Genomic DNA, 57,671 nt, shown 5'->3' with positions numbered 1-57,671 from the left:
GTCCCAATCCTTTCCGCCGCCCGGCGGACCAGACAGAGGCAGAGTTCTGCGATTTCCTCGTCGCCGAGTTTCGCTCCGTCATCGAGGCACGCGGTGCGGAAAAGATCGGCGCCTTCATTGCCGAACCGGTCATGGCGTCGGGTGGCGTCATCGTGCCGCCTGCTGGTTACCTTCAGCGCATGCGGGCGCTTTGTGCCGAATACGATATCCTCTTCATCGCCGACGAGGTGGTGACCGCCTTCGGTCGGCTCGGCGAAGTCTTCGCCTCGAAGACCGTGTTCTCGATCGAGCCGGACATGATCACCTTCGCCAAGGGGGTGACGTCCGGCTACTTCCCGCTCGGTGGCGTGATGATCTCGTCGCAGCTCCTCGAAACGCTGCGCCAGTCGAACCATTCAGACGCGATGTTTGCCCATGGTCTCACCTATTCCAGCCACCCGATCGGCTGCGCCGTGGCGCTCAAGAATCTCGACATCCTGGAAGACGGGCTGCTCGATCATGCCCGCTCGATCACCAGTCATTTCCAGCAGGCGCTGAAGCGGCTCGAAGAACTGCCGCTCGTCGGCGAGGTGCGCGGCGTGGGGCTGATGGCCTGCGTCGAATGCGTCGCCGACCGGGTCAGCAACAATCCGCTGACGCTTGATCTCGAAGTCGGTAAACGCATCGACCGGCACTGCCAGGAGCTCGGTCTGCTGGTGCGGCCGCTGATCAACATGTGCGTGATGTCGCCGCCGCTGACGATCACCACCGCCCAGATCGACGACATGGCCGATATCCTCGATGTCAGCATTCGCCGGACCATGGACGAGCTTGTGCGCGAGGGGCTCTGGAAGGGTTAGGCGCGGCATTCTAGAGCGCCGTGCGTTCATAGGAAGGCACGAAGGACGCTCTAGCACTTTGATTCTAGAGCATCTTTCTGCCCTGACCTGATCCCACTTGAAGGCAGGATGCTCTCGTGCGGGATGCGGGCGGAAACCGCGCTCCATATCCCGCCCCCCGAAAAATGCCTCGGCCCTGCCAGCATTCCCCGGCAGGGCCGATTTCAAGGGCCGGATGATCTCCGGCCCTTCTTTTTGGGTCTGTCTAGCGCGCCGCCATCGTCGCGTTGGCGTCTGCCATCTCTTCCTCGCGCGGCGCTTGTTCGAGCGTCATCACCGGCAGCACGGCGCGCAGATGGTCGTGGTGGGTGCGCACGCCATATTCGAGGTCCGACAGGTAGAAGCCGCCGAAAGCCTTCGAGGTCATCGATTCGTTTGACCAGATCGTCAGCTGCACGTCCTCGGCCTGGGTGTCGCGGTCGATGCGGAAGGCGAGGTAGCGGGCGAGCTTCTGCTCACGCGTCTCGTTCGGATAGCGGTAGATGGCGCCACGCAAAAGTGTCTTGCCGGTCGAAAGCGGAAACTCCTGGTAGAACTGCACGCTCTCCGGCGTCACCGCGATGACGGCATTCGGGAACAGGCCGAAATAGATCCAGGCCTTGCGCAGCCGTTCGGGCAGACGGGTCGCTTCCGGCGCCACCTTGACGTACTGCTTGACGCTCCAGCGACGGCCCGCATGCGGATTGTAGGTCGCAAAGGATCGGCACAGGCCGTTGACAAAGGGCTCGTCATAATAGCTCGAGCCGTAGAGGTCCTGCAGCGCCGGATGCGCCATGGCGACATGGTAGCCTTCATTGTCGACGTCGCGCACCGACTTCCAGTTGACCGGGCTCTCATGGGTCCAGATGCCCTCCGTCGGTACCATGGTCTCGGTCGCGTAGTGCCCGAGTTCCTCGGCGAAAGGCCGCATGAGCTCGGCGACGGACGGCTGCGGGCCCGGACGAAAGCGGATGAAGACGAAACCCATCCAGACCTCGAGCTCGAGCGGGATCAGCCCGAAGGCCTGCTTGTCGAGCGGCGGGAAGGAGCGCGGGCGCGCAGCACCCCGAAGCGTTCCGTCGAGATTATAGACCCAGCCGTGGAACGGACAGACGAGCGCATTGCGGCAGGTGCCCTTGTCGTCGGCGACGACCCGCGAGCCGCGGTGCCGGCAGATGTTGTGGAAGCCGCGGATCGTGCCGTCCTGGCCGCGCAGGATCAACGCCCGCTCGCCAACGACATCCATCGTGACGTAGTTGCCCGGTTCCGGCACGTCGGACACATGACAGGCTATCTGCCAGTGTTGCCGGAAGACATGCTCCTTCTCCAGTTCGAGCAAGGCATTGCTGTGGTAGCACCATCCGGGCAGCCCACGGCGATCCCAGTCGTTCGGAACGGCAATGTCGCGGACCAATTCGTTCATCACGGTCTCCATTTTTGCTGAACGTTCATTCAATATAGCCGGATTTTGCGATGAAGGGAAGCCCGGCGGCCGATGAGGGGCGGACGCCGTGGTCGAGGGCGCGTGCCGGCACAACGGCAGATCCCGCTGACACTAGCCGCCGGTTCCGGCGTTGTTGATGCCGGACGCTGCCGCTTGTTGACGCGATGAAGCGTGACTATGGAAGGACCCTGGTCGCCCGCAGTCGCCGCGGCGGCAGGAGCCGCCGATGACGTCAAACGTTCACCCTGTAGCCCTCGATAGGGCCTATCGCCTGCTGAACCATGGCCCGACAGTGCTGGTGTCAGCCCGCCATGACGGGGTGGAAGACGTGATGGCGGCGGCCTGGGCTTGCGCCCTCGACTATGACCCGCCGAAGCTGACGGTCGTGCTGGACAACGCCACCCGCACGCGCGGCCTGGTGGAGGGGGCAGGGGTGTTTGTCATCCAGGTTCCAACCGTGGCCCAGGCGGCGCTGGCACATGCGGTCGGCACGACGAGCCTCAACGACAGTCCCGCCAAGCTGCGCAACGCCGGCGTCGAGCTCATCGACATGCCGGGGCACGACCTGCCCTTCGTTGCCGGCTGCTCCGCCTGGCTCGCCTGCCGCATGATCCCGGAGCCGTCCATCCAGAGCCGCTACGACCTGTTCGTCGGCGAGGTCATCGCGGCATGGGCCGATGCGCGCGTGTTTCGCGACGGGCGCTGGATGTTCGAAACGGCCGATCCGGCGCTGCGCAGCCTGCACTATGTGGCCGGCGGACACTTCTATGTCATCGGCGATGCGATCGACGTTCCGCCCTTGCCGGATCCGGCTTGAGTGCAGCTCGGCGCGCTTTAGCCTGACATTCGTGCCGGGCTGGCGAAGCGTTTCCGATAGTCGGCCGGCGTCACGCCGACATGCCGCACGAAGGCCCGGCGCAGCGTGTCGGCATCGGCAAAGCCGCAATGGGCTGCGACCTGCTTGGGCGCTACGTTGCCCTGCTCGAGCAAATGCCGGGCGGCCGCGACGCGCGCGTCCTCGACCCAGCTTGCCGGCGTGATCCCGACCTCGGCGCGAAACAGCCGGGCGAAATGCCGCGGGCTCAGCTCCATGCGTGTCGCCAGGTTTGCGACGCTGTGATCGGCGGCCGGATTGGCCGCCACCCAGCGCAGCAGTTCCTGAAGCGCGGATCGGCCGACCGGCACGGCCTCGCCCTTGCGGCTGAATTGCATCTGCCCGCCCGGCCGCTTGAAGTACATCACCAGCTGGCTTGCCACGCGCATGGCGATCCCGCGCCCCAGGTCCTCCTCGACCAGTGCCAATGCCAGGTCGAGGCCTGCCGTCACGCCGGCTGCCGTGCGGACCGGCCCGTCGCTGACATGGATCGCATCCTCATCGACCTTCACGTCGGGAAAGCGCGTCGCGAGCGTTTCGGCGACCGCCCAGTGCGTGGTCACATGTCGCCCGGAAATGAGCCCGGCGGCCGCAAGGAAAAACGCCCCGCTGCACACGGAGCCGTAGCGCCGGACCGTCGGAGCCCGACGCCCTAGCCAGTCGAGGACGACACCATCGGCCGGTACCTCGGCCGCGTTCGGGCAGCCGGCGACAAGCAGCGTATCGATCGGTTCGTCGAACCCCTGCTCGATGATCCGGTCCGGCATCAGCTGCACGCCGGAGGAACTGCGCAGCGGCCCCGGCGCTTTCGTTGCGACAAGCAGGCGATAGATCTCGCGGCCAGCCTGGGCATTTGCCTCCGCAAAGACATCGAGTGGACCGGAGACATCGAGAAGCTGCACGCCCGGGACCGCGACCAGAACGATCGTTTTTGATTTTTCCTGCATCCGTGTCTGCCTCGATCCGGTTTTGTCCTTATCTGACGTGTTCCGTCAATTGCAGACATATTGGCCGATATCTACGCTGCAGGCGAGGACAAAATTCAGGAGAAACAAATGTCACTGATCCCAAAAGACGCGGCCATCCCCGACAGCAAGCTGGCAACTGCCATCACGCAGTACATCCGCGACACGGAAACCGAATTGCTCTTCAACCATTCGAGCCGCGTCTATCACTTCGGTGCGCTCGCCGGCGTCCACCGCGGGCTGAAGTTCGATCGCGAGCTTCTCTATGCCGGCGCAATGTTCCACGACATCGGCCTGATGCCGAGCCACAGCAGCAAGCACGAACGCTTCGAGGTTGACGGCGCCCATGCCGCCCGCGATTTCCTGCGCAGCCACGGCATTTCGGACGAGGATGCCTACACGGTCTGGACGGCCATCGCCCTTCACACCACCCCGGGCGTGCCGCAGCACATGCATCCGGTCGTGGCCCTCGTGACCGCCGGCGTCGAAATGGACGTGCTTGGACTGACCTACAAGCAATACACCGACGCCGAACGTGATGCGGTGGTCACCGCCTTCCCGCGCACGCCTGGCTTCAAGGAAGACATCATCCAGGCCTTCTATGATGGCATCAAGCACAAGCCTGACACCACCTTCGGCAACGTCAAGGCGGACGTCATTGCCGACAAGCAACCGCATTTTCATCGCGGCAATTTCTGTAACGTCATCCGCTGCTCGCATTGGCACGGCTAGACCGGAACTGCGTGCGTGTGCCGCCAATCCGCTGGCGGCACACGCACACTGGCGAGTTCCGGCCAAGATGTTCCTTCTGGCCAAAACGCCCCCACCCGCGCTCCGGCAAGATTTGCTGTACCCCGTGATGTCCAGTCTGCCTGGGCAGCGGATACCTATTCCAGGAGGCAATCGATCAGGGCACGTGTCGCGGCCGAGAGGTGGCGGTGCGGCGGGTAGATCAGCGAGAAGGGCCGCGTCCGCGGCCCGAGTTCCGGCAGGATTTCGACCAGGCTGCCGCGCGCCAGGCGGTCGCGTGCAACGAACTCGTAGGTCTGGCAGATGCCAAGACCTGCTTCAGCCAGAGACACGGTGCCCAGGACGTCATCCTCGACGTTCACTGGCCCTTGCGGCACCCAGTCGACATCGCTGCCGTCGATCCGAAACAACCAGGGGGCCGGGCGTCCTGTCCGCGGCATGACGAAGGGCAGGCAGGTGTGTGCCCTCAGATCATCGATTGACATCGGCATTCCACACCGGGCGAGGTAGCCCGGGGAGGCCACCAGCTTTAACGGCGCATCCTCGAGTTTGCGCCCGATCATCCCGCTATCAGGGAGTTGGCCGAGGCGTATGGCGAGGTCGTAGCCTTCGGCCACAAGATCGACATTGCGGTTGGCCACCGACAATTCAACGACGACGGCGGGATGGCTGAGTGCAAAGCGCGTCAGCTTCTCCGGCAGGCGGAAATGGCCATAGGTGGTCGAAACGCTGAGGCGCACCCGGCCGGCCACAACACCCTGGCCCTGAACGGCGCGCTCCGCCTGGTCAATGGTCTCGAATGCGGCCCGAACCTGCTCCAGATAGGCGCGGCCGGCCTCCGTCAGACTGATGCGGCGCGTCGTACGTCGCACCAACTGGGTACCGAGTTTCGTCTCGAGCCTGGTGATTGCGCGGCTCAGCACCGAGGGGGTGGTCGCCAGGGCCACCGCACCTGAAGTCATCGAGCCCTTGTCCATGACGGTGATGAAAGCCTCGACATCGGCGAGGTGATCGAAACGGCGCATTTTTGCCTTTCAAGACCAAATCATTTCCACATCAGTAAATTTATCACCGTCGAAGGAGGCAATAAATAGGCTTCATCCTTCAACGGCCGCGGTCTCGGCCCGCTCAAAACAGGACAAAACGATGACGGACAAAACTTCGATGCACGCAAAGCCCGTGCTTTTCGTTCTGACCAGCCACGGTTCCAAGGGAGACGGCGGCCAGCCGACCGGCTTCTACCTCGGTGAGGTCACGCATCCGTTGGTGGTGCTCGAGGCGGCAGGCGTCGCCGTCGAGTTCGCGTCGATCAAGGGCGGAGAGCCGCCGGTCGATGGTCTCGACCTCGAGGACGCGACCAATGCCCGCTACTGGGGCAGCGAGGCATTTCGCACGGCGATCCGCACCACCGCCAAACTCGATGAGATCGATCCCTCCCGCTATTCCGCCGTCTTCTTTGCCGGCGGTCACGGCGCCATGTGGGACATGCCGCAAAGTGCCGCGGTCGACCGCGTCGCCCGTTCGGTCTTCGAGGCAGGCGGTGCGGTTGCGGCCGTGTGCCATGGTCCGGCGGCACTCGTGAACGTGAAGCTGTCCGACGAAAGCTATCTGGTGGCCGGCCGCAATGTCAGCGCCTTCACCGATTCCGAGGAGCGCGCCGTCGGTCTCGACAAGACGGTGCCCTTCCTTCTCGCCAGCACCCTCGTTGCCCGAGGCGCCACCCATCATCCGGCTCCCGACTGGACGGCGCAGGTCGTGGTGGATGGCAAGCTGATCACCGGACAAAACCCGCAGTCGGCCACCGGTGTCGGCGAAGCGCTGCGCGACGTTCTTGCGGTTTGAAGCACGATAGAAATGGCCCAACTGCGGCTTTGCCTCGGAGACAATCCATGAAGAAGACATTTATGAAACTGGCGGCTGCGACGGCGATCGTTCTTGCTGCCACACACGCCTATGCCGGCAATATTCTGGTCGTGCTTTCGGACGAAAACAGGCTGGAGCTGAAGGATGGAAAGGTCTTCGAGACCGGCTTCTATCTCAATGAGCTGATGCAGCCGGTTACAGCGTTTCTCGACGCCGGCCATCGGGTGACTTTCGCAACGCCGAAGGGGATGGCGCCGACCGTCGATCGCACGTCCATCGACAAGGTGTATTTTGGCGGCGACGAAACGGCGATGCAGGACAGCGAGGCCTTGCTCGCAAAACTCAAGATCACCTCGCCTGACGAGACACCGGTCGTCAGCCTGTCGCGGGTGGCGCAGATCGGTTACGATCAGTTCGACGCGGTCTATGTTCCGGGCGGCCACGCGCCGATGCAGGACCTGCTGGTCGATGAGGAGATGGGTAGGCTGCTTCAGCACTTTCATGTGAACGGCAAGACCACGGCGCTGATGTGCCACGGACCGATCGCCCTTTTGTCGACGCTTGCCGGCGCGACGGAGTTCACGGGCGCTTTGGCTGCGGGCCACAAGGTGACCGAGGTGGGCTGGATCTATGCCGGCTATCGCATGACCGTCTTCAGCAACGGCGAGGAGGACATCGCCAAGCCGCTGCTGAAGGGCGGTGAGATGAAGTTTTATCCGCAGGATGCGCTGGCGACAGCGGGAGGCACGCTTGAAAATGGTAAGACGCCTTTCGCGCCGAATATGGTCGTCGATCGCGAGCTGATTACCGGTCAGAACCCGGCGAGTGCGACCAAGGTCGCGTCGGAGATCCTCAAGCGGGTGCCATAGTCTCGGCGGCCTTCGAGGCGGCGACGACGTTGATTGCAGATTAAGTCTATGCAATGCATAGTTTTTTTTCGGTCGTATTCCGGAGTTTGCCATGTCGCTCGCCAGCCTTGCCATGTATGTCAGCCCGCCGCCGGTGAAGGAGGCGACCGGGCTGTTCTGGGCGGCGCTGGCGAACCGCATCCGCGCTTCGGGACTTGATGCGCCCGCGACGCTCAATGACGACATCCGCTATGACGAAGCGTGGCTTCGTCCTGATCTGCTGTTCGGGCAGACCTGCGGATATCCCTATGTCCAGCGCCTGCGCGAGCACGTGCAACTGGTGGCAACGCCGGTCTACGGCTTGCCTGGCTGCGACGGGCCGTTCAAATGCAGCTTCGTCATCGTCAACGCGCAGTCTCCGGCACGCTCGATCGAGGATTTGCGGGGCGCGCGTGCGGCGATCAACGACCCTGGCAGCAATTCCGGCTACAACCTGTTTCGCGCCTTCGTCGCGCCTCATGCCGTCGACGGCCGGTTCTTTTCGTCGGTTACGGAAACCGGCGGCCATGTGGCGAGCATCGATGCCGTGTCGAGCGGCACCGCCGATGTCGCGGCGATCGACTGCATCACCTTCGGCAATACGCTGCGCTTCGACCCGGACCGTGTCGCAGGCGTGCGTATTCTGGCCGAGACGGCGAAAGGGCCCGGCCTGCCGTTCATCACGGCTGCGACGACGCCGGCCAAGGACCTGGTGATCCTCAGACGGGCACTGGCGGAAACCATTGCCGACCCGGCGCTTGCCGAGGTCTGCGACACGCTCTCGCTGCGCGGCATCAGCCTGCTCGGCGACAGCGACTATGAGGCGCTGGCAGCACTTGATCGCGCCGCAGCCGGCCAGGGCTACCCGGCGATCGCCTGAGGTCCATCGGCGGTCCGGCCCACCGTCGTACCGTTCGCTTCAGTGACCTGACGGATTCCTTCCGCACGGGCGATCTAAGGATAGCGCAAGCCGCCATCCTTCCTGACGCGCCTTTACGATTGGTCACAGGCGCGTAGAATTTAATCTATAAATTTCATAGAATAAATATCTTCGCGGCGCCGCGCTTTCTGCAACCTCTTTCCCCTTTTCCCCGTCCGATCGCAAAGCCATGCGCAGCCGACAACGTCGACGATTTCTATATTGCCGCTTGAAATCTATCGCTTTTTCCAGCCGGAGACCCGATGTCGACCGACACGCTTCCCCCACAATCGACACTGACAGCCGTTCGAAAGGTCGAATGGCAAACCGTTGCCCTGGCAGGCACCATCTATGGCGGGTTTCTCGGCCTCACCTGGTTCTGGCAGTCGCTTCCCCTTGTGGTGGTGATCGGTCTCGGCGGCTGGTTGATTGCCTGGCACGGGTCGCTTCAGCACGAGGTCATCCATGGGCACCCCACCCGCAACCAGCGCATCAACGATGCAATTGGCTGGCTGCCGCTGTCTCTCTGGCTGCCCTATGCGATCTATCGCGAGGGGCATCTCGTCCACCACCAGGACGAACATCTGACGGACCCGATCGAGGATCCGGAATCCTCCTATTTCACCCGGGCAGCCTGGGAGGGAATGGGCAGCGTCGGAAGGCGGCTCGCCGAATGGAACACGACCCTGCTCGGAAGACTGACGCTCGGTCCGCTGGTGATGATCTTCAGCTTCCTGGCGCAGGAGTTCATCATTGTGCGGCGCGGCGATCGGGTGCGCATGAGGATATGGCTGGTCCACAGCATCGGTGTCTCGGCCGTTCTTGCCTGGGTCGTCCTCGTCTGCGCCATGCCACTCTGGCTCTTCCTCGTCGGCTTCGTCTATGTGGGTGCGGCGCTGACGCGGCTGCGGTCCTATGCGGAGCATCGCTTCGCCGGTCATCATTACGAGCGGACGGCGATCGTCGAGGCCACGCCGCTCTTCGGTCTGTTGTTTCTCTACAACAACCTGCATGTCCTGCATCACCAGCGGCCGGGCGTTCCCTGGTATCAGATCCCCGCCCTCTACCGCCGGCACAGGACGGCGCTTCTGGCGATCAATGGTGGCCTCGTTTATCGTGGCTACCGCGACGTCGCCCGCCGCTTCCTCCTGAAGCCGCACGACGACCCGCGCCATCCGCTTCATTCCTAGATCGAACCGCGCCGGACAAAACACCGCGGCGAAATGGCCTAGGCGGTCCGCCCGTGGCGCGCGCGGTGATGGGCGACGAAGGCGCGCACCGCCGGCGATCCTTCGACCTTCCTGTAGGCGATTGTGAGGTCCGAGGTGACGCGGTTGCGCGTCAGTGAAACATAGCGCACGCCCGGCAGCTGCAGGCATTGCAGGGATTGCGGGACAAGCGCGATGCCGAGTCCCACGGCAACCATGCTCATGATCGTGGTGAAGTCCCGTCCCGTCGCGCTGACCTTCGGGGCGATCCCGGCGCCCTTGCAGGCGTCGAGCGTGTTGGAATGAAAGCCGACATCGGCGGGCTGCCTGGGTGTGATGAACGTCTGGTCGGAAAGAGCCGCCAGCTCGATGGCATGCTGGGAGGCGAGGGCATGGGCCTCCGGCAGGGCCACGACCAGCGGCTCGCGCAGCACGGTTGTGGTGGCAAGACCGGCAGGGATCGGCGCCGGCGGGCGGATATAGCCGAAGTCCAGTTCGCCTTCCGAGATCATGGCAAGCTGCTGCCGCATCTCGATCTCGACGAGCTGGAGCTCGACATCGGGAAATTCGTCGCGAAAGGCGGCAAGCGATTCCGTCAGCACACCGGAATAGGCAGCCGAGGCGACGTAGCCGATGGAAATCTTCCCGGTCTGGCCGCGGCCGACCCGCCGTAGCTCCGACAAGGCGAGGTCCGCCTGGGCGACGATCTTGCGCGCCTCGTCAAACAGGAGCTGCCCTGAAAGCGTGAGCTGCACCGACCGCTTGGCCCGATTGAGAAGCGGGATGCCGACAAGGCTCTCAAGGTTGAGGATCTGCTGGCTGAGGCCCGGCTGGGCGATCCCGAGCCGGGCTGCCGCCCGCTCGAAGTTCTTTTCCTCGACGAGGGCGATGAAATAGCGCAGGTGCCTGAGTTCGAAGGTCGCGGCGCGTGGCGGTTTTGCTGCCGGCATGGGTACTCGCATCCCGATAAGTGAAAACGATGTAGGGCGAGATTATCAGAAGTCACAGTTCTGAAAATTCACGCACCGACTTATTGGAACGCCAGGGGATTTGTCTATATAAAGATGACAAAATTACTCCAGATTGAATGTGCTGAACCGGCGCATAGGGCTTTGTTGTCACATGTCACGTTTTCATTGGCTGCTGCTAACCTCCGTCGCATTCGTGGCCCAGGCCGCGTCCGGCGCGATGGCGCAGCAAGCAGCCGAGACCAAGCTCGAGGCGATCGTCGCCAAGGGCGATCAGGAAGCCGGAGGTCCGGTCGAGGGCTATGTCGCAAAGACGAGCCGCACAGCCTCGAAGACCGGCACGCCGCTGCTTGAGACGCAGCAGTCGGTGTCGGTCATCACCCGCGACCAGATCGAGGCACAGGGTGCCCAGACGGTGGGGGAGGCACTCAACTACACGCCCGGCGTGCTGGCACAGCCCTTTGGCGCCGATCCGCGCTTCGACGCGCCGATCATTCGCGGTTTTGACGGGCGCCAGGCCCAATTCCTCAACGGGCTGAGGATGATGCGCACCGCCGGCGCACCGGCGGTCGAAATCTATGGGCTTGAAAACATCGATGTGCTGCGCGGCCCGGCTTCGGTCATGTACGGCCAGGGCAACCCCGGCGGCATCATAAACATGATCAGCAAGCGGCCGATCTTCGAGAACTTCGGCGAAGTCGGCATGCAGGCCGGCACCTACGAGACCTTCGGCGGCTTCTTCGATTTCGGTGGCACGCTCGGTGAAGACGCTGATGTCGCCTACCGGCTGACGGGGCTTGGCAAGAACGCCGGCGCGCAGACCGACGAACTGGACAACGACCGCTACTTCATAGCCCCGGCTGTGACCTGGCAGCCCGACGAGGACACCAAGCTGACGATCCTGGCAAGTGTCCAGCACGACAATCCGAGCACGCCCTCCGGCCTGCCGCCGCAATACACGCTGAATGCCACCGACTTCCGTCTGCCGCGTGATTTCTACGTCGGCGACGAGACCTTCGACCGCTCCAGCCGGACGCTTTCCAATCTTGGCTATGAACTTGAGCATCGGCTGAACGAGACCTGGCTCTTCCGCCAGAATTTCCGCTACTCGGATTTCGACTGGGACTACCAATCGCTCGGCATGTCCTCGCTCGGCCTTGCGGCCGATGGCCGGACGCTGCGTCGCAACGCGACGTTCCAGGACGAGGCGCTGAATACCGTCAACATCGACAACAACCTGCTGGGCGAGTTCTCGACAGGCGACGTGGATCATAAGCTGCTTGCTGGCCTCGACTATCGCTACTTCGACAACAATGTGCGCACGCGCTTCTTCCAGGCAACGCCGCTCGACCTACGTTCGCCGCGCCATGGCGGACCGATCAGGCTGATCTCGCGAACCCTCGACACGACGGTCGACAGCGATCTTTCCCAGCTCGGGATCTACGTCCAGGACGAACTGGCGCTCGGCGGCTGGCGGGCGACGCTGGGCGTCCGACAGGACTGGACCCGCAGTTCCGGAACGTCGCTCAACGGCCTGACGAGGGTTTCCCGCTCGCTCGACCAGGACGATCATGAGCTGACCGGTCGCGCCGGCCTCAGCTACGTCTTCGACAACGGCATTGCGCCCTATGTCAGCTATTCGACGTCGTTCGAACCGGTGATCGGTGCGGGTCCCGACGGAACGCCCTTCGAGCCGACATCCGGCGAGCAGGTCGAGCTCGGGGTGAAATACGAGCCGGCCGGCTGGAACGGCTTCTTCAGCGCGGCCGTCTACGACCTCAAGCAGCAAAACGTGCTGCGCACGATCGCCGGCATCTCCTCGCAGGTCGGCGAGGTCAATGTCCGGGGCCTTGAGCTCGAAGGCGTTGCAAGCATCACGCAGGGCCTCGACCTGCGCGCGGCCTATACCTATACGGATGCCCGCATCAGCGCAGGCGCTGACGATGGCAATCGCGTCGAAAACGTACCGGAGCACATGGCGAGCCTCTGGGCGAACTACACGTTCCAGGAGGATACGGCCCTTGAAGGGGTCGGCGTTGGCGCGGGTGTTCGTTATGTCGGACAGCGCTACGGCAACAGCGCCAACACCTTCAATCTGGATTCCATCGTGCTCGCGGATTTCGCACTGTCCTACAAGAAGGATGGTTATAAGGCATCGCTGAACGTTCAAAGTCTGTTCGACAAGGATTATGTCGCAAGCTGCAGTTCCTTTGGCTGCTACTACGGCGATGGCCGAACGATCATGGGGAAGCTGACCTATAGCTGGTAGTGAGTTGAACGCGCGCAGATCTGGCCCTTCCATCAGCCGCCGGGAGCTTCTTCTCGGGGCAGCACTCCTGCTCGCCCCAAATGCCCGGGCGGATGTGCCCTTGCGCATCGCTTCCATCGACTGGGCGATGCTGGAGACCCTGTGCGCGCTCGGTGTTGTTCCGATCGCCGCGACGGAACTCATCCAGTTTCGAAGCGACGCCGTGGAGCCCGCTTTGCCGGCAGATGTCGTCGATCTCGGCCTGCGCGGCTCGCCAAATTTCGAGCTGCTCCATCTGCTGCGGCCGGACCTGATCCTGATCTCGCCGTTTTATGTCCGGCACGAGGCAGCACTCAGCCGGATCGCGCCCATCCTGTCCCTGCCGTTTTACGTGCGGGGCGAACCGCCGTTCGAGAAGGCGCTTGCGGCGGTCAAGACGCTCGGGGAGCGGCTCGGGCGCGGGGAGAAGGCGCAGGCTGTGCTTGAGGAGATTGCGACCGAAATCGCCGGCTACCGGCAGGCTTTGGCCCCCTTTGCCGACAGGCCCACCTATCTCGTCAATATCGGCGATGCCCGGCATGTGCGTGTTTTCGGCTTCGACAGCATGTTCGGGGATATGCTTGCCCGGCTGGGGCTGCCCAATGCCTGGACGGATGGCTCGCGCTTCACCTTCGCCGCCCCTGTTCCGATCGAGAAGCTGGCGGGCAATCCCGACGCCCGCATCGTCGTCGTCTCCGATGTGCCCGTCGAGGCACGCAGCAGCCTGAAGGCCAGCATCATCTGGAACACGCTTGAACCGGTGCGCAAGGGGCGCGTCATCTACCTCGCCAACGTCAATCCCTATGGCGGTGTCACGGCTGGCCTCAGGTTTGCGCGCCTGCTCACCGAGGCGATTGTTGCAGGGGATGAGCGCGGATGACGGCGCGGGCGTGGTTTTTGCCATCGGTCGGCCTGCTGGCCGGTCTGATCCTGTTTGTGCTCGAAGCATCGAGCCAGGTTCCGGTTTCGCAATGGGGAAATCTGTTGCTGCCCCCGGCAGAGCTCGGCCTCGACAAGATCATCCTGGTCTACAGCCTCATGCCGAGGGCGGCCGTCGCGCTTGTTGCCGGGGCGGCCCTCGGTCTTTCCGGCGCCCTTCTCCAGCAATTGCTGCGCAATCCACTTGCCGATCCTTCCACCCTCGGCATTTCGGCTGGCGCGCAGCTTACGATCGTCGCCGCCACACTTTACGTCCCTGAACTGGTCGATGGCCACCGGACAGCGATCGCACTCGGTGGTGCCGCGGCTGCGGCCGCCATCGTCTTTGCGCTCGGCTGGCGGCGCGCGTTCGAGCCGGTAACCATGGTGGTCTCGGGCCTGCTGGTCGGGGTAACGGCCGCAGCACTTTCGGCGGCAATGACGCTTTCGCGCGGCGAGTACCTGATGTCGCTGGTAACCTGGAACGGCGGCGCGCTCAGCCAGCAGGATTGGTCCGTGTTCCAGGGATTGGCCCTGCAGGTTGCGGTTATCGGGCTGCTCGCCGGCCTGTTGATCCGGCCACTGCTGGTTCTCGCTCTCGGCGATACAAGCGCGCGCAGCCTGGGCGTCAATCTCGGTGGCTTCCGCTTTGCCATTGCAGCGCTGGCCACGGCGCTAGCCGGCTTCGTTGCCGCGGCGGTCGGGCTCGTGAGTTTTGTCGGTCTTGCCGCTCCGGCCTTCGTGCGCGCCTGCGGCGCCCGCAAGCCCACGGCGGTCGTCGCCCTGTCGCCGCTCGCCGGTGCACTCTTTCTCTGGCTCTGCGACGGCATCGTGCAATTCGTTGCCCGCACCTCGAGCGAAAACTTCCCGACGGGCGCTGTGACTGCGCTGTTTGGCGGTCCTGTGCTCCTTTGGCTCCTGCCGAAGGTGAAGAACATGGAGGTGCCGCATGAGACGCGCAACAGCGTTCATCGCAGAAGCCTTGCTCCGATGATCGCGGCGTTCTTGCTTTTGCTGCCGTTGATCGTCGCGCTCTCGCTGTTCGTTGGGCCGTCCGGCCACGGCTTCAAGGTGCTGACCTGGGTCGAGACCCTGGATCTCCTGCCGCTGCGCTGGCCGCGCCTGCTTGCGGCAGCAGCGGCCGGTGGCCTGCTGGCGGTCACCGGTGCCATCCTGCAGCGCATGACCGGCAATGCCATGGCCAGCCCCGAGGTGGTCGGCGTCAGCGGCGGCGCCGGTCTCGGTTTTGCGGCGGCACTCACCTTTGCCCCGGGCGGCGGAACGACAGCGGTCTTTGCCAGCGCCGGCGTCGGGGCACTGCTGGCCATGATGGCCGTGCTGGTCTTTGCCAGCCGCCGGCACCTTTCACCGGACAAGATGCTGCTTGCCGGCATCGCCGTCGGCTCCTTCAGCTCGGCGGTGCTTTCGGCGCTGCTGGCCATCGGCGACCAGCGCTCCTGGCAGATCCTTGCCTGGCTCGGCGGCACTGCGTCGACGGCGACGCCGGCGACCGCGCTGTTTCTCGCCATTCTCTGCCTGCTGGTGATGGCTCTCGCCCTGCTTTTGGGCCGTTGGCTGACCATCCTTCCCTTCGGGCCATCGATCGCCCAATCTCTCGGCCTGTCGGTGCGGCTGAGCCGGGTGTTGCTGCTCATCCTCTCCGGCACCGCCACGGGTGCTGCGTCGCTTCTGGTCGGGCCCCTGAGCTTCGTCGGGCTCGTCGCGCCGCACATCGTGCTTCGCGCCGGCCTGGTCACGGTCCGGCAGCATCTCGTCGGTTCGTTTCTGCTCGGCGCGGCGCTGATGGCCTTCGCCGATTTCGGCGCCCGCAACGCCAGTTTTCCCTACGAGTTGCCGCTCGGCCTCTTCGCTGCCCTTGTCGGCGCGCCCTATCTGATCTGGCTTCTGGGGCGGCAGCGATGATGCCAGCGGCCTTGCCGACCCTGCCGGCTCCCTTTGAGGGGGTGGCGCTGAGCGAAGCGGCATCGGGCCGCGATGCTGATCTCGATGGCAATCTCGTCAGCCTGGAGAGCATCCTTTGGCCCGAGCCGATGGCGCAAGCGTTGGAAGGCTTGCTGCGCCGTTGGGGACCGGGAGATCGCCGTGCGGCGGCGTCTCTCTGGACGCAAGGATATTTCGGCCGTCTGCTGCGACCGGTCGTGGCCTATGGTCTCGTTCACGATATCTGGTTTTCACTGGCGCCCGCGGATGTGCGTGTGGCGCTGTCCGTAACGGCGACACCGGTCCGGTTCGTGCTGAAGCGGGTAGCACCTGCGTCTGTGAGCACGCATTTGCACCGCATCGTCGAGGACAATGTGCGGCCGTTGATCTCAAGGCTGGCGCGCATGACGGGCACGTCCGAGCGGGTGCACTGGAGCAATGCTTCCTTCTCGTTTTGCCGCGCCCATGCCCATGTCCGCGCTCTCTGGCCGGACGGCGGGATACCGGCCGACGTCGCCGCGCGGCTGCGTGAGCTGGAGGCCCTGACGGCCGCGGCGCATCCGCTTTGCCGCCCGACGCTGACCGTGTCCGACGGAGCGGGCGCTGCGTGTCTCAGGCGCAAGGTCTGCTGTATCCGTTACAAGCTCGACGGCCTGAAGAAATGTGGCACGGCCTGCCCGATCGATGCGCCGCTTTCGAGCTTGCCATGATATTGACCGATGGAACGAACAGCGGGCGACGATGCCCCGCCCGGAACGAAGAGATGCAAAGCCACCCGACCGAAGCTCCACCCGTTGCCCGCGATCAGGCGGTGCTGTCGCTCACCGATGTCAGCTATGCCATCGAGGGGCGAAATCTGCTGCACCCGTTGACGCTGGATGTTCCGGCCGGCCATTCCATCGCCCTTATCGGTCACAACGGTTCCGGTAAGTCGACGCTGCTCAAGCTGATCGGCCGCCAGCTGGCACCGACCACCGGCCGGATCGATTTTGAGGGAAAGCCGCTCGCCGGCTGGGGAGCGCGCGCCTTTGCAAGGCGGCTCGGCTATCTGCCGCAACATACGCCGCCGGCGCCGGGCATGCTGGCGCGCGAACTGGTTGCGCTTGGGCGCTACCCCTGGCACGGCGTGCTCGGCCGCTTCGGTGCGGCCGACGAAGCCAAGGTTGAAGAGGCGATCACGGTCACCGGCATCGAAGCCTTCGTCGATCGAGAGGTCGACAGTCTCTCGGGTGGCGAGCGCCAGCGCGTGTGGCTTGCCATGCTCGTCGCGCAGGATGCCACCTGCCTGTTGCTCGACGAGCCGATCTCCGCGCTCGACATCGGCCATCAGCTCGAGGTGCTGGCACTGACGCGTGACCTCTGCCGGGACAAGGGCATCACCATTATCTCGGTGCTGCACGAGATCAACATGGCGGCCCGCTTCTGCGACCGCATCGTCGCCCTGCATTCCGGCCGTCTCATCGCTCAGGGTACGCCCGACGATGTCATGACACCCGAAGAACTGGCGCGGATCTATGACGTGCAGATGGACGTGCTGGAACAACCCGCCAGCGGACGGCGGGTGGCGCTGGCGCGATAGGCCGTGGTGTGGCACCCCGACCTGGCTGTTGCGATCCTCTGGGATGACCACGACTAACCGTTCAAGGCCGTCGTTTCTTCGCCTTTCCGTGCGGACGTCACAGGCTTTGTAACCAGCCAGAAAATCAGGCCGACAAGGCTGACGGCGGCACCCATCAGGCAGACCCCGTTCCATCCGGCGTGTGCGTAGGCGATGGTCGAAAAGGAAGATCCGGTCGCGCTGCCGAGCGAATAAAACAGCATATAGGCGGCGGTCAGGCGGTTCTGCGCTTCCGGGCGAACGCGATAGATCATCGCCTGGTTCGCCACGTGCACGGCCTGAAGTCCGAAATCGAGAATGAGAACGCCGGCAATGAGCCACAGGATCGAGTGGCTCAGCAAGGAAATGGGCAGCCAGGCGAAAAGCATGAGCGACAGTGCAATGCCCGTGGTTCTCTCGCCAAAGCCGAGATCGGTCCACCGGCCGGCCCGCGCTGCAGCCAGTGCCCCGGCAACACCGGCCAGACCGAAAAGTCCGACTCCAGTATGCGACATCGAAAAGGGCGGCGCGCTGAGCGGCAGTACAAGGGGTGTCAGCAGTGTCGTCACGTTCGCGAAGATCAGCATGGCGATGATGCCGCGGGTGCGCAGGACCGGCTCTTGCCCGATCAGCTTGAACGTCGAGCCGACGAGGCGGAGATAGGAGAGGCCGGCCGTTTCTCTCTGTTGATACGGCAACATCCGGTAGAGCAACCCGGTGATCATCAGTGTGAGGGCGCCCGATAGCAGATAGACCGAGCGCCACCCCGCCAGATCCGTCAGGAACCCTGCAATAGCACGCGCAGAGAGGATGCCGATGACGATGCCGCTGGTAACGAAGCCGACGATGCGGCCACGATCCGACGGTGCGGACAGGCTGGCCGCATAGGCGACCAGCGCTTGCGTCAGCACGGCAAGCATGCCGACGGCGCCAATCGACACCATCAGCATTTCGGCGCTGCTGGCGGATGCCGTAAGGCCAAGCGCCACCACAGAAAACAAGGACTGGACGATGATGATCTTGCGGCGGTCGAAAAGGTCGCCGAGGGTCACGAGCAGGATCAGGCCAAGCGCGTAGCCAACCTGCGTCGCGCCGACGATTAGACCGGCATTGGTCTCGGACAGATGTAGATCGGCGGCCATGACGTCCAGCAACGGGTGGGCGAAATAGGCGTTGGCAACCGCGAGTCCCGCGGCAAAAGCAAACAGGCTCATCATTGTCCGCGTCAACGGCGTGGTCGGCTTTTCCACGGCGTGCGGGCGCGCGACAGCGTTTGCGGCACCGGCCGGTGCCACAGCAGGTCTACCATCCATTGGACTTCTCCCATTGTTCGGTTTAATAATGAAACCAAACAATCGATACTATTTTGGTTTCATAATGCAACCAAAATCTGATGGCGAGCGAGGATGGGAGAAACGCGATGGTGGCGCGCAAGAGCCTCAAGGCGGACTATTGCCCGAGTGCGCGATCCCTGGATGCCATCGGGGACTGGTGGTCGCTGCTGATCGTCAGGGATGCCTTCGATGGTCTCAGGCGTTTCAGTGATTTCCAGAAGAGCCTCGGCATTGCCAAGAACATCCTGACGGACCGCCTGCGCACGCTCGTCGACCGCGGCATTCTCGAAACGATCCCCGTCGGCGAAGCAAAGGCGCGGGTCGAGTATCAGCTGACGCCGATGGGCCGGGATCTGTTTCCCGTGATGGTCGCGTTGCGCCAGTTCGGCGAGCGGCATCTCTTTCAGCCGGGTGAGGAACACTCCCTGCTGGTCGAAAAGGAAACGGGGCTGCCGGTGAAGCTCGATATCCGCACTGAAGACGGTCGGCCGATCGATGCGGCCGGGACGGTGCTGATCAAGGTCCCCGAAGGCTGATGCCGATAAGGCTTGGCAACCGCGTCGCGAATCGCTCTAACTTTAGACGAATATTCAGTTTTCTGTCGTAGAGTACCGAGGTCTTTCCGCAGCCGGGGAAATGGGTCATGAGCGTCGTGACGCTGGATCAGGTCGACAAGCAAATCGCGTGCGGCTTCCGCTATTTGCGCTTCTCGCCGGAAATCGAGGCACTGTTTCGCCGGGACTACGCGGCCGAGAGAGTTCGGCTCGCCGTGATCTGGGGCGTGATCGGCGTCTTCATCTACGATCTCGTCTATTTCGGCGATCGCACCATGCTGCCGGATGTGTTCGGTGCGCTGCTCGTCGTTCGCTTCCTGGTGTTCACGCCCTTCGTCATCGGCTGTATCCTTGCCGTGCGCCGCTGGAAAAACGCGCTTCTCTACGATGTCCTCGCCGTCGCCATCGCGGTGCTCGGCGTCACCTTGCCGATGGCTGTCGCCACGAACAGCACCAGCGCCTACCTCTTCGTCTACCAGAACGGCAATTCCGCCGCTTTCCTGTTCTTCGTCATCGCCCTCAGGCCGCGCTTTTTCGCCGTGCTGACGGGGCTCGTGCTGATGTGCGGCTCGCATTTCACCACCACCTATCTGACCGGCGCCTTCGATGACGTCACCTATTCCGGCATCATCACCTTCTATCTGACGCTGTCGATTTTCCTGGCGGTGAGCGCTTATTTCCTGGAGCAGAAGGATCGGCAGAACTTTCTCAACCAGCTCAGGGGCAGCTTGCTTTGCCGGCAGCTCGAACACAATGCCGAGCGGGATGAACTGACGGGACTGCTGAACCGCCGGTCCCTGGCAAGGATCGGGGACGTGCTGTGGAGTGACGCGTCCGGTGCCACACCGATTTCCGCGATCCTGCTCGATATCGATCACTTCAAGCGCTTCAATGATTTTCACGGCCATATCGAAGGCGACGCCTGCATCCGCGCCGTTTCCGATTGTATCGGCACCGCGGTGGATGACGCTTCGTCGGTCTTTCGCTTCGGCGGTGAAGAGATGCTCGTGCTGGTGGCCGGGCGGGAGCCCCTGCAGGCGCTGGCGATGGCCGAACGCATCAGAACCGCCATCGAGGCGCTCGGCATCGCCCATCGCGGGCTTGGCGATGCGTGTGTGACTGCGAGCCTTGGCGTTGCCTCGGCACGCGCCAGCGAGACCACGCTCGAGAAGCTGCTACAGAAGGCAGATGATGCCCTCTACGAAGCAAAGCGCATGGGCCGCAACACTGTCGCGCTGGCGGGCGTGCCGGGGCCGGGCGTCCAGGTCGCCTGAGGCGACGTCGTGGTCGGGACTTGACAAAAGAGCCATGCGTCCGTTATTGGGTAATCGATCACCCAGGGAGGATGGTGAACGGCATGGCAGTCTCGCTTTCTGACATTGCGGAGCGTGCGGGCGTCTCGGTGAAGACGGTTTCCGGCGCGTTGCATGGCGGCTCCGCCCGCATGTCGGACGATACGCGCCAGAAGGTCAAGGCGATCGCCGAGGAACTCGGCTATGTCACCAATCTTGCCGCCCGCGGCGTGCGCCAGGGGTGGCTGCCGCTGGTCGGCGTCGTTTCCGATGGCCTGATCACCTCGCCGTTTGCCACCGAGATCGTGCGTGGGCTCGATGGGGCAGCGCGTAGCGCCGGCATGGCCGTCTTCGCTGTCAACCACAGCAGCGGGCAGTCGATCGGTTCGGTCATCGATGAGGTTCAGCAATTCCGGCCTCGTGCCGTCGCCTATGCGGCCATGTACCACAAGGACGTCGATCTGACGCCTTCGCTCGCCGGTTCCGTCGGCGTGATGATCAATTGCCGCGAGGCCTCCGGCCGTGTCACATCACTGGTCCCGGACGAAGAGTGCGGCGCGCGTGAGATCGTGCGCTACCTGCTTGCGGCCGGACGGCGTCGCATTGCCTTCATCAATCTGCCGGGCATTCTGGCAGGCTCCCTGCGCGAGAAGGGTTTTCGTGCAGCACTTGAGGAGGCCGGCATCGATCCGCTCGGTGTGTTTCCGGCGGTGCGCCGCAGCGTTTACAGCGATCGCGCGCCAAGCCTCGTCGCCTCTCATGTGCAGGCACTGCTTGCAACCGGGCAGCGCCCGGACGCCATCCTGTGCGGCAACGACCGCGTCGCGATGGAGGTCTATGCGGCACTTGCCCGCGCCGGCCTTCGCATCCCCGACGACATAGCGGTGGCCAGTTTCGACAATCAGGTCGAGCTTGCCTCGCGGCTCGATCCGCCCTTGACGACGATGGCCCTGCCGCACCGCGCCATGGGGCGCCTTGCGATGGAGATCCTGCTTGCCGGGCAACCGGAGCCGCCGCATCTGCGGCAATTGCCCTTCCATCTGGTCGAACGGGCATCCGTCTAAATTCAGCGTTACGATCGCATTCAACAGGAGGAGAATAACAATGACGACGCAATTGGGTAATCGTTTACTTGGCGTACTTTTGGCCACGACGACCTTCATCGGAACCGCGGGTCTGGTGGAGGCAAAGTCGGTCATTCATGTCATGCACCAGGGCGATCCCGGCTGGGTGAAGGCCTATGGCGATGTCGCCAAGCGCTTCGAAGACGCCAATCCGGATATCGACATCGAACTGATCTACGCTCCGCACGACGCCTATAACGAGAAGTTCAGCGCCGCCGTGATGGCCAAGCAATTGCCAGATGTCATGGAGCTCGACGCGCCGTTTCTCGCCAACTACGTCTGGTCCGGCTACCTGCAGCCGATCAAGCCGCTCGTCGATCAGGATGTGCTCGACGACATGACCGGCTCAAACATTTCCCAGGGCACCTATCCGATCGACAAGGAGCTCTACGCAATCGGGCTTACCGACTCCTCGGTCGTTCTCTACGGCAACAAGAAATATCTCGAGGCCATCGGCGCACGCATTCCGAAATCCGTCGACGACGCCTGGACGCGCGAGGAATTCGAAGGATATCTCGAAAAGCTCTCCAAGCTTGAGGGCGTGAAGTGGCCGATCGATACGTTTCGCGGCTACGGCATCAAGACCGAGTGGATCACCTATGCCTATGGTCCGCTGCTTGAGAGCGCCGGCTGTGACCTGATCGATCGAAAGACGTGGACGGCGAGCGGCACGCTCGACAGCGAAGCCTGCGTCAAGGCGCTCACGATGATGCAGACCTGGGTCAAGAACGGCTGGGTCGTTCCGACCTCGTCGGGAACCAACCAGTTCTACGCCGAAGGCCAGCCAGCAGCCCTCGCCATGGGTGGGCACTGGTTCTACGCCGAAGCCGCGGCGGCGATGAAGGACAATATCGTCGTCATGCCGCTGCCGAAGATTGGCGACAAGGGCGTCAGCCCGAACGGCACCTGGATCTGGGGCATCTCGGCGACGTCCGAGAACCCTGAGGCCGCCGGCAAGTTCCTGAGCTTCCTGTTGAAGGACAAGGAATACCGCGACTATGCCAAGACGCAGTCGGCCTATCCTGGCCTGAAGAGCTTCGCCGCGGAATCCCCGCTTTATGCCGAAGGCGGACCGCTCGCGGTCGCCTTCGAACAGGCCTCGAAGACCGCCGTCGCCCGTCCGCCGCACCCCGCCTATCCGACGATCACCTCAGCCTTCATGCAGGCGGTCGACAAGATCTTCAACGGCGGCGACGCGCAGGAAGCGCTGACGGCTGCCGCGAAGAAAATCGACCAGGACATCGAGGACAACGCCGGCTACCCGCCCTTTGACGAGCAGCAATAAGGCGTTTCGCAGGGCCGTCGCTTCGGTCGGCCCTGCGAATCTCGGGAGGATGAGTGATGAGGAGGAGACCATGACCTTGCAACAGATGTCTGCGCCGGCCATTGCGCGCCCAGCCAGGCGACGCGACCGGCAGCGGTTCTGGCAGGAGGTCGCGATGATCGCACCCGCCGTGCTGCTGCTTGCCATTTTCCTGATCACGCCGTTCCTTCTGTCCTTCTGGACGGCGATGACCAACCAGCCGCTGGTGCCGCGCCCGACGCCGGTGCGTTTCGTCGGCCTTCTGAACTTTGAGCGCGTCTTTACCGATCCCCTGTTCTGGACTTCGCTCTGGAACGTCACGCGCTTCACCGTCTGGGTCCTCCCGGTCCAGTGCGGTCTGGCCTTCCTGACGGCGCTCCTGCTCCACCAGAAGCTGCCGATGCGCAATCTTCTGCGCGGCATGTTCTTCCTGCCGGCGATCACTTCCATGGTCGTCGTCTGCGTCATCTGGGGCACGCTGTTCCAGTACCCGAGCGGTCCGCTCAACCAGATCGTCGGTTTCCTCTCCGGCGGCCTGATCCAGCCGATCGACTGGCTCGGCGATCCCGATTGGGCGATGTTCTCGATCGTGCTGCTGTCGGCCTGGCAAGCCTATGGCTTCCAGATGATCATCTACCTTGCCGGCCTGCAGGGCATTCCGGAAGAGCTTTACGACGCCGCCCGTATCGATGGCGCGAGTGCGCTGCGGCGCTTCTGGCACGTCACCATGCCGGGCCTGCGCCCCACCCATGTCTTCGTGCTGGTCATCACCACCATCCAGGCCTTCAAGCTCTACACGCAGGTGGCAATTCTCACCCAGGGCGGGCCGAAGGAAAGCACGGAGACCGTGGTGCACTACATGGTGCGCGCCGGCTTCGAGGAACAGAAGCTCGGATACGCGTCCGCCGTCTCCGTCATTCTCTTCGTCATCGTTCTTCTGATCGCGCTTCTTCAGCGCAAACTCCTGAGGCGCTTCGATGTCTGATCTCGTGCTCAGCCAGCCCGCCCCGCTGGCCATTCCCCGGGGCAACAGCAAGATGGGCCTGCTTATTGTCCAGACCGTCTGCATCTTCATCATTGCGCTGGTGATGATTTCGCCGCTCTTCATGCTGCTGATCGCCAGCCTCAAGGATGACCGTTTTCGCATCCTTGCCGACATGGGCAGTTTTCGCGCCTTCTGGGTGAGCGAGCCGACGCTGTCGAACTACCGGGAGATCGCCAATTTCTCCGGTGAACTCGCCTATGGCCGCTATCTGTTCAACTCGCTGGTGATCCTCGTCGTCACCGTCGTGTCCGGGCTGATCATCAACTCGATGGCCGGCTTCGTGCTGGCCTGGGGGTCGCTGCGCGGCAAGGCAATCCTGCTCGCTCTCGTGGTCGCGCTCTACGTCATCCCACAGGAAAGCATCATCATGCCGCTTGTCGTCATGATGTCGCGCGCCGGACTGACGGATACGTTCGCCGTGCAGATCCTGCCGTGGGTGGCAAGCCCGCTCTACGTCTTCCTCTTCTACCAGTTCTTCGCGCAGTTGCCGAAGGAACTCTATGAAGCGGCCGAGATGGACGGGGCGTCGACTTTCCGCATCTACCGATCGATCTACATGCCGCTCAGCCTGCCGGCGCTTGCGACCGTGTCGATCCTCATGGGGATCGAGAGCTGGAACCAGTACCTCTGGCCGACGCTGGTCACCCAGACCGACTATGCCCGGCCGATCTCGGTCGCAATTGCCACCTTCTTCGGCCAGGACAGCATCTATTGGGACCGTGCCATGGCCGCGTCTGTCTTGATGATGATCCCCGTCCTCATCCTTTACCTCGCTTTCCAGCGTTGGTTCGTAAGTTCGTTCGTCGGCTCTGCCGTGAAAGGTTGATTATGACTTCCCAGACAAAACCCGCGAGCCCGGTGCTTGAAATCATCGAGGCCGAGCTTCCCGCCGGCACGGTGCTGCATCTCTGGCTGAAGGCGCGTGCAGCTGGTGGCGAGGCGAAGCTGTTCGTCACCGTCAACCGCAAGGACATCGCCGATCCGTCCACGCGCCGTGCCGAGGAGTTCGAATTCTTGGCGGTGACGCTCGCGACCGGCGGCCGCACGGTCCTCGCCTATGACGCGGACACGACTGTGCTGTCTGTCGTCTACGCTTTCCATCCGCAAAGGGTGCTGGACGAGGGGATCTGCGTCTTGCATCACGATACCCGTACCGCACCGCCCGAGGTCCCCGAAAGCTACCATTTCCGTCCGCCGTTCGGCTGGATGAACGACCCGAACGGCTTCGGCCGTTTTAAGGGCCGCGGCCATCTCTTCTACCAGCACTATCCGCACGGCCTGCGCTGGAACACCATGCATTGGGGCCATGCCGTCTCGGAGGATTTGATCCGCTGGACGCATCTGCCGTTGTTCCTTTTCCCGGCGGATCACCTGTCGGAAAAGGACGATGGCCGCGGCGGCGCCTTCTCCGGCTCGGCCATCCCCGTTTCCGGGCTGGAGGGAGATGAAATCCGGGTGTTCTACACCGAACACGTTCGCGACCGGGACCCGGAAGAACAGATCCAGCTCTCGGCCGTCAGCCGTGACGGCATCGTCGCCGGTTCGTCCGAGGTGGTTCTGCCGCTCCGTCCGGAGGGCATGAACCTCACTACCGACTTCCGCGATCCCTATGTCTTTAAGGGGCCGGACGGCCGCTGGAAGATGCTGCTCGGCAGCCGCGACAGGTCGGGCGGTGTCGTCCTGCTCTACGAGACGGCGGATCGCCAAGGCGCCGCTGACTGGACTTTCCTCGGCATCATCCATCGCGAGGACCGTTTCGGCATGACCGCGGCGGAATGCCCCTGCATGGTGCCGCTCGGTGGCAAGGCGGATGATCCGGCGACCCGCTGGGCGCTGATCTTTGGCTTGCTCACGAGCCGGGATCCTGCCACCGGCCGGCGCAACCTCACCTCTGTCACCGTCGGCCGCTTTGACGGCCGCACGTTCAAGGCGGAGTTCGAGCAGGAGCTGGATTTCGGCTCGGACGCCTATGCCTTTCAGGCCTTCGTCGACGGAGACGAGCCGGTCGGCATCGCCTGGCTTGCCAACTGGACGGATTTTTCCAAGAAGGACGACTTCCCGACGGCCATGACCCTGCCGCGTCGTGTGCTTCTCGAAGGGGACGCCGTGCTGACGCCGCCGGTCGCTGCAGCCGAAAGCTTGCGTGACACGCTGCTGGACGAAACGGCACTTGTCGCCGGCGAGACGGTCTCGCTTGGCAACGGCGCGGTCGAGATCGTGTTGTCGCTGTCCGCGCCCGGTGCGGCGTTCGATCTCGCTTTCGACCATCCGGACGCCAAGCTCGGCGTCAGGCTCGACGGCGATGGCCTTGCGATCGTCTTTGATGCCGATACCGGCAAGGCGCCGCCGCGATATCTGGCGTCCGGTGCCAAACCGGCCGAACTGCGCATCTTTCTCGACGCCGGTTCCATCGAGGTTTTCGCCGACAACGGCCGCTGGACGGGCACCAAGCGCATTCCCGGATTTTCCGCCGCTCGCTCGGCCACGCTGACGGGTGCCGCCGCGAGCGCGAAAATCTGGCAACTGAAGCTCTGAGGGAGGAAAGACAATGGCATCGGTAACGATCGATCGCGTTTTGAAGCAGTACGGCGCTGCCGCCGTCATCCACGGCGTTTCCGTGGACATCGAAGACGGCGAGTTCGTCACGCTCGTTGGCCCGTCCGGCTGCGGCAAGTCCACGCTTTTGCGCATGCTGGCGGGGCTCGAGGACATCAGCGGCGGCGAGATCCGGATCGACGGCCGTGTCGTCAACGATGTCGCGCCGAAGGAGCGTGACATCGCCATGGTGTTCCAGAGTTACGCGCTCTATCCGCACATGACGGTCGCCGAGAACATGGGTTTCGCCCTCAAACTCCAGGGCCGCGACAAGGCGACGATCGACAGGCTGGTGAAGGAAGCCGCCGGTGTTCTTGCGCTTGAGTCGCTGCTCGACCGGCTGCCGAAGCAACTCTCGGGCGGTCAGCGTCAGCGCGTCGCCATGGGCCGCGCCATCGTCCGCCATCCGAAGGTGTTTTTGTTCGACGAGCCGCTGTCCAACCTCGATGCCAAGCTACGCGTGACGATGCGCAGCGAGATCAAGGAACTGCATCAGCGGCTCGGCACCACGATCGTCTATGTCACGCACGACCAGATCGAGGCGATGACCATGGCCGACAAGATCGTGGTCATGCGCGCCGGTCGCATCGAGCAGGTCGGCAAACCGCTCGACCTTTACGATCGCCCTGATAACACCTTCGTCGCCACCTTCATCGGCTCGCCGGCGATGAACCTCTTTGAGGGCGGTATCGGTGACGGCGGATTTGCCATCGAGGGTGGAGTATCCTTGCCGCTACCGGCGTCGCGGGGCCACAGGGAGGTCCGCACCTACGGGATCCGCCCGGAAGACCTGGATCTTGGCGAAACAGGCATTCCGGCCACCGTCCTGACCTTGGAGCCCACGGGTGCGGAAACCCATCTTTCGGTGCGTGTCGGTACGCAGACGGCAGCTGTCGTGCTCCATCGCCGGGTGGATCTGCATCCCGACCAGCGCGTTCACCTCGTGCCAAAAACAGGCAAGATCCACCTCTTTTCCGCCGACGGTGTCCGCCTCAATTGACCGATTGCCGCCTTCGGCAGGGATAGGCCCATTGCCGACTTGCGATCATGATGACATTCGTTCTTGCGATCATCAGTGCGTTGCCGATCGTGGTCGGCAACGGCGCGAGCGCGGAGCTTGCGCCAGCCGTTCGGCAATGCGGTCGTCGACGGCCTCCTGGTGTCGCAACTGGTGACCCTCTTGGTAACGCCAGTGATCTGACTCTGCATGGAAGATCTGCACGGAGCATTTCCCGCCATGTTTCATAGGCTGCCAATGCTATCCGGCGGTCAAGCAACGGCAGCCACGAGGTGAAGGAAGGCCGCGTGGGCGCCGAGACCACTCAGGCGAATTCGACGGTGGCCTGGGCCTCGCTCACCACCCAGTCGATGAACACTTTGGCGAGCGGAGAGTGGTCGCGGTTTTTCTGCGTGATGACGTAGTAACCCTTTGTCCCAGATTTGATGGAGCCCTTGAGCGGGCGCACGAGCGCGCCTTGGGCGAGCTCTTCGCCTGCCGTGATGTTGTCACCCATGGCGATGCCGATCCCGCAGCGCGCTGCGGCCAGGTTCTGGTTGAAGTCCTCGAAGCTTAGCCGGCGTACGCTCGCAGGGATCTCCTGGCCGTGGTGGCTGAACCAGTCGTTCCAGTGCGTGGAACCGACGCCGTCGATAAGCACATGCCGCGTCAGGTCCCGGGTGCGCTTGATGTCGCCGTCACGGTTGAGGAGGATCGGGCTGCAGACCGGAAAGAACTCCATCTGTTTCAGGGGCGTCGCCTCGCCTTTTGCAACGCTTGGATCGCCGAACATGATGGCGATATCCGCCAGACCGTCCGGAAAGGGTTCACCCCATTCCGGCATCGAGAGGATCTGCAGTTCGACACGCTCGTGGCGCTCGTAGAACTTGCCGAGCCGCGGCACGAGCCAGCGGGTGGCAAAGGCCGGCATGCAGCGCACGGCGAGGCGCCCCGCGATCGGGTTCCGCTGCAGCCCGAGCACCGCGTCGTTGAGCGTTTCGAAGGATTGCGTGAGCTTGGAAAAGAGCTCCTGTCCCTGTGGGGTCAGGATGAAGCTGTCGCGCGACTTGGTCGCCAGCGCGAAGCCAAAGTGCTCTTCCAACTGCCGGAACTGCTTGCTGACCGCGCCCGGGGTCACGTGCAGTTCGTGCGCGGCCTTGGTCAGGCTCCTGTTGCGGGCACTGGCCTCGAAGGCGCGCAGTGCGTTGAGCGGCGGCAACCTCGTCACGGATCTTTCTCCCGGTGCAATTTCATCCTTGAGAAAACCTCAAGTATTAACGGAAATCAATTCGATATGTAGGAGGAAAACGATACGTTAGCATCTCCTTTATCGAAGCAAATAGGCCGGGCTTCTGCGAAGCCGCCGGCGCAGATAAGGGGACCTGACGTGAACGCCGCACCGCCCAAGAAAAAGGATCTCTACTCCGCCACGATCAAGTATTTCGGCTCCGTTGCCGAACCGGCCTTCGAAGCGCCGGAGCGACTCAGCCGTCTTTGGGGGCGCAACTGGGGCTGCGACAACGATGTCGGCACGCTTCGTAGCGTGCTGATGCACCGCCCCGGCGACGAATTCTCCGTCATCGATCGCACGAAGCGCATCGAGGAGATCGGCACCTATGGCGATCTCGAGGCCGGCTGGTACTGGCAGAGCGAAAGCATTCCGACGCTTGAAGAGCTGCAGGCGCAGCATGACGGCCTCGCTGACTTGCTGCGCGCCGAGGGCGTCGAAGTCATCTATGTCGAGGGCGTCGATCACGGCCGCTTCAAGTCCGTCTACACCCGTGACTCCTGCATCGCCGTCAAGGGCGGCGCGATCGTCCCGCGGCTGGCGCCGCGCATGCGCCACGGTGAAGAGCTGCCGGTGACGCGCACTCTGGCAAAACACGGCATGCCCGTGCTTCGCACCCTGCATGGGACGGCGATGGCCGAAGGCGGCAGCTTCGCATGGCTCAACAGCCGCACCGCCGTGATCGGCCGCGGCATCCGCATCAACGACGACGGCATCAGCCAGATCGCCGAAGTCCTGCGCTATCAGGGCGTCGAGCTGCTGGTCGTCGACCTCTGCGGCTACGACATCCATATCGACGGGCATTTCCTGATGATCGACGTCGATCTCGCGCTGATCTGGCCGCGTGGCCTGTCGTTCGTTTTTTTGGAGAAGCTGCGCCAACTGGGCATCCGCACCATCGAGATGAACGAGGACGACAATCCGTGGATCGTCAATGGCCTCGCGATCGCGCCCGGCCGGGTGATCATGCCGCGCGGGCTTTCGGATCGCACGCGCGAGGCGCTTTCCCGCAACAACGTCACCGCGCTCGAGATCGACTACGACAAGGTGCAACTTAACGGCGGCGGTATCCATTGCTCGACGAGTCCGCTAATCCGCGACAGCGTCGATTGATCGGAGGCAGCCATGCCAGCCCACATTTCCATTCGCAAAGCCTGCAAGTCCTTCGGGAGCTTCGAGGCTCTGAGAAACGTCTCGCTCGATATCGACAAGGGGGAGTTCCTCACCTTTCTCGGACCGTCCGGATCGGGCAAGTCGACGCTCCTGAACGCGATTGCCGGCTTCGAGCCGCTGTCGTCAGGCGCTATCTTGAAGAACGGCGAGGACATCGGCGACACGCCTGCCGACAAACGCAATTTCGGCATGGTGTTCCAGGGTTATGCGCTGTTTCCACATCTGACCGTCGCTGAAAACATCGCCTTTTCGCTGCGCGTGCGGAAAGTGGCGCGGGCGACGGTGGACGAGCGGGTGGCCCGCATGGTCGAGCTCGTCGGCTTGAGGGGGCATGAGCACAAGCGCCCCTCGGCGCTATCGGGCGGCCAGCAGCAGCGCGTGGCGCTGGCGCGTGCGCTGGTGTTCGAGCCGGAACTTCTGCTTCTCGACGAACCGCTGTCGGCGCTCGACAAGAACCTGCGCGAGCAATTGCAGGACGAACTGGTGGATATCCATCGCAAGACCGGAACGACCTTCCTGTTCGTCACCCACGACCAGATGGAAGCCATGGCGATGTCCGACCGGATCGCGATCTTCGATCGCGGCCGCATCGTCCAGCTCGACCGGCCGAACGTGCTTTATGACGAGCCCAATTCGCGCTTCGTTGCAGAATTCTTGGGGACGATGAACACTTTGCCGGTTTCTCGGCAACGGGCGGTCGCCGGCGAGCTTCATGCGCATGTCGGCGAGTTCGGCGTCAGGGCAATGCTTCCGGACGCCGAACAGCTGGAAGGTAAGCCGGCCGTTCTCGCCATCCGCCCGGAAAAGCTCACCCTTTGCCGCGAGCGACCGAAGACCGACTACAACCTTCTGCCAATGACCGTCGACGGCGTCATTTTCCAGGGCGGAACGACGGTCGTCAAAGGCAGCGCCCCTGAGGGCACGAGCCTGACGCTGACAACGGCACGCGACGTGCTCGGCATTCCGCCGGCGCGTGGCGAACAGCTGTGGGTCCACTGGGGCCACCTGGACGGGCGGGTGCTCGCCGGCTGACGGCACTTCAAATGCATGGGAACCAAACAACAACAAGGGGAAATGCCATGAATAACGACCTGAAGACGGAATGCCTCGAACTGCTGAAGGATGGCCACCTTGCCGGCCGCATCGACCGGAGGACGTTTCTGACCGGCCTCGTTCTGCTCGGCGTCGCACCGCATCTTGGGCCCCGCACGGCGCGCGCCGCCGACGGTCAACTGGTGGTCACGAACTGGGGCGGCGACGCCGTCGGCGCCTTCGAGGCGGCACTGACCGGCAGCTACGCCGAACAGCAGGGCATTGCGGTCAAGATCGACGGCTCCGGCCCAACCAAAGGAGCCATGAAGGCGCAGTTTGAAGGCGGCGCAGTCTCCTGGGATGTCTGCGACGCCGATCCGGGCGCGACGAAGTCCTTGGGCGAGGCCGGCATGATCGAGCCGATCGACTACAAGGTCGTCGACCGCGAGAAGGTGCAGGCAGGTTTTGCCTACGAATACAGCGTCGCCAACTATTTCCTGAGCTACGTCATCGCCTATGACGCCAAGCAGTTCGGCGACAACCCGCCGAAATCCTGGGCGGATTTCTGGAACGTCGAGAAGTATCCGGGCAAGCGATCGCTCTACAAGTGGATGTCGGGCTGCATGGAGGCGGCACTTCTTGCCGACGGCGTGCCGATGGACCAGCTCTATCCGCTCGACGAGGAACGGGCGATCCGCAAGCTCAACGAGATCAAGCCACATATTGTCAGCTTCTGGGATTCCGGTGCCGAGAGCCAGCAACTGATGCGCGACGGCGAGGCATCGATGGCGCTGATGTGGCACACCCGCGCCAATCTCGTGGAAAAGGACACCGGCGGCGCCGTCAGCTGGACCTATGCGCAGGGCGTGCTTGCGCCATCGGGCTGGGCGGTGATCAAGGGCAATCCGGCCGGATCGGCCCGGGCGATGGACTTCATCCGCTACTGCCAGGATCCGGCGCGCCAGGTCGACCTGCTGCGAACGCTCGGCTGCGGGCCGACCAATCCGCTTGCCCACGATCTCGTGCCCGCTGATCTCAAGCGGCTTGACTGCAGCTCGGCCGAGAACATGTCGCAGCAGGTGCTGATGGACATGGACTGGTATTCCGCGCGCGGTGACCAGGCGCTCGAAAAATACCTGGCGATGACCGCGTCATGATGCAGGCGCACCCCGTTCCAGCCAGGCGCTTTGCCGCAACCGGATCGCTCGTGATGCTCTGGGCATTGCCTGTGATCCTGGTGCTTGCCTATGTGTTGCCTTTTGCCGGCGTGACGCTCTGGAGCGTCACCCGGCCCGAGCTCGGCTTTGAAAACTATGTCCGCATCTTCACCGGTGCGGACTTCCAGGCGATCTTTTTCCGAACCTTCTGGGTGTGCCTGGTGAGCACCGCGATCACCATTCCGATCGCCTATCTGCTCGCCTACTACTGGGTGATGGGCAGCGGGCGGCGCAGCCGTCTCATCGAGATCTGCATCTTCATACCGTTCTGGATCTCGGTACTGGTGCGCGCCTTCGGCTGGGTTGTGATCCTGCGCAACAACGGGCTTGCGAGCGACGTTGCCAATGCCCTCGGTTTCAGCGGGCTTTCAACAGGTCGGAACGTCTGGTCGGTGATCACCGGTATGGTGCACTTCATGGTGCCCTTCGCGATCCTGCCGATGGCCTCCGTCATGCGCAAGATCGACAGGCGGGTGTTGCTTGCGGCGTTAGGGCTCGGCTGCCGGCCGATTGGCGTCTTCTGGCGGATCTATCTGCCGATGTCGATGCCAGGCGTGTTTTCGGCTCTGGCGATGACCTTCATCTTCTCGCTCGGCTTCTTCGTCACCCCGATGATCCTCGGCGGCGGGCGGGTGGTGCTGACGGCGGAGACGGTGTTCGTCCAGATGTTCCAGACGGCCAATTGGGGGCTGGGTGCCGCGCTCGGCGTCGTGCTGCTCGCTGTCGTCTTTGCGATCCTCTGGCTGTCGCAGCGCGTCATGCGCATCGAACAACTCATGTCGCGGTAAGGCCGATATGTTTGGCAAATCACGTCTTGGCGGTTTTCTTGCCGGTGCGGCTGGGTTCTTCCTGCTCTTGCCGCTCGTCGCCGTCATCCCGTTTTCGTTCACGCCCAAGCGCTTCCTGTCGATGCCCGATGGGGAATACTCGCTCCGGCATTACCTGGCGATCTTCGATCCCGACACCTGGCTTGCAAGCATCGGCACAAGCACGCTCATTGCTCTGCTATCAAGCGTCATTGCGACGGCGCTTGCCGCCGCCTTCGGCATCGGCATCTGGCTGCGCCGGCCGGCGAGCGGGCGCTTCCTGATCGGCCTGGTGCTCTTGCCGATCATCGTTCCGCCGGTCACGTCGGCCGTCGCGCTCTACTTCCTTTTGGCGCAGATCGGTTTGCTCGACACCATCCCCGGGCTGGTGCTGTCGCACGTGGTGATGATCGTGCCCTTTGCCGTCATCGCCATCCTCGGTGCGCTCAGTCGGTTGGACCGGAACCTCGAGCTCGCCGCCCGCAACCTCGGGGCGTCGCAGCTTCAATCGATCTTCCGGGTCATCCTGCCGAACATCCGCTTCGGCCTCTTTGCGGCCTGGTTCGTCAGCCTCGTCATGTCCTGGGAGGAGAGCTCGGTCACGCTGTTCGTCAGTGGCGTCAATATCATCACGCTACCGAAGCGCATATGGGACAATCTGCGCCTCGACCTCGATCCGACCGTCGCTGCCATCTCGGTCATCATGATCGTAGCCACCACTCTGGTCATCCTTTTCCGAAAGTCGGAGGCGTAGGGACCGCGAGCAGCCGGTTGCCGATCCGGTAGCGAAAGCAGAGGCTTGCGTATCAATGGCAAAATCTGGCTGCGCTTGGCGGCCCCTCCCAGCGAAGGCGGCCTGCGGGCCGCCTTCGGCGTTTCGCAGCTGCCGAAGATCATGGCCGTCGGTGGTACCCCCTCTGGGGGACTAACGTCCCCTCCCGGCCCCACGCATAGTCCTTCCATGCCGAACGGTATCCGTTCGCTCCCGTCGGCTTCAAGTGGAGGAGAACCATGCAGCGCGCCATCATACAACCCAATCCGACACCGCCTGCCGACGCCAAGGCTGCGCCGCTGAGCAAGTCGAGCTCCCTTCCGGTGCAACATCCAAACAGCGTCGCTGCCGAAGTGCGCAATCTCCGCAAGACCTACAACGCCGGCACCCCGCATGCCCATGAAGCGCTGAAGGACGTCAATCTCTCCATTCGCGCCAACGAGTTCTTCACGCTGCTCGGTCCTTCCGGCTGCGGCAAGACCACCTTGCTGCGCATCCTTGGTGGTTTCGAAATGCTGACGTCGGGCACGTGTCGCATCTTCGGTGAGGACGTCAGCCGCCTGCCGCCGGAAGCCCGTCCTGTGAACACCGTCTTCCAGCAATATGCGCTGTTTCCGCATATGACGGTCCGTCGCAACATCGCGTTCGGGTTGGAAATGCTCGGCAAGCCGCGCGCCGAGGTCGAGCGCACCGTCGAGCGCATGCTCGACCTCGTGCACATGACCGACTACGCCGACCGCCGGCCGGACACGATGTCGGGTGGCCAGCGGCAGCGCGTCGCCCTTGCCCGGGCGCTCGCGCCGCAGCCGAAGCTGCTTTTGCTCGACGAGCCGCTGTCGGCCCTCGACCTGAAGCTCCGGCAGAAGATGCGGCTGGATTTGAAATCGCTGCAGCGCGAAACCGGCATCACCTTCATCTTCGTCACCCACGACCAGGAAGAAGCGCTGGCAATGAGCGACCGGGTCGCCGTCATCAGCAACGGCCACCTGCAGCAGGTCGGCTCGCCCGAAGACGTCTACGAACAACCGCAAAGCCGCTTCGTCGCCGACTTCATCGGTGAATCGAACCTGATCGAGGCGAAGGTCGCAGGTGTCACGGGCGGCGAGGCGGCGCTCGATATCGAGGACTTTGGCCAGGTCCATGCGCCAATCGCCGAGCGCGTTGAAGTCGGGCAGCAGGTCTGGCTCTCGATCCGCCCCGAGCGGCTGGTGCTCGGCGCCGGTCACAGTGATGGGCAGGGTCCGGCGAAGGTCACCGATCGCACCTATCTCGGCAATGCCGTCGAATACCACCTGCGCGTCGGCAAACACGCGCTCACCGCCCGCTCGCCGCGTGGCGGCCTGCGCGGACGCCAGGACTTTGCGCCCGATGACCTCGTCAGCATCGGTTTCGAACCCGGCTCTATCAAGGTGCTTCTGTCATGAGCGCCCGCCCTCTTGCCCTGTCCTCGCGCATCCCGCCGGGGCTTGCTCATGCCGGCCTGCTCTGGCCGTCGCTCGGCGTCATCCTGGTGTTCATGGTCGCGCCGATCGCAATCATGCTCACCTATTCGTTTCTCGTTCCGGGCGCCTATGGCGGCGTCGAGTGGACGTTTTCCACGGCAGCCTACGAGCAGATCCTGTTCGAACGGGATTTCCTCGACGACAGCCTGACGTTCACGCCCGACTATCTGATCATCGTCGCCCGCTCGCTCGCGCAGGCAACCATCGCGACGCTTCTCTGCCTCGTGATCAGCGTGCCGACCGCCTACTACATCGCGACCCGCTCCGATCGGGTGAAGAACATCTGGCTGTTCCTGATCACCATTCCTTACTGGGTGAACCTTCTGATCCGCACCATCGCGCTGCTCTTCGTGCTGCGTGACGACGGTCCGATCAACAGCGCCCTTGTCGATCTCGGCGTGATCGGCCAGCCGCTGGCACTGAGCTACAATGGCTTCGCCATCTCGCTCGGGCTGATCTATTCCTTCCTGCCCTTCATGGTGCTGCCACTCTATTCGGCCTTCGAGCGCTTCGATTTCCGGCTCCTGGAGGCAGCTTACGATCTCTATGCCAGCCGCAGGGTCGCTTTCTTCCGCATCGTGCTGCCGGTCATGCGGCCCGGCCTGATCGCAGGCAGCCTGCTCGTCTTCATCCCCTCCGTCGGCTCCTACCTGGCGCCCGATATTCTCGGCGGCGGCAAGACGCTGATGATCGGCAACCTGATCGGCACGCAGTTCCAGGCCGCACGCAACTGGCCGTTCGGCGCAGCACTGTCGATGATCCTGCTCACCATCACCCTCATCGTCCTTGTCTGGCTTGCCCGGCGCGCCGCGCAGCAGCAGCAAACGAACTAAGAGAGGTCCGCCATGCCCACCGCCCGCTTGCGCGACCTGCGCGTCTTTCCAGGCTTCAGTCTTCTCTCCGTCGGCTGCGTCGTCTTCCTCTATGCGCCGATCGTCGTCCTGGCGATCTACTCGTTCAACGATGGCCGCTCGGTCACCCGTTGGGCCGGCTTTTCCTTCCGCTGGTACCAGACCGTCTTTGCCAACCAGAACATCCAGGCGGCAGCCATCAACTCCGTGGTGATCGCTGTCATCGCAGCCACTGTCGCCACGGTCTTCGCATTGGGAGCTGCCATCGCGACCGTCAACGGCAAGAAGGGCGGCGGCGAAGGCGCCTATGTCGTCCTCACCTTCCCGCTGATGGTGCCGGAAATCGTCACGGCCGTCGCCTCGCTGGTCTTCTTCGTTGCCGTCGGTATCAGCCTCGGCTTCGCCACCATCCTCATTGCCCACATCGTCTTCTGCATCCCCTTTGCCTACCTGCCGATCAAGGCACGGCTCGAAAGCATGGACGCGACACTGCCTTCGGCCGCAGCCGACCTCTATGCCTCTCCGGCCAAGGCGTTCCTGCGCATCACCCTGCCGTTGCTGCTGCCGGGCCTCGTCTCCGGCTGGCTGCTCGCCTTCATCATCTCGCTCGACGATTTCATCATCACGGCACTCGTCGCCGGTCCCGGCGCAACGACGCTGCCGCTGCACATCTACGGCATGCTCCGGCTCGGCATGACGCCCGAGGTCAACGCGATCTCGACGCTGATGCTCGCCGCCTCGACCGTGCTGGTGCTGATCTCGGGGCTGCTGGGGCAGGCGGGGCGGAAGCACTGACGCCCGCGAGCACATTCGAAAATCAAAAAAGAGAAAGGGAACATCCGATGAAAAAGCCTGCCATTTTTGCCGCCCTCTTTGCCTCGACCCTGAGTGCCCCAGCCTTCGCCGCCGGTGACCTCTTCATCTACACCTGGGGCGAGTACACGCCGCCCGAGATGGTGGAGAAGTTCGAGAAGACCTATGGGGTGAAGGTCCATATCGACACCTACGATTCCATGGAGACGATGCTTGCCAAGCTGAAATCGGGGGCTGGGGGCTACGACATCATCGTGCCCGGCCACGATACGATGACGATCCTGATCGGCGAGAAGCTGCTCGAGCCGATCAACGTTTCAGCGATGCCGAACTACCAGCATGTCGACGAGATGTGGCGAGACGTCTTCTGGGACAAGGGCCGCGTCTATTCCGCGCCCTGGGCCTGGGGCTCGACCGGCCTCGCCGTCGACCGCGATATCGTCAAGGGCGACGACACCTCGCTGAAGATCCTGTTCGAGCCGGATGACGCGGTAAAAGGCAAGATCAACATGCTGCGCGACGTCAACGACGTCATCAACATGGCACTGCGCTACCTCGGCAAGCCGCGCTGCAACGACAACCCCGAGGACCTGAAGGCGGTTCTCGACCTGCTCTCGACGCAGAAGCAGTTCGTCAAGAGCTACAACTCCGAGACCAAGGAACTGCTGGTTTCGGGCGAGGCTGCCGTGTCCATGAGCTGGAACGGCTACGCCATGCGCGCGCGCGATGAGCGGCCGTCGATCGAATACATCTATCCGAAGGAAGGTTACACCGGCTGGATGGACAATGTCGCGGTGCCGAAGGGCGCGCCCGACCTCGAGAACGCCAAGCTCTGGATCAACTTCGTCATGGATCCGGAAAACGCGGCGATGATCACCAACTACGCCCGCTACGCCAACGGCATCAAGGGCTCTGAAGCCTTCGTCGACAAGGCGCTCGCCGGCGCGCCGGAACTGAGCCCGCCCGAAAATGCGCCAGCACCGGAGTTTCTGACTGCCTGCACGCCCGCCGTCACCAAACTTTATGACCGCGTCTGGACCAAGCTGCTGCGTTGATCCGCGGTAGCCACGTCTCATACCATTCTGGAGAAGAAAATGACCATCGTTCAATCCGTTGCAGCCGTCGGCTCCGACCGGCCGAACAACCGTTCGGCCTTCGAGAAGGACCGGGATCACGTGCTGCATCCCTATACCGATTTCGCGACCTTTGCCGCCACCGGCAGCCAGATCATCGAGAAGGCCGAAGGTGCCTATGTCGTCGACAGCACCGGACGCCGGTTGCTTGACGGCATCGCCGGCCTCTGGTGCGTCAACATCGGCCACGGCCGGCGCGAGATGGCCGATGCAATCGCCCGCCAGGTCATGGACATGGACTACTACAACCCCTTCGGCGCATCGGGGAACGTGCCGGCAGCCGAGCTCGGCGCGCGGCTCGCCGAGCTTTCGCCCGGCAGCCTCAACCATGTCTACTACACCTGCGGCGGGTCGACCGCGAACGATGCGGCCATCCGTATCGTCCACTACTACTTCGCCATGCGCGGCAAGCCGGGCAAGCGCAAGATCATCTCGCGCAACAACGCCTATCACGGCGCGACCTATGTGGCGGCGGCGCTGACCGGGATCCACGGTACGAAATACGGTTTCGCCCAGGTCGGCGAAGATTTCATCCACCACGTCTCGGCCGCCGACTGCTACGCCCGTCCCGACGGAATGACCGAGGAGGCCTATTGCGACCTGCTGGTGCGCGAGTTCGAGATGCGCATTGAACAGCTCGGTCCCCAGAACGTCGCCGCCTTCATCGCCGAGCCGATCATGGGGGCAGGCGGCGTCCTGGTCGCACCGAAGGGCTACCACAGGCGCATGCAGGCGGTCTGCCGCCGCAACGATATCCTCTACATCGCCGACGAGGTCGTGACCGGCTTCGGCCGACTTGGTGAGTGGTTCGCCTCCGACGCGATCTACGAGACGCAGCCGGACATCCTGGTGTCGGCGAAGGGCATCACGTCGGGCTACATCCCGCTCGGCGCGACGCTGATTTCCGACGAGATCTACGACGTCATCAACCGTCCGCAGTGCGAGGGCGGGGTGTTCTCCATGGGGCTCACCTATTTTGGCCACCCGGTCGCCTGTGCCGCGGCGCTGACCAATATCGAGATCATGGAACGGGAACGGCTGCTGCCGCATGCGGCGAGTACCGGCGCGCATCTGCAGAGCCGGGCAAAGGCACTGCTCGCCCACGATATCGTCGGCGACGTCCGCGGCGCCGGCCTGATGCTCGGCATCGATCTCGTTGCCGACAAGGTCACGAAGCAGCCGTTGCCGGTCTATGAGAAGGCGAGCGAAACCATCTTCCAGGGTTGCGTCGCCCGCGGCGTCATCGTCCGTCCGGTCGGCAATCGTCTCATCGTATCGCCACCTTTGATCGTCACGGAGGCCGAATGCGACACGATTGTTTCAGCACTTTCGGAATCGATTGCCGCTTTCATGGCATCCCGCGCTTGAGGAGCATTTGAGATGAGCGAAATCACCGTCGCAGCGACGCAGATGGCCTGCAGCTGGAACATCGATGAGAACATCGAAAAGGCCGAGGAACTGGTGCGGCTTGCCCATGAGGATGGCGCTCAGATCATCCTCCTGCAGGAGCTGTTCCAGACGCCTTACTTCTGCCTGGAGCAGACGATCGACCACCTCGACCTGGCGGCGAGCCTCGGCGAGGACCGGGCAATCCGGCATTTTCGGACGGTTGCTAGGGAACTCGGCGTCGTGCTGCCGATCTCATACTACGAGAAGGCGGGACCGGCGCAGTACAACTCGCTGGCGATCATCGATGCCGACGGCGAGATCCTCTGGAACTACCGCAAGTCCCACATCCCGCAGGCGCCGGGCTATGAGGAGAAGTTCTATTTCAGCCCCGGCGATACCGGTTTTCGGTCTGTTGACACGAAGTACGCGCGGATCGGCTGCGGCATCTGCTGGGATCAGTGGTTTCCAGAAACCGCTCGGGCGCTCGCGCTTCAGGGCGCGGAGCTTCTGTTCTTCCCAACGGCGATCGGCAGCGAACAGAAGGCGGAGATCGACAGTTCCGGCCACTGGCGCCGCACGATGCAGGGCCATGCGGCCGCCAACATGGTGCCGGTGATCGCCTCCAATCGGGTGGGCACTGAAGCGGCCGGCGGCAACGAGGCGCTGTTTTACGGCACCTCCTTCATTGCCGACCACACCGGCGCGATCGTCGCCGAGGCCAGCCGGACCGACGAGACCTACCTGACGGCGCGGTTTGATCTTAACGCGATCCGCACCTTCCGGCGCAGCTGGGGGATCTATCGCGATCGCCGGCCCGATCTCTATGGCGCGATCCGTACGCTCGATGGCCAGACGGCGATCGGCTGAGTTTTTTCGCAAACAATCAAACATTTAAAAGCCGGATCCTGGCGCTGCCGCTATGTCGCAGGCACTCGGACCGGTTGGGAAGGGTATGAAACCATGAAGAACCAGACACCACGCGAGGCAGGCTTTCGCATGCCGGCCGAATGGGAGCCGCATCGCCGCACCTGGATGATGTGGCCATGCCGCCACGAGGTCTGGGACGATATCGCCGCGACCCGCCGCGACTATGCGGCCGTCGCCCACGCGATCCGCGAGTTCGAGCCGGTGACGATGGCTGCGCGCCCGGAGGATATAGCCGAGGCGCGCGCCATCCTCGACCCCTCGATCGACCTGATCGAAGCTGATATCGACGACAGCTGGGCGCGCGACGCCGGTCCCTGCTTCCTGACGGCGGCTGACGGCCGTCGTGCCGGCGCACGCTTCAAGTTCAACGCCTGGGGCGGCAAGTATCATCCTTTCAACGGCGACGCGGCCTTTTCCGGGCTGGTGCTGGAGAAGGCTGGTGTTGCGGGCTTCGTCTCCAACCTCATTGCCGAGGGCGGCGGCGTCAGCGTCGACGGTGAGGGTACGATCATCACCACGGAAACCTGCTTTCCCAACAGCAACCGCAATCCCGGCTGGAGCCGCGACGACATCGAGCGCGAGCTTCTCGACATGCTCGGTGGGGAAAAGGTGATCTGGCTACCAGGCAATCCGATCGAGGACGAGACCGATGGCCATGTGGACGGCATCGCCGTCTTCGTCGCACCCGGTGTCGTATTGATGGAAAGCCCTGGTGAGGGGGGCGACGAGGAGGATGACGAGTGGAACCACTACATCCGCTTGAATCTGGAGGCGATGCAGGGCCAGACCGATGCCAAGGGTCGACCGATCCGGATCGTCACTGTTCCGGAAGCGGTCGACGCGCCGTCGGACCACCCGAAGTTCTGCCGCTCCTACGTCAACTCCTACCTCGTCAATGGCGGCGTGATCATGCCGTGTTACGGCATCGAGTCCGACACGGTCGTACGGCAGATGTTCCGTTCGCTGTTTCCTGACCGCCGCGTGCGCGAGGTCCGGATCGATGCCATCGCCATCGGTGGCGGCGGCATCCATTGCATTACCCAGCAGGAACCGCTTTGATCGTCGAGGGTAACTTGACGACAAGGCGGGGAATGACGGGATTTCCGTTTGAACAGATGACATTGATCGGCAAGGCCGTGGCTGCGATCGGCAGCCCGGCCTTTCCGGACGCACTCAGGCAACTCTGCCTCGACGTCTACGGCTTCGACAGCCTGTTCGTCTCGGTTTTCTCCGCCGACCAGCCGCCGCTGCAGCTTTATAGCGATCTCGATCCGGAGGCGACCAGGCGCACCATCGGTCCCTATCTCGGCTTCGCCTACCTGCTCGATCCGTTCTACAGCCTTTACTTGAGCGATCCCGGCGACCGGGTGGCGAGCCTCGACGACTGCGCGCCCGACGATTTTCGCGAGAGCGAGTACTACCGCATGTTCTATGCCGAAACCGGGCTCTACGACGAGATCGTCATGCTGGTCGCGAGCGCCGGGGGCACCGCGATCGCGCTGTCGCTCGGTCAACGGACGGTGGACTGCCGCCCCGGACCGCAGGCCCGCGCCCATCTCGACGGCCTGCTGCCCGTCGTCTCCGAGCTTTGTCGCAAGCACTGGCCGCAACCGGTCGCCGGTTCGGCCGCATGCGAGCCCGCGGCCGACATGGTGTTTGCGACCTTGTCGCAATTGAAGGTGAGCACGCGCGAGGGCGAGATCATCCGCCTGATGCTCAAGGGGCATTCGACCAAGAGCATCGCGCGCATTCTCGGCAACAGCCCGGAAACGGTAAAGGTCCACCGCAAGCGCATCTATTCCAAGCTCAAGATCTCCTCGCAGGGCGAGTTGTTCTCGCTCCTGCTCGGAGGTGCTGGCGGCTAGGGCATCTCGCTTTCAAGCCTGCATCATTGAAGCGGCGAGGGTGCTTTGAATCAAATCAGAATCGTCGGCACTGCGCGTTCGTTTGAACACGCAGTGCCTTGGCCGTTAGTTTCCGGAAAACAGGCCTTCCGCATCATAGACGGGATCACCCTGCAGCAAGGTCGCCTCGACGGCGGCCTTGCCGATCTCCTTGACGGGAATGTCGAAGATATCCTTGTCGATGACAACGAGGTCGGCGAACTTGCCGGGCTCGATCGTGCCCGTCTTGTCCTCCTGGTTCAGAAGCTTCGCCGGGCTGATCGTCATCCACTTGACGGCCGTTTCCACGTCCGGTGCGCCGTCCTTCTTGCGCTCAAGCGCCGTCTGGATCTTGACGAGCGGCGAAAGCTCGTCGGCGTCGAAATCGCTGCTCATGACGACGGTTGCGCCCGTCTTCTCGATGCTTCCGGCCGGCATCATGGTGTCGGCGCGATCACCGATGAACTTGCGGATGAAGCTGTCATATTCGCGGCTCAAGGAACTCGGCGCCAACTGGAAGTCGGCAACGACGCCTTCGTCCTTGAACCGGCCGTAATCCGCCTTGTCGAGCAGGTAGATATGCGTGAGGCGATGCGGGCCGGGCTTGGCGTCCGACTGCGCGATGGCGTCAAGCGCCAGGCGCGCGCCGCGGTCGCCGGTCACGTGATAGTGCAGCTTGAAGCCCTTCTCCGAGAGCACCGTGGAATAGCGATCGAGCGTCGCCTCGTCGAAATAGAGGAAGCCACTGTCAAACCCGTGGTCGATACCCGGGCCTTGTCTGTAGGACGCAAGCAGCGCGCCCGTGCGCTGCTCGATGATGCCATCCACATAGAGCTTCACCTGGTTGAATTTCAAAAGCCGGTTGGGATCGTTGCTGTAGAAGCTCGTCAGTTTTCCCACCTGCGCATCGAAGGGCAGGTCGGGATAAACATAGAGCGCGTTGGCGGCACGAAGCGTCAGCGTGTCGTTCTTCTCGGCCATCTGCCAGGCCTTCAGATGCCCCTGAGGCCAGAAGCCGCCGGCGTCGCTGACGGTGGTGATGCCGTTCTCGGCCATCGTCTTCAGGGTCGGCAGCATGCTTTCATAGGCGAACTTGACGTTTTCGGGCGTGTCGGGGAAGGCGAGGTTGCGCAGCTTCTGCTGGGCGTTCTCAAGCACGATGCCGTTCGGCGCGCCGGTCTTCTCGTCGCGCAGGATGATGCCGCCGGGCGGGTTGCCTTTGATCTCGTCGTAGCCGGCTGCTTCAAGCGCGACACTGTTGGCCCAGGCGCCGTGGCCGATGTCGTCGAGGATCAGGATCGGCCGGTCGCTCGAAATCTTGTCGAGCACGCCAACGGGATCGTCGGTTTCATCAAGCAGGTTGGTCATGCTGACGCCGGAGCCGACCACCCAGTCGGTTTCGCTCTGCTTCACGCAATCGCGCACCGTTTCCTTCGTCTCTTCGAGCGAGGCGAAGGCTTCGAATTCGCACAGGCTCGCGTTGACGCCGGCCTCGATCAGATGCACGTGCGCATCCTGGAAGCCCGGCAGCACCAGCTTGCCGCCGAGCTTGACGACATGTGCGTCCGCGCCCGCTTTCTCAAGCACATCCGCTTCGTCGCCGACGGCAAGGATCACGCCGTCCTCATCGATCGCCACGGCCTCTGCCAGAGGAGCGGCCGCGTACATCGTGCGGACCTTGGCATCGGTGATGACGAGTGTTTCGGCGTTGGCGGCGGTCGCGCTGCAAAGCGCTGACGCGGCCAGCAGAAGGCCGGTCAGTGATCGCAGCGTTTTCCTGGTGTTTTGGGACATGGAGTCTTACCTTTCCTGTCGGACTTAACTACCACGCCCGCGACATCAGTGCAGGTGAACTCTCCCGCTGCATGATTCCTCTAGTCGTCACCGGCTAGAGGAATCATGCAGCGGGTCAGACCGCTACGGCCACCTTTGTGCGTCGAATAAGACAGGCGGCGCTGTAGGAGCGAAGGTTTGCGGGCGCTTCTTGCTGACAGCAGTGTTTTCGGTTGCTGTCAGTCGTCGCTGGCCATCAATCGAGCGTAACCCAGACCGATTTTGACTGGGTGTTGTCGATCAAGGCCTGCAGACATTTGTCACGGCCGTGGCCTGAGAGTTTCCAGCCGCCCCAGGGCTGGCTCATGTCGCCGTTCATGTAGCCGTTGATCCAGACCATGCCGCATTCGAGATCGCGGGCGATGCGGTGCGCGCTGCCAAGGTTCGAGGTCCAAACGCCGGCGGCAAGGCCGTAGGGACTGTCGTTGGCGATCTGGACCGCATGCTCTGCTCCATCGTGCGGAATGATCGCCCCGACGGGCCCGAAGATTTCTTCCTGGGCGATCTTCATGCCGTTGTCGACGCCGGCAAAAAGCGTTGGCTCGACGAAACACGCGCCGCCCAAGTTCCGGTCGCTCGGGCCGCCTCCGATCACGGCTCTCGCGCCGTCCTGGCGCGCACCGTCGATATAGTCGAGCACGCGGCCTTGATGCAGCTTGTTGACGAGCGGACCCATTGTCGTCTCTGGATCGAGTGGATCGCCCGGCCGGTACTTCCGCGCGGTATGGCCGGCGATGAGATCGCAGAATTGGTCGTGAATGCTCCGGTCGACCAGAATGCGTGATCCGGCCGAGCAGACCTCGCCCTGGTTTCCGAACAGCCCGTCGGCGATCTTCTCAGCCACTGCGGAAAGATCCTCGACGTCGGCAAGCACGATCTGTGGCGACTTGCCGCCGAGTTCTGCCGAAACCGCCTTGAGGTTCGTGTCGGCGGCATAGCGGTACATCTGCCGGCCGATCGCTGTCGAACCGGTGAAGGCGATCTTTTCCACCTGCATTGAGCGCGCCAGCGCCTGACCAGCGACCGCGCCGCGCCCGGGCACGACATTCAACACGCCGTCCGGTCCGCCGGCCTCCAGAAACAGGCGACCGAGCATCAGTGCGCTGAGGGAGGTGTCTTCTGCAGGCTTCAGGACGACGCTGTTGCCGGCGGCAAGAGCTGGCGCGATCTTCCAGACGGCCATCATCAGCGGGTAGTTCCACGGTGTGATGCAGCCGACCACACCGAGCGGCTGGCGCAGGATATAGTGCAGCGCATCTGGATTGGTGACCGGGGCAGCCCCTCCAATCTTGTCGATGCTTTCGGCCATGAAGCGCATGGTCAGCACGGCGCCCGGCACATCGATCGCGCACATTTCCGCAATCGGCTTGCCCATCTCCAGCGTGTCGAGCACCGCGAGGATATCGCGGTTTTCGGCAATCAGTTCGGAGAAGCGGGTGAGAATGTCGATGCGCTGCCTGAGGCGCATGCGCGACCAGACGCCTTGCCGGAACCGCTTCGCCGCGACGTCACAGGCCGTCTCGATATCGGCGGCGTTGCCGCAAGCGACTTCGGCGATCAAGGTGCCGGTCGCCGGATTGATCGAAGCGAGCGTCTCGCCGCTTCCGGCTGCTCGAAACTGCCCGTCGATCAGCATCCGCGTCTCGGGGCGCAGCGCTTCTGCGATGCGGTGCCATCGTCTTTCCGGTGTCGTGTCCATGACCTGCTGCCTCCACAGTTGACCTACCGTCCGTTTTAGCGAGCGGGCGGGAACCGGGCACAGTCCCCCTCATGGGTGACTGGTGCTCCCTTGAATAGCCACGGACGTTGGGGGCGACGAAGCACATGCGTGGAGGACGGGATGCGATACGGGATAGACGGGGACCGGCTGTGGGCGCGGCTGATGGCGATCGCCCAAATCGGCGCGACGCCGGAGGGCGGATCGTGCCGGCAGGCGCTGTCGGACCCGGACGAGGCCGGGCGCGCCCTGTTTCTCGACTGGTGTGGCGCGCGCGGATACCAGCTTCGCAAGGACCGGATTGGCAATCTCTTCCTCCGCCGCGCTGGCCGTGAGGCTGAAGCATCGCCAGTTCTGATCGGCAGCCATCTCGATACGCAACCGACCGGCGGGCGTTTCGACGGCGTGCTCGGTGTGCTCGCCGGCCTCGAAGTTCTTGAGACGCTGGACGACAACGCCGTGGAAACGGATCGGCCGATCGAGCTCTGCGTCTGGACCAACGAGGAGGGCTGCCGGTTCCAGCCGGCGATGATGGGCTCCGGCGTCGCCTGTGGCGTGCTGGAGATGGAAACCGTACTTGCTGCTCGTGATCACGCGGGGACAACGCTTGCCGAAGAGATTGCCCGCCACGGATATGACCAAGAGCCTGGGCCAAGTCTAGCGGAAGCTGCGTGCTACATCGAGTTGCACATCGAGCAGGGGCCGATCCTCGAGGCAGCGGGCAAGACCATCGGCGTTGTCACAGGCGGCCAGGGCATCCGCTGGTACGAGATCTCGATTATCGGCGAGGAAACCCATGCCGGGCCGGTGCCGATGGCGCTCCGCAAGGATCCGGTCCCCGTGCTGATGCACGTGATCGGGTTGGTGCAGGCGATCGGCCGGACCGACGAGGCTGCCCGCTGCACCATCGGGAGGATCGATCTGTCCCCGGGCGCAATCAACGTCGTTCCGGGGCAGGTCGCCATGACGGTCGACCTCAGGCACCCCGACGAGGCAGTTCTCGACGCCATGCATCGCCGGCTGGTTGAGGGGCTCGATGTGCTCCGTCAGCGCCACCCGGACATCGACCTCCAGGGACGCATGACCTGGCATTCGCCGGTGGTCACCTTCGACAGGGGCTTGATCGAGACAGTTCGCGCCAGTGTTCGCGATCGTGGCCTGACCTTCACCGACATCGTCTCCGGCGCCGGGCATGACGCCTTCAATCTGGCAAGACGGGTGCCGACAACGATGATCTTCGTCCCCTGCCGCGATGGTATCAGCCACAACCCGCGCGAATATGCTGCTCCATCTGACGTGGCCGCCGGCGCAAACGTGCTCTTGGATCTGACGCTGGCGCGTTCCAACATGTAGAAGCCGCCGGTTCGGTCGCAGTCCTTGCCGTCAACGCGCGTAGGACATGCGGCATCAAGGGAAAAGTGCGACGCCGAACTTGTCCGCCATGGCGGCAGGCAGGGCGTCGCCTTGCGGCGACGGTGCCGCGCGCCATCACACCTCGAACACGTCCTCGAACGATTCCGGGAAGTTCTGACGGGCGACCCGCTCGTCGATGACGAGCAGGGCCTCGTAAGACAACGGGTCGAAATCCTTCTCCGCCGCCACGACTTCGCGGCCGAACAGGAGATTGAGGCGGGCTGCATCAAGATTGCCACGCTCAAAAGGTTCCGCGCCGAAATGGTGCCAAAGGGCGTGGAGGAATGCCGCATCGATGCGGTGCGCTCCCGAGCCCGGCCGGGCATGGCGGGGCAATGCCTTGATCGGCGTCACTCCTTTCGGATTGGCGCGGCGGATGACGAACTGGATGCCGGTACCCGGCATGGCATAGGGAAAACCCCGGTGTTTCGTCATGTCGGGCAGCTTCGCCATTCTTTTCTCCTTACGCGGGTTCTTTTTGGTCGATCTTGTCCTGCGTCTTCGTATCGAAGTCGGAGGCGTCGTGGCGCTCGTGCAGCTGTTCCGACGGATCGCCGCTCAGCCTATTGACCATGCGACCGCGCTTGACCGCCGGGCGGGCGGCGATTTCGGCCGTCCAGCGCTGGACGTTCTCGTAGCTCTGGACATCGAGGAACGTGCCGGCATCGCCATAGGCCTGACCAAGCGCCAGGTTGCCATACCAGGGCCAGGTGGCCATGTCGGCGATGGTGTATTCGGAACCGGCGAGGAAGCGGTTCTCGGCGAGGTGGCGGTCGAGAACGTCAAGCTGGCGCTTCACTTCCATCGCATAGCGGTCGATGGCGTATTTGATCTGCATCGGCGCGTAGGCATAGAAGTGGCCGAAGCCGCCGCCGAGGAAGGGGGCGGATCCCATCTGCCAGAATAGCCAGTTGAAGGTCTCGGTGCGGGCGCGAAACTCGGTCGGCAGGAAGGCACCGAATTTCTCGGCGAGATAATGCAGGATGGAGGCCGATTCGAAGACGCGGACCGGTGCGCCGCCGCCCTTCGGCGCATGGTCCATCAGCGCCGGGATCTTGGAATTGGGGTTGACGTCGACGAAGCCCGAGCCGAACTGGTCGCCATTGCCGATACGGATCAACCAGGCATCATACTCGGCGCCCGTGTGGCCTGCGGCCAGCAGTTCTTCGAGCATGATCGTGACCTTCACGCCGTTGGGCGTGCCGAGCGAATAAAGCTGCAGCGGGTGCTTGCCGACCGGCAATTCTTTCTCATGGGTCGGGCCGGCGATCGGGCGGTTGATGCTGGCAAATGCGCCGCCATTGCCCTTGTCCCAGGTCCAGACTTTCGGGGGTACATAGCCGGCAGGAAAATTGTCGGCGGGGGACTTCTCGGTCATGAATCAATCCTTGTCGTCGAAAAGTACAAAAATTGCCGGAGCAACGGCATGCTATATAGGAAGGCCATCGGCGATATGCCCGGTTCTATATCGACTTATTTCGCCGGCCAGAAGGGCCCGAGGCTAAAGAGGCAGGGCGAAAGTTCGAGCGATGGAAGCCAAGGGTCTTAAAGCAGCGGTGGCAGCGGTGGTCGCACGGATGCGACTGCTGCAGTGGAGCGAGGCGAACCGGAGAGGTGGGCCGCTCGACTGCCATTTCGTTGGCCGCGGCGGGAAACCGGAAAACCCCACGTTCGCCATCCCTGTCGCGTCCGGTTGACACGGTTCGCGCTCCCTTGGGTAATGTGTCGCGCGGGGATCGGTTCCCATTTCTGCGGCAGATGTGGCCATGTCGCCGTGCCGGAATCCGACGCGTGATCCCAACGACTTGAAAGACCCTTTCAGCAGGCAACCGACAGCGGCCACCGGCTGTGGACGCTTGATCGGAAAAAATAACATGAGTATTACAGACAAGTTTATTTGTGCGTGCTAAGAGACTGCGCGTTCGCTTGGCCGCCCGGTCCCTGACCAGGCCCGACGATCGCGTCGCGGCAAACGGTGCGCACGACGCAGGACGCAAAGTTGAAGTTGTTATGATCGGATCGGACATCATGGTCGACATGGAAACGCGCCATCAGGTCTATTTCGCCAATCGTACCGCTTTGGTCGCGTATGCAACCCGTATCGTCGGATCACGCGAAACTGCAGAAGACATCGTGCAGGAGGCTTTCATCCGTTTCGCGCCGGCAAGCACCCCCACCGGTCCCTCAGGCCTGTCGCTCGCCTATCTCTACCGGATCGTGCGCAATCTTTCCCTCGACCTCATCAAGCGCCGCAAGATCGAAGCACGGGAGGAACAGGGCGAACCGCCTTTCTGGTCGGTGCCGGGCGAGGTGCCGACGCCGGAAGACATTGTGCTTGTGACCGACGAGGTCAGACGAATCTCCGGCGCGCTTGAGGAACTCCCGGTCGAGGTCCGCGTGGCCCTGGAGATGCACCGCTTCGGTGGATACACGCTGGAAGAAATCGCCGCTCACCTGAATATCTCGGTCGCGACCGCCCACCGCCACGTCCGCACGGCCATGATGCGCGTTGCAACAACGCTGGCGGGAAATGGCGGCTGAAAATCGCCGCCGTGCGTGAAAAAAAATCGCGCGCAAATCGTCTTTGTGACAGGCCGGTTATTTCCGCAAGAGCATCCTTTCTTCAACTGGAGACACTTGAAGATAGAAAGATGCTCTAACATCAAAGTACTAGAGCGTCATTCACGCAAGCAGCAGGCAGAGCTTTGACCAAGGACAACCACATACCGGAGGCTCTGCTCGAAGAGGCCATGGACTGGTTTCTCGAGCTGAAGGCGCGGCCGAACTGTCGGGAAACCGAAGCCGCGTTCCAGGCGTGGCTCAGCCGATCGGATCTGCACCAGGAATCCTGGGAACACGCCCTGAAAACCTGGCAACTTCTGGGCGAGGTGCCGCCGGTCCATGAGCATCTTTGGCGCGGCGCCCGGCCGCTCGCCGCCAATGTGCTGCCGATCCGCAAGAGCTGGACCGGAAAAGCCTATGCGGCCGGTGCGGCGGCCTTGGCGCTTGCCGCCTGCCTCCTGATGTTCGTTTCGCTCCCGTCGCTGCTGTTGTGGTGGCAGGCCGATCACGTGACCGAGACGGCGCAAAGCACGACAGTGACGCTGGAAGATGGCACGGTCATTCAAATGGGCGGCGACAGTGCCATCGCGACCGAAATCAGCGCGAGTGCCCGTACCGTCAGGCTTCTCAAGGGTGAGGCCTTTTTCGATGTCGCGCGAGATCCGTCGCGCCCCTTCGTCGTTGACGCCGGCGGCGTCGCCGTGCAGGTCCTAGGCACTGCCTTTGATGTGCAACTGGCGCAGTCGGAGACGACCGTCGAGCTTGCGCATGGTATCGTGGCGATCTCCTACAGCGGAAAGGGCCACGAGGAAAACTTCGAGCTTTCCCCCGGCGAAATGGCGACCGTGGTGCATGCAACGGGTGCAGTCACTCGAAACCAGATCGCGCAGGAGGATATCGGCGCCTGGCGAAGCGGCAAGATGTTCGTCAATGACGTGACCGTGGCTGCGGCCGCCGAGCGGCTGCAGCGTTATCATTCTGCCTGGATCGCCATTCCGCAGGCGGGCCTCGCCGGACAGCGGGTGACCGGCGTCTATGACCTGAAGGATCCGGATCTCGCGCTTCAGGCTCTGGTCCAGCCATTCGGCGGCAAGGTTCGCGAGGTGACGCCCTATGGTCGTGTCCTGACCCAATTTTAATTGGAGTCAAATATTCAAGAAAAATCTCTCGCCGGTGAAAAAAAATCTGGAGCCGGTCGTCTTTGGTCGGAAGCGCACGCCCGAGGGGCAGCGCGGAAAGCCGAGACGGGGGTAAAATGAGTTCGCCGAAATGCCGCAAGGGACAGGTTTCTTTCAATGCAAGACGTAGCCGGGCGGGACTGCGCCTGCTCACAACGACGGCGATCGTCGGACTTTCCTCCCTTGCCTTGTTGCCCCCTTCCACCGCCTCTGCCCAGCAGACCACATCCCGCGTCAGCAACGCCCGCACGTTCAATATTCCAGCTCAGCCGCTGGCCAGCGCGCTGAACGCCTTCGGACGGCAGTCCGGCCTGCAGGTGACCTTGGCCGCGACGACGTCGGAAGGAATGCGCTCGAAGGCCGTCAACGGCACGATGCAGCCGCAGCAGGCGCTTGCGCAATTGCTGTTGGGAACCGGCATTTCCTATAGCATCTCCGGCGGCACGGCCCTGATCGGCTCGCCGAAAGCGGCAGGCGGTGCGGGCACCGCAACTGTTGCAGGCGCCACCGCGCTCGATCCGATTTCCGCCTTCGGCGGTGGTCCGCTTGGCGCCGGCGAAATCGTGATCTCGTCGGAGGAGCTCAGGCAGAAGAACCCCGCCGACATTGGCGATGTCTTCTCAGGCGAGCCGGGCATCGAGGTCGGCAGTTCGCTGCCGATGTCGCAGAAGGTTTATGTCCACGGCATCGAGGAAACCAGCCTTGCCGTGACCATGGACGGCGGCCGCCAGAACAACAAGGTCTTTCACCACAACGCGACCAACCTGATCGATCCCGGTCTGCTGAAGGCGGTCAACGTCGATGCCGGCGTCGCGCCGGCCGATGCAGGCCCAGGAGCGCTTGCCGGCGCCATCGCCTATGAAACGATTGATGCGCGCGAGATGTTGGACGGCGACGGATTTGGCGGGTTCGTCACGTCCAGCTACAACTTCAACAGCGACACGGTCACGACAGGCATATCCGCCTACGGCCTGCAGGAAGGGCTCGAATTCCTCGGCTACTTCAACTTCGGCAAGGGCAACGACTTCACTGCCGGCAACGGCCAGGAAGTCCAGGGCACCAGCACGGATTTTCTGAGCGGCCTCGGAAAACTTGCCTACGAGTTCGACAGTGGCGACCGCTTCGAGATCAGCTATGATCGCATCTATGACGATGCGCCGCGACCCTTCCGCGCCAACATGAGCTCCATCTCGAACCCTCGACCGTGGGAGCCCCGCATCCGCGACTACACGCTCGGCCGGCAGAATACTGTCTTCACATACACCGACAGCACGCCGGAAGGCTGGTGGGATCCGAAGCTCCTGCTTGCCTACAGCAAGACCGAGGTCGAGCTGCCGATCTTCCCACGACCTGGTGCCGGAGTTCCTACCACCTACCAGGCGATCGGCACGTCGGACAGCTTCAACGGCAAGTTCGAGAACAAGTTCTCCTTCGATATTGGCAACGTGATCGCCGGTGTCGATTTCTACAACGACAAGGCAGACCTTGAGGATCTGTTTGATCCAGGCACCGAGAAGGCACGCAACATCGGCGTCTACGCCCAGGCGCGGCTCGAGCCCTGGGAGCGGACGCGCCTGTCCTTCGGCGCACGAGGGGACAATCAGCAATTCACCGGGACGACGGGCGAAGAGTGGACCAATTCCGGTTTCAGCGGCAACGTCTCCGGTGAGTACGACCTCATCGAGGACCTCCTCATCGCCAAGGCCGGCTACTCGCATGTCTGGGCCGGGATCCCGCTCGCCGAGAACTTCATCATCAATCCCAACTGGAACTACGGCGACGGCCCGAAGCCCGTAACGGCGGACAACTACGTTCTCGGGCTGGAAGCCAACTACAACGGCTTCACGATCGAAGGCAGCATCTTCCAGACGGACATCGATGACGCCCGCACGCCGCGCTTTGCGGTCGCCCGCGGGATCGAAGCGCACGATGTTCGCTCGCGCGGTTTCGAAGTCGGCGGCGGATACAACTGGGGCGACGGCTATTTCAAGGTGAAATATGCCAATATCGACGTCGAAATTGACGGAAAGCCTGCCGATTCCGACCTCGGTACCTATCTGGCTACGCCGGCTGGCCAGATCATCACCTTGCAGGCGATCCACACGCTCACGGATTGGGGAGTCACCTTCGGAGCGGATGCCGAAATTGCGCTCGACTATGATGACGTCGCGGTCGGCAGCAAGCCCTTGGAGGGTTACCAGGTCTTCAACGCCTATGTTGAGTACGTGCCTGTGGAGCGGCCGAATCTCACGCTGCGTGCCGAGCTCAAGAACATTTTCGACGAGACCTATGCGAACCGGGCGACCTATGGCCAGGAATTCGGAAACGTAACGCCGCTCTACGAGCCGGGTCGTTCCTTCATTCTCACCGCCAGGGCGACATTCTAATTCGCCGGTTCGCGATCGCGACTGCCGCGTCCTCCCCGCGGCGGTCGCCCAAGACGCTCAGGCGACCCGCTGCGGCCGCCTGAGCGATGAAAGCCGAAGGACAGGAGTTCCAGATGCAAGAAGCGACAACCCATTTTGCGACGGAAAACGGCCAGAAATACCTGGCGCAGCTCTGCAAGCATTTTGCCCACAAGGTCGACGTGGAGCAGGAGGGCGATCGCGCCGAGCTCAGGTTTTCCTGCGGCACGGGCTATCTCCAGGCGACGCCGGATGGGCTGAGCATTCGCGCCCTATCGCCCGATGTCGCCGAACTGGCCGATACCAAGTCGGTCATCGAAAGCCATCTTCTGCGCTTCGCGTTCCGCGAAGAGCCTGGCCCGCTCCACTGGCAGCCTGCCGGCTGAGACCGGCGGATCGAGAACCCACGACTAGAAAATTCGATGTGTTGGTCGGCAACGCCCAACGCCATTGCGCGGCTATGCGTGCCGCGTGCCGAGGATCGACAGGATGCAATCGTCTAGGCAAGTCGCAGAAATCGCCACATTTCAGAGCTTCGCAAACTGCTACCTGCGCGAAGTCAATGCCGGCATCCGGGTTATGCACCGTGCCGCCTCAGGAACGGTCGACTGCGTCGAGTGGTCGCTGCCCCGGCAGCACATGATCCTGCGGGCTGAGGTGACGTCGCCGTCTGTTTGCGGCCCCCATCACTTCGGCAGGGTCTGGGGCAGGGGCGTGTCCGATCCGGCCTGGCGCCAGATCGAGCTTATCAATGCGCTGCATATCCTCGTCCACGAATGTTATCGCCAGGCAGAGGGAGCGCAGGCCGATGCCTTGCGCGGATTCGAACTCGAACTTCTGATGCGGGTGCTCGAGAGCTACCAGCAGACGGCCCTCTACATCGACAAGGCGGGGCCTGAACCTGAAGACGGCGGTCACTTCATCGAGGCCGAGCAGTCGCTCGTCTTCGGTCATTGGCAGCATCCGACGCCGAAAAGCCGGCAGGGCATGACCTACTGGCAGCAGGAAAGCTACGCGCCGGAACTGCGCGGCCAGTTCAAGCTGCACTACTTTGCTGCGAGCGCCGATCACGTGCGGCAGGCGTCGGCGCGGCCGGTCGAGGCGCATGCAATCGTGCGCGCGCTGGTGGCAGGGGATCCGACGGTCAGCGCGATCGGAGCCGACGAGTACCTGCTGCCGATGCATCCGCTGCAGGCGGAAGCCTTGCTTCTCGATCCAGATATTCAGGCCCTGCAGTATAAGGGGCTGCTGCGTCACCTCGGTCCCGGCGGTCCCGCTTTCACGGCGACGTCGTCGGTGCGCACGGTCTTTGGCGCCGGCACCGACTGGATGCTCAAGTTCTCGCTGCCGGTGCGCATCACCAATTCGGTACGCCTCAACCGTCGCCAGGAGCTTGAGGCAGGCGTTGCCATGGCGAAACTGATCGATCGGATCGGCTTTGCCGAACGGTCTCGGAATTTCCGCATCGTCCAGGATCCCGCCTACATCACGCTCGATCTGCCCGGGCGCAACGAAAGCGGCTTCGAAGTCATTTTGCGCGAAAATCCCTTCGTCCGCGGCGCGGGCAAGGGCGTGGTGACAGTCGCCGCATTGACGGCCGATCCGCTGCCGGGAAGCGTGTCCCGGCTGGAGCGACTGGTGCAGACGGTCGCAATGCGCGAGCGCGATGCGTTGCCGAACGTCGCCGTCGCCTGGTTCCGCCGCTATCTCGACTGCGCCGTCGAGCCTCTGATCCGCCTCTATGACGACTACGGCATCGCGCTCGAGGCGCACCAGCAGAACAGCCTGCTCGACGTCGGCGGCGGTTACCCATCGGTCAGCTACTACCGCGACAATCAGGGCTTCTATCTGTCCGAACGCTATCGCAGTCTGCTTGCCGGGCATGTGCCGGAAACCCAGACCATCATGTCGCTCTATTTCGCCGACAGCGAGATCCGCGACCGGTTCGCCTACTACCTGATCGTCAACCAGGTCTTCTCGGTGATCAGCCGCATGGGGCACGACGGGCTTTGCGACGAGAGCCTGCTACTGCGCGAGTTGCGCGCGCACCTCGAACGCTATGCCACGGACATGACCGGTGCCGGCCGCGACTTCGCACGCCACATCCTCGATCTGCCGACCATCGTCTCCAAGGCCAATCTGACGACACGTCTCTATGACGTGGACGAACTGCAATCCCAACATGCGCCGACGCTCTACCGCCCCGTGCCGAACCCGCTCAGGGCACCGGTGGTGCTCGCCGCGCAAAGGACCAGCCATGCCATTGCCTCTTGATCTCAAGGGGCGCCCGGACGAGCGGGTGCTTCGCCAGCTCGTCGCCGCTCTTCTTTTTGAAGGTATAGTCAAGGCTCGGACGCAACCCGACATTGGCGAAACGGCCTTCCTGTGGTCGCTCGGTGGCCGCCAGTTCCGGTGCCGTGGCGCCATCACGCCGTTCGACCGGATCCGGCTCGTGCCGGGGTCGGTGGAAATTGAGGACGCCACAGGCGAGTGGATCGAAGCACCTCTGGCGCAACTGGTTTCCCTGCTGCCCGGCAACGGCCCCAATCGCGGCAAACTGCTTGGCGAATTGACGCAGACGATTGCCTTCAGCGCCTGGAACGACCGCAATCTTCCGCAGCGCTCGCGCCGCGCCATGTCGTTTGCGGAACTCGAAGGTGCGCTCGACGAAGGCCATCCTTACCATCCCTGCTACAAGGCACGCACCGGCTTTTCGTTCGCCGATCACGCGGCCTTTGGGCCGGAAGCCGGCAACGCCTTCCAACTCGTCTGGCTGCTCATCGCGCGCAAGCATCTGCGCTGTGCCTTGCCCACCGACGAAGCCGTCTTCTGGCAGGCGGAACTCGGAAGCGAGACCTGGTCCGAATTGCAGGAACTGCAACGTCGGCTCGGTGCCGCGCCCGAAGAATTCGGCTTTCTGCCTCTGCATCCGTGGCAGTGGCGTACGCTCAGCGAACCGCTTCTCTCCGGCTGGATTGCGGCTGGCGAAGCCCATTGCCTGGGACCGGCGGGGGACCACTACACCTCGACGCAGTCGGTGCGTTCGTTGCTGAACCGGGACCGTCCGCTTGCCGCGAGCATCAAGCTGCCGCTCAACATGATCAACACCTCGTCGCGACGGATCCTCGAGCCACATTCCGTCTGCACGGCGCCGGTAATTTCCCGCTGGATTGCCGGGATGGTCGCAGCCGACCCAGCCTTTGAAAGACGTTATCCGCTGACGATCCTCAAGGAATATGCCGGCGTGATCGCCGACGGTGACGGACCCCTTGCCGGGCAGGTCGCGGCCATCTGGCGTGAGAGCGCGCAAGCCACGCTTGAAGCCGGTGAAGCCGTCATTCCCTTCAATGCCCTGATGATGGTGGAAGCGGACGGTCGCCCGTTCGCCGACGACTGGATCAAGCGTTTCGGCCTGATGCCGTGGATCAACCGGCTGATCGAGATAGCGGTCCTGCCCGTCTGGCATCTTCTCGTCCACCATGGCCTTGCGGTCGAGGCGCACGGGCAGAACATGCTTCTGGTCCATCGTGACGGCTGGCCGGAGCGCCTGATCCTGAGAGACTTTCACGAAAGCATCGAGTTCTCGCCAGGTTTCCTGCGCGAACCGGAAGAAGCACCGGATTTCCTGTCGCTGCACCCGCTCTATCGCGACGCCGAGCCGGACCAGTATTACTGGACGGACAAGCTGGATTCGCTGCGCGAATTGGTGATGGACACGCTGTTCGTCTACAATCTCAGCGAAATCTCCCACCTGCTCGAGCACTGCTACGACCTGTCGGAAACGCTCTTCTGGCAGCGGGTCGAAAGCGTGCTTGCGGCCTATGCGAGCGAGCACGCGGCGGCGGAGCGGCTGGCTCAGCTCGGCTGCGACCAGCCCCGCATTCTTACCGAATCCCTGATGACGAGGAAGCTCCTCGCGCTCAAGCCGGAATACCACCACACCGTGGATAACGCCTTGGCCGCCGGCGTGCTTCAACGAAGGAGGTGGCATGAAAGAGACCGCGTCCGCTGAGAGAACGGATCACTGAGATGCCGGTGATGATTGAGGGACAGCC

50 protein-coding genes (1 of these 50 running past the window's edge) are annotated in these 57,671 nt (G+C 63.1%); 40 read left to right on the top strand and 10 right to left on the bottom strand.

The annotated features are described in order from the left end of the window. Positions 1–839 carry the 3' portion of an aminotransferase gene (locus MKZ91_RS27490; RefSeq protein ID WP_336174215.1) on the top strand. It extends 574 nt beyond the left edge of the window, so 839 of the gene's 1,413 nt are visible here — the last part of the coding sequence; the start codon falls outside the window, past its left edge; its stop codon occupies positions 837–839. A gap of 244 nt (positions 840–1,083) precedes the next feature. On the opposite strand, the gene MKZ91_RS27485 is transcribed toward MKZ91_RS27490, so the two are convergent. Next, positions 1,084–2,280: an aromatic ring-hydroxylating oxygenase subunit alpha gene (locus tag MKZ91_RS27485; protein WP_336174214.1), complete on the bottom strand. Its 1,197-nt coding sequence runs from the start codon at positions 2,278–2,280 to the stop codon at positions 1,084–1,086. 247 nt (positions 2,281–2,527) lie between these two features. Here MKZ91_RS27485 and MKZ91_RS27480 point away from each other — a divergent pair, with 247 nt between their 5' ends. Continuing rightward, on the top strand, positions 2,528–3,118 hold the full coding sequence (locus tag MKZ91_RS27480) for a flavin reductase family protein (protein WP_336174213.1): 591 nt from the start codon (positions 2,528–2,530) through the stop codon (positions 3,116–3,118). A 17-nt stretch (positions 3,119–3,135) separates the two neighbouring features. Here the strand turns inward: MKZ91_RS27480 and MKZ91_RS27475 are convergent, their stop codons facing one another. Then, positions 3,136–4,122, bottom strand: a complete 987-nt coding sequence (locus MKZ91_RS27475) for a GlxA family transcriptional regulator (protein ID WP_336174212.1) — start codon at positions 4,120–4,122, stop codon at positions 3,136–3,138. 108 nt (positions 4,123–4,230) lie between these two features. Here MKZ91_RS27475 and MKZ91_RS27470 point away from each other — a divergent pair, with 108 nt between their 5' ends. Continuing rightward, entirely contained in the window at positions 4,231–4,872 is a 642-nt protein-coding gene (locus tag MKZ91_RS27470) for an HD domain-containing protein (RefSeq protein WP_336174211.1), read from the top strand. Between the two features lie 155 nt (positions 4,873–5,027). Here the strand turns inward: MKZ91_RS27470 and MKZ91_RS27465 are convergent, their stop codons facing one another. Next, positions 5,028–5,915, bottom strand: coding sequence for a LysR family transcriptional regulator (locus tag MKZ91_RS27465; protein ID WP_336174210.1), 888 nt, complete (start codon positions 5,913–5,915; stop codon positions 5,028–5,030). 121 nt (positions 5,916–6,036) lie between these two features. On the opposite strand from MKZ91_RS27465, the gene MKZ91_RS27460 reads away from it, so the two are divergent. The 4 genes from MKZ91_RS27460 to MKZ91_RS27445 all read left to right on the top strand — a co-directional run bounded on the left by MKZ91_RS27460 (position 6,037) and on the right by MKZ91_RS27445 (position 9,749). Then, complete coding sequence (locus tag MKZ91_RS27460; RefSeq protein ID WP_336174209.1) at positions 6,037–6,732, top strand: type 1 glutamine amidotransferase domain-containing protein; 696 nt, start codon at positions 6,037–6,039, stop codon at positions 6,730–6,732. Positions 6,733–6,779: 47 nt separating this feature from the next. Continuing rightward, the gene (locus MKZ91_RS27455; RefSeq protein WP_336174208.1) at positions 6,780–7,622 is read left to right on the top strand and encodes a type 1 glutamine amidotransferase domain-containing protein; all 843 of its coding nucleotides are present in this window, start codon (positions 6,780–6,782) and stop codon (positions 7,620–7,622) included. A 91-nt stretch (positions 7,623–7,713) separates the two neighbouring features. Continuing rightward, the gene (locus MKZ91_RS27450) at positions 7,714–8,520 is read left to right on the top strand and encodes a phosphate/phosphite/phosphonate ABC transporter substrate-binding protein (RefSeq protein ID WP_336174207.1); all 807 of its coding nucleotides are present in this window, start codon (positions 7,714–7,716) and stop codon (positions 8,518–8,520) included. A gap of 302 nt (positions 8,521–8,822) precedes the next feature. Further along, the gene (locus MKZ91_RS27445; RefSeq protein ID WP_336174206.1) at positions 8,823–9,749 is read left to right on the top strand and encodes a fatty acid desaturase; all 927 of its coding nucleotides are present in this window, start codon (positions 8,823–8,825) and stop codon (positions 9,747–9,749) included. 38 nt (positions 9,750–9,787) lie between these two features. Here MKZ91_RS27445 and MKZ91_RS27440 read toward each other — a convergent pair whose 3' ends face one another. Then, complete coding sequence (locus MKZ91_RS27440; protein ID WP_336174205.1) at positions 9,788–10,717, bottom strand: LysR substrate-binding domain-containing protein; 930 nt, start codon at positions 10,715–10,717, stop codon at positions 9,788–9,790. A gap of 172 nt (positions 10,718–10,889) precedes the next feature. Here MKZ91_RS27440 and MKZ91_RS27435 point away from each other — a divergent pair, with 172 nt between their 5' ends. From MKZ91_RS27435 to MKZ91_RS27415, 5 genes are read left to right on the top strand one after another with little or no spacing between them, the layout of a single operon-like run. Then, positions 10,890–13,004, top strand: a complete 2,115-nt coding sequence (locus tag MKZ91_RS27435; protein ID WP_336174204.1) for a TonB-dependent siderophore receptor — start codon at positions 10,890–10,892, stop codon at positions 13,002–13,004. A 4-nt stretch (positions 13,005–13,008) separates the two neighbouring features. Continuing rightward, positions 13,009–13,902: an iron-siderophore ABC transporter substrate-binding protein gene (locus MKZ91_RS27430; RefSeq protein ID WP_336174203.1), complete on the top strand. Its 894-nt coding sequence runs from the start codon at positions 13,009–13,011 to the stop codon at positions 13,900–13,902. Continuing rightward, positions 13,899–15,863 carry a Fe(3+)-hydroxamate ABC transporter permease FhuB gene (fhuB, locus tag MKZ91_RS27425; RefSeq protein WP_336174202.1) on the top strand — a complete coding sequence of 655 codons (1,965 nt, stop codon included), beginning with the start codon at positions 13,899–13,901 and terminating at the stop codon, positions 15,861–15,863. Before MKZ91_RS27430 ends, fhuB begins: the two co-directional genes overlap by 4 nt. Then, entirely contained in the window at positions 15,860–16,591 is a 732-nt protein-coding gene (gene fhuF, locus MKZ91_RS27420; protein ID WP_336174201.1) for a siderophore-iron reductase FhuF, read from the top strand. Before fhuB ends, fhuF begins: the two co-directional genes overlap by 4 nt. Before the next feature lie 53 nt (positions 16,592–16,644). Next, complete coding sequence (locus tag MKZ91_RS27415; protein ID WP_336174200.1) at positions 16,645–17,460, top strand: ATP-binding cassette domain-containing protein; 816 nt, start codon at positions 16,645–16,647, stop codon at positions 17,458–17,460. A 53-nt stretch (positions 17,461–17,513) separates the two neighbouring features. On the opposite strand, the gene MKZ91_RS27410 is transcribed toward MKZ91_RS27415, so the two are convergent. After that, positions 17,514–18,791 carry an MFS transporter gene (locus MKZ91_RS27410; protein ID WP_336174199.1) on the bottom strand — a complete coding sequence of 426 codons (1,278 nt, stop codon included), beginning with the start codon at positions 18,789–18,791 and terminating at the stop codon, positions 17,514–17,516. Positions 18,792–18,898: 107 nt separating this feature from the next. Here MKZ91_RS27410 and MKZ91_RS27405 point away from each other — a divergent pair, with 107 nt between their 5' ends. From MKZ91_RS27405 to MKZ91_RS27370, 8 genes are all read left to right on the top strand, one after another. After that, positions 18,899–19,348 carry a winged helix-turn-helix transcriptional regulator gene (locus tag MKZ91_RS27405; RefSeq protein WP_336174198.1) on the top strand — a complete coding sequence of 150 codons (450 nt, stop codon included), beginning with the start codon at positions 18,899–18,901 and terminating at the stop codon, positions 19,346–19,348. A 107-nt stretch (positions 19,349–19,455) separates the two neighbouring features. After that, a complete protein-coding gene (locus tag MKZ91_RS27400) occupies positions 19,456–20,640 on the top strand; it encodes a GGDEF domain-containing protein (protein WP_336174197.1) in 1,185 nt (394 codons plus the stop codon). A gap of 71 nt (positions 20,641–20,711) precedes the next feature. Further along, entirely contained in the window at positions 20,712–21,722 is a 1,011-nt protein-coding gene (locus MKZ91_RS27395; RefSeq protein WP_336174196.1) for a LacI family DNA-binding transcriptional regulator, read from the top strand. Between the two features lie 52 nt (positions 21,723–21,774). Beyond that, positions 21,775–23,067: an ABC transporter substrate-binding protein gene (locus MKZ91_RS27390; RefSeq protein WP_336174222.1), complete on the top strand. Its 1,293-nt coding sequence runs from the start codon at positions 21,775–21,777 to the stop codon at positions 23,065–23,067. Between the two features lie 70 nt (positions 23,068–23,137). Continuing rightward, entirely contained in the window at positions 23,138–24,070 is a 933-nt protein-coding gene (locus tag MKZ91_RS27385; protein ID WP_336174195.1) for a carbohydrate ABC transporter permease, read from the top strand. Next, a complete protein-coding gene (locus tag MKZ91_RS27380; protein WP_336174194.1) occupies positions 24,063–24,956 on the top strand; it encodes a carbohydrate ABC transporter permease in 894 nt (297 codons plus the stop codon). Before MKZ91_RS27385 ends, MKZ91_RS27380 begins: the two co-directional genes overlap by 8 nt. Before the next feature lie 2 nt (positions 24,957–24,958). Further along, on the top strand, positions 24,959–26,665 hold the full coding sequence (locus MKZ91_RS27375; protein ID WP_336174193.1) for a GH32 C-terminal domain-containing protein: 1,707 nt from the start codon (positions 24,959–24,961) through the stop codon (positions 26,663–26,665). A 13-nt stretch (positions 26,666–26,678) separates the two neighbouring features. Next, entirely contained in the window at positions 26,679–27,725 is a 1,047-nt protein-coding gene (locus MKZ91_RS27370) for an ABC transporter ATP-binding protein (protein WP_336174192.1), read from the top strand. 322 nt (positions 27,726–28,047) lie between these two features. Here MKZ91_RS27370 and MKZ91_RS27360 read toward each other — a convergent pair whose 3' ends face one another. Continuing rightward, positions 28,048–28,941 (bottom strand): LysR substrate-binding domain-containing protein, encoded by an 894-nt coding sequence (locus MKZ91_RS27360; protein ID WP_336174191.1) that lies wholly within the window; start codon positions 28,939–28,941, stop codon positions 28,048–28,050. A gap of 168 nt (positions 28,942–29,109) precedes the next feature. Here MKZ91_RS27360 and MKZ91_RS27355 point away from each other — a divergent pair, with 168 nt between their 5' ends. From MKZ91_RS27355 to MKZ91_RS27295, 13 genes are all read left to right on the top strand, one after another. Continuing rightward, positions 29,110–30,123 (top strand): dimethylarginine dimethylaminohydrolase family protein, encoded by a 1,014-nt coding sequence (locus tag MKZ91_RS27355; RefSeq protein ID WP_336174190.1) that lies wholly within the window; start codon positions 29,110–29,112, stop codon positions 30,121–30,123. 12 nt (positions 30,124–30,135) lie between these two features. Then, complete coding sequence (locus MKZ91_RS27350; RefSeq protein WP_336174189.1) at positions 30,136–31,215, top strand: ABC transporter ATP-binding protein; 1,080 nt, start codon at positions 30,136–30,138, stop codon at positions 31,213–31,215. A 47-nt stretch (positions 31,216–31,262) separates the two neighbouring features. Further along, positions 31,263–32,372, top strand: a complete 1,110-nt coding sequence (locus MKZ91_RS27345; RefSeq protein ID WP_336174188.1) for an ABC transporter substrate-binding protein — start codon at positions 31,263–31,265, stop codon at positions 32,370–32,372. After that, positions 32,369–33,220, top strand: a complete 852-nt coding sequence (locus MKZ91_RS27340; protein WP_336174187.1) for an ABC transporter permease — start codon at positions 32,369–32,371, stop codon at positions 33,218–33,220. The genes MKZ91_RS27345 and MKZ91_RS27340 overlap by 4 nt, the downstream gene beginning before the upstream one ends. Before the next feature lie 7 nt (positions 33,221–33,227). Then, positions 33,228–33,992, top strand: coding sequence for an ABC transporter permease (locus tag MKZ91_RS27335; RefSeq protein WP_336174186.1), 765 nt, complete (start codon positions 33,228–33,230; stop codon positions 33,990–33,992). Positions 33,993–34,249: 257 nt separating this feature from the next. Next, positions 34,250–35,434 carry an ABC transporter ATP-binding protein gene (locus tag MKZ91_RS27330; RefSeq protein WP_336174185.1) on the top strand — a complete coding sequence of 395 codons (1,185 nt, stop codon included), beginning with the start codon at positions 34,250–34,252 and terminating at the stop codon, positions 35,432–35,434. After that, positions 35,431–36,345 carry an ABC transporter permease gene (locus MKZ91_RS27325; RefSeq protein ID WP_336174184.1) on the top strand — a complete coding sequence of 305 codons (915 nt, stop codon included), beginning with the start codon at positions 35,431–35,433 and terminating at the stop codon, positions 36,343–36,345. The genes MKZ91_RS27330 and MKZ91_RS27325 overlap by 4 nt, the downstream gene beginning before the upstream one ends. 12 nt (positions 36,346–36,357) lie before the next feature. Then, entirely contained in the window at positions 36,358–37,158 is an 801-nt protein-coding gene (locus MKZ91_RS27320) for an ABC transporter permease (protein ID WP_336174183.1), read from the top strand. A 47-nt stretch (positions 37,159–37,205) separates the two neighbouring features. Continuing rightward, the gene (locus MKZ91_RS27315) at positions 37,206–38,231 is read left to right on the top strand and encodes an extracellular solute-binding protein (protein WP_336174182.1); all 1,026 of its coding nucleotides are present in this window, start codon (positions 37,206–37,208) and stop codon (positions 38,229–38,231) included. 39 nt (positions 38,232–38,270) lie between these two features. After that, a complete protein-coding gene (locus MKZ91_RS27310; protein ID WP_336174181.1) occupies positions 38,271–39,677 on the top strand; it encodes an aminotransferase in 1,407 nt (468 codons plus the stop codon). A 12-nt stretch (positions 39,678–39,689) separates the two neighbouring features. Continuing rightward, positions 39,690–40,565 (top strand): N-carbamoylputrescine amidase, encoded by an 876-nt coding sequence (gene aguB / locus MKZ91_RS27305; protein WP_336174180.1) that lies wholly within the window; start codon positions 39,690–39,692, stop codon positions 40,563–40,565. A 93-nt stretch (positions 40,566–40,658) separates the two neighbouring features. Further along, complete coding sequence (locus MKZ91_RS27300) at positions 40,659–41,684, top strand: agmatine deiminase family protein (RefSeq protein ID WP_336174179.1); 1,026 nt, start codon at positions 40,659–40,661, stop codon at positions 41,682–41,684. Between the two features lie 32 nt (positions 41,685–41,716). Then, positions 41,717–42,490 carry a helix-turn-helix transcriptional regulator gene (locus MKZ91_RS27295; RefSeq protein WP_336174178.1) on the top strand — a complete coding sequence of 258 codons (774 nt, stop codon included), beginning with the start codon at positions 41,717–41,719 and terminating at the stop codon, positions 42,488–42,490. Positions 42,491–42,595: 105 nt separating this feature from the next. Here the strand turns inward: MKZ91_RS27295 and MKZ91_RS27290 are convergent, their stop codons facing one another. Then, positions 42,596–44,302 (bottom strand): amidohydrolase, encoded by a 1,707-nt coding sequence (locus tag MKZ91_RS27290; RefSeq protein ID WP_336174177.1) that lies wholly within the window; start codon positions 44,300–44,302, stop codon positions 42,596–42,598. A 235-nt stretch (positions 44,303–44,537) separates the two neighbouring features. Continuing rightward, a complete protein-coding gene (locus MKZ91_RS27285) occupies positions 44,538–46,040 on the bottom strand; it encodes an aldehyde dehydrogenase family protein (protein WP_336174175.1) in 1,503 nt (500 codons plus the stop codon). A 141-nt stretch (positions 46,041–46,181) separates the two neighbouring features. Between MKZ91_RS27285 and MKZ91_RS27280 the strand changes: the two genes are divergently transcribed. Beyond that, the gene (locus MKZ91_RS27280; protein WP_336174173.1) at positions 46,182–47,411 is read left to right on the top strand and encodes a Zn-dependent hydrolase; all 1,230 of its coding nucleotides are present in this window, start codon (positions 46,182–46,184) and stop codon (positions 47,409–47,411) included. 135 nt (positions 47,412–47,546) lie between these two features. On the opposite strand, the gene MKZ91_RS27275 is transcribed toward MKZ91_RS27280, so the two are convergent. Together MKZ91_RS27275 and yghU are read right to left on the bottom strand one after the other, a co-directional pair. Beyond that, on the bottom strand, positions 47,547–47,924 hold the full coding sequence (locus MKZ91_RS27275) for a hypothetical protein (RefSeq protein WP_336174172.1): 378 nt from the start codon (positions 47,922–47,924) through the stop codon (positions 47,547–47,549). 10 nt (positions 47,925–47,934) lie between these two features. Next, on the bottom strand, positions 47,935–48,849 hold the full coding sequence (yghU, locus tag MKZ91_RS27270; protein ID WP_336174171.1) for a glutathione-dependent disulfide-bond oxidoreductase: 915 nt from the start codon (positions 48,847–48,849) through the stop codon (positions 47,935–47,937). 632 nt (positions 48,850–49,481) lie between these two features. On the opposite strand from yghU, the gene MKZ91_RS27265 reads away from it, so the two are divergent. The 6 genes from MKZ91_RS27265 (at position 49,482) to MKZ91_RS27240 (ending at position 57,628) form a co-directional block, all read left to right on the top strand. Then, on the top strand, positions 49,482–50,012 hold the full coding sequence (locus tag MKZ91_RS27265; RefSeq protein WP_336174170.1) for an RNA polymerase sigma factor: 531 nt from the start codon (positions 49,482–49,484) through the stop codon (positions 50,010–50,012). Positions 50,013–50,176: 164 nt separating this feature from the next. Continuing rightward, positions 50,177–51,172: a FecR family protein gene (locus MKZ91_RS27260; RefSeq protein ID WP_336174169.1), complete on the top strand. Its 996-nt coding sequence runs from the start codon at positions 50,177–50,179 to the stop codon at positions 51,170–51,172. A 116-nt stretch (positions 51,173–51,288) separates the two neighbouring features. Further along, positions 51,289–53,598: a TonB-dependent receptor gene (locus MKZ91_RS27255; RefSeq protein ID WP_336174168.1), complete on the top strand. Its 2,310-nt coding sequence runs from the start codon at positions 51,289–51,291 to the stop codon at positions 53,596–53,598. A gap of 113 nt (positions 53,599–53,711) precedes the next feature. Further along, entirely contained in the window at positions 53,712–54,002 is a 291-nt protein-coding gene (locus MKZ91_RS27250; RefSeq protein WP_336174167.1) for a DUF2218 domain-containing protein, read from the top strand. 103 nt (positions 54,003–54,105) lie between these two features. After that, a complete protein-coding gene (locus MKZ91_RS27245) occupies positions 54,106–55,890 on the top strand; it encodes an IucA/IucC family protein (protein ID WP_336174166.1) in 1,785 nt (594 codons plus the stop codon). Then, positions 55,874–57,628 (top strand): IucA/IucC family protein, encoded by a 1,755-nt coding sequence (locus MKZ91_RS27240; protein ID WP_336174165.1) that lies wholly within the window; start codon positions 55,874–55,876, stop codon positions 57,626–57,628. Before MKZ91_RS27245 ends, MKZ91_RS27240 begins: the two co-directional genes overlap by 17 nt. Positions 57,629–57,671 lie beyond the last annotated feature (43 nt).

It is taken from the genome of Ensifer sp. MJa1 (assembly GCF_037026475.1).
Taxonomy (GTDB): Bacteria; Pseudomonadota; Alphaproteobacteria; order Rhizobiales; family Rhizobiaceae; genus Ensifer.
The sequence above is the reverse complement of the archived record's forward strand: the minus strand, read 5'-3'. Positions and strand labels throughout refer to the sequence as shown.

Excerpts from the sequence above, each read along its gene's own strand:
- MKZ91_RS27485 (WP_336174214.1), bottom strand. The coding sequence starts at position 2,280 with ATGAACGAATTGGTCCGCGACATTGCCGTTCCGAACGACTGGGATCGC.
- MKZ91_RS27480 (WP_336174213.1), top strand. The coding sequence starts at position 2,528 with ATGACGTCAAACGTTCACCCTGTAGCCCTCGATAGGGCCTATCGCCTG.
- MKZ91_RS27475 (WP_336174212.1), bottom strand. The coding sequence starts at position 4,122 with ATGCAGGAAAAATCAAAAACGATCGTTCTGGTCGCGGTCCCGGGCGTG.
- MKZ91_RS27470 (WP_336174211.1), top strand. The coding sequence starts at position 4,231 with ATGTCACTGATCCCAAAAGACGCGGCCATCCCCGACAGCAAGCTGGCA.
- MKZ91_RS27465 (WP_336174210.1), bottom strand. The coding sequence starts at position 5,915 with ATGCGCCGTTTCGATCACCTCGCCGATGTCGAGGCTTTCATCACCGTC.
- MKZ91_RS27460 (WP_336174209.1), top strand. The coding sequence starts at position 6,037 with ATGACGGACAAAACTTCGATGCACGCAAAGCCCGTGCTTTTCGTTCTG.
- MKZ91_RS27455 (WP_336174208.1), top strand. The coding sequence starts at position 6,780 with ATGAAGAAGACATTTATGAAACTGGCGGCTGCGACGGCGATCGTTCTT.
- MKZ91_RS27450 (WP_336174207.1), top strand. The coding sequence starts at position 7,714 with ATGTCGCTCGCCAGCCTTGCCATGTATGTCAGCCCGCCGCCGGTGAAG.
- MKZ91_RS27445 (WP_336174206.1), top strand. The coding sequence starts at position 8,823 with ATGTCGACCGACACGCTTCCCCCACAATCGACACTGACAGCCGTTCGA.
- MKZ91_RS27440 (WP_336174205.1), bottom strand. The coding sequence starts at position 10,717 with ATGCCGGCAGCAAAACCGCCACGCGCCGCGACCTTCGAACTCAGGCAC.
- MKZ91_RS27435 (WP_336174204.1), top strand. The coding sequence starts at position 10,890 with ATGTCACGTTTTCATTGGCTGCTGCTAACCTCCGTCGCATTCGTGGCC.
- fhuB (WP_336174202.1), top strand. The coding sequence starts at position 13,899 with ATGACGGCGCGGGCGTGGTTTTTGCCATCGGTCGGCCTGCTGGCCGGT.
- fhuF (WP_336174201.1), top strand. The coding sequence starts at position 15,860 with ATGATGCCAGCGGCCTTGCCGACCCTGCCGGCTCCCTTTGAGGGGGTG.
- MKZ91_RS27415 (WP_336174200.1), top strand. The coding sequence starts at position 16,645 with ATGCAAAGCCACCCGACCGAAGCTCCACCCGTTGCCCGCGATCAGGCG.
- MKZ91_RS27410 (WP_336174199.1), bottom strand. The coding sequence starts at position 18,791 with ATGGATGGTAGACCTGCTGTGGCACCGGCCGGTGCCGCAAACGCTGTC.
- MKZ91_RS27405 (WP_336174198.1), top strand. The coding sequence starts at position 18,899 with ATGGTGGCGCGCAAGAGCCTCAAGGCGGACTATTGCCCGAGTGCGCGA.
- MKZ91_RS27400 (WP_336174197.1), top strand. The coding sequence starts at position 19,456 with ATGAGCGTCGTGACGCTGGATCAGGTCGACAAGCAAATCGCGTGCGGC.
- MKZ91_RS27395 (WP_336174196.1), top strand. The coding sequence starts at position 20,712 with ATGGTGAACGGCATGGCAGTCTCGCTTTCTGACATTGCGGAGCGTGCG.
- MKZ91_RS27385 (WP_336174195.1), top strand. The coding sequence starts at position 23,138 with ATGACCTTGCAACAGATGTCTGCGCCGGCCATTGCGCGCCCAGCCAGG.
- MKZ91_RS27380 (WP_336174194.1), top strand. The coding sequence starts at position 24,063 with ATGTCTGATCTCGTGCTCAGCCAGCCCGCCCCGCTGGCCATTCCCCGG.
- MKZ91_RS27375 (WP_336174193.1), top strand. The coding sequence starts at position 24,959 with ATGACTTCCCAGACAAAACCCGCGAGCCCGGTGCTTGAAATCATCGAG.
- MKZ91_RS27370 (WP_336174192.1), top strand. The coding sequence starts at position 26,679 with ATGGCATCGGTAACGATCGATCGCGTTTTGAAGCAGTACGGCGCTGCC.
- MKZ91_RS27350 (WP_336174189.1), top strand. The coding sequence starts at position 30,136 with ATGCCAGCCCACATTTCCATTCGCAAAGCCTGCAAGTCCTTCGGGAGC.
- MKZ91_RS27345 (WP_336174188.1), top strand. The coding sequence starts at position 31,263 with ATGAATAACGACCTGAAGACGGAATGCCTCGAACTGCTGAAGGATGGC.
- MKZ91_RS27340 (WP_336174187.1), top strand. The coding sequence starts at position 32,369 with ATGATGCAGGCGCACCCCGTTCCAGCCAGGCGCTTTGCCGCAACCGGA.
- MKZ91_RS27335 (WP_336174186.1), top strand. The coding sequence starts at position 33,228 with ATGTTTGGCAAATCACGTCTTGGCGGTTTTCTTGCCGGTGCGGCTGGG.
- MKZ91_RS27330 (WP_336174185.1), top strand. The coding sequence starts at position 34,250 with ATGCAGCGCGCCATCATACAACCCAATCCGACACCGCCTGCCGACGCC.
- MKZ91_RS27325 (WP_336174184.1), top strand. The coding sequence starts at position 35,431 with ATGAGCGCCCGCCCTCTTGCCCTGTCCTCGCGCATCCCGCCGGGGCTT.
- MKZ91_RS27320 (WP_336174183.1), top strand. The coding sequence starts at position 36,358 with ATGCCCACCGCCCGCTTGCGCGACCTGCGCGTCTTTCCAGGCTTCAGT.
- MKZ91_RS27315 (WP_336174182.1), top strand. The coding sequence starts at position 37,206 with ATGAAAAAGCCTGCCATTTTTGCCGCCCTCTTTGCCTCGACCCTGAGT.
- MKZ91_RS27310 (WP_336174181.1), top strand. The coding sequence starts at position 38,271 with ATGACCATCGTTCAATCCGTTGCAGCCGTCGGCTCCGACCGGCCGAAC.
- aguB (WP_336174180.1), top strand. The coding sequence starts at position 39,690 with ATGAGCGAAATCACCGTCGCAGCGACGCAGATGGCCTGCAGCTGGAAC.
- MKZ91_RS27300 (WP_336174179.1), top strand. The coding sequence starts at position 40,659 with ATGAAGAACCAGACACCACGCGAGGCAGGCTTTCGCATGCCGGCCGAA.
- MKZ91_RS27295 (WP_336174178.1), top strand. The coding sequence starts at position 41,717 with ATGACGGGATTTCCGTTTGAACAGATGACATTGATCGGCAAGGCCGTG.
- MKZ91_RS27290 (WP_336174177.1), bottom strand. The coding sequence starts at position 44,302 with ATGTCCCAAAACACCAGGAAAACGCTGCGATCACTGACCGGCCTTCTG.
- MKZ91_RS27285 (WP_336174175.1), bottom strand. The coding sequence starts at position 46,040 with ATGGACACGACACCGGAAAGACGATGGCACCGCATCGCAGAAGCGCTG.
- MKZ91_RS27280 (WP_336174173.1), top strand. The coding sequence starts at position 46,182 with ATGCGATACGGGATAGACGGGGACCGGCTGTGGGCGCGGCTGATGGCG.
- MKZ91_RS27275 (WP_336174172.1), bottom strand. The coding sequence starts at position 47,924 with ATGGCGAAGCTGCCCGACATGACGAAACACCGGGGTTTTCCCTATGCC.
- yghU (WP_336174171.1), bottom strand. The coding sequence starts at position 48,849 with ATGACCGAGAAGTCCCCCGCCGACAATTTTCCTGCCGGCTATGTACCC.
- MKZ91_RS27265 (WP_336174170.1), top strand. The coding sequence starts at position 49,482 with ATGATCGGATCGGACATCATGGTCGACATGGAAACGCGCCATCAGGTC.
- MKZ91_RS27255 (WP_336174168.1), top strand. The coding sequence starts at position 51,289 with ATGAGTTCGCCGAAATGCCGCAAGGGACAGGTTTCTTTCAATGCAAGA.
- MKZ91_RS27250 (WP_336174167.1), top strand. The coding sequence starts at position 53,712 with ATGCAAGAAGCGACAACCCATTTTGCGACGGAAAACGGCCAGAAATAC.
- MKZ91_RS27245 (WP_336174166.1), top strand. The coding sequence starts at position 54,106 with ATGCAATCGTCTAGGCAAGTCGCAGAAATCGCCACATTTCAGAGCTTC.
- MKZ91_RS27240 (WP_336174165.1), top strand. The coding sequence starts at position 55,874 with ATGCCATTGCCTCTTGATCTCAAGGGGCGCCCGGACGAGCGGGTGCTT.